The sequence below is a fragment of the Microcoleus sp. A003_D6 genome (assembly GCF_036702825.1).
GTDB lineage: Bacteria > Cyanobacteriota > Cyanobacteriia > Cyanobacteriales > Microcoleaceae > Microcoleus.
Genome location: NZ_JAUBWA010000025.1, coordinates 1 through 57,671, shown reverse-complemented (window position 1 = coordinate 57,671; position 57,671 = coordinate 1). Strand labels below are relative to the sequence as shown.

Annotated in this window: 46 protein-coding genes and 2 pseudogenes; 25 read left to right on the top strand and 23 right to left on the bottom strand. The window is 44.5% G+C overall.

The window, feature by feature from the left end:
* Nucleotides 1-265: 265 nt before the first annotated feature.
* Nucleotides 266-1,141 carry a hypothetical protein gene (locus QUB70_RS09875; RefSeq protein ID WP_332979980.1) on the bottom strand — a complete coding sequence of 292 codons (876 nt, stop codon included), beginning with the start codon at nucleotides 1,139-1,141 and terminating at the stop codon, nucleotides 266-268.
* A gap of 180 nt (nucleotides 1,142-1,321) precedes the next feature.
* Between QUB70_RS09875 and QUB70_RS09870 the strand changes: the two genes are divergently transcribed.
* Entirely contained in the window at nucleotides 1,322-1,867 is a 546-nt protein-coding gene (locus QUB70_RS09870; protein WP_332979979.1) for a LeuD/DmdB family oxidoreductase small subunit, read from the top strand.
* Between the two features lie 218 nt (nucleotides 1,868-2,085).
* On the opposite strand, the pseudogene QUB70_RS09865 reads toward QUB70_RS09870, so the two are convergent.
* The 4 genes and pseudogenes from QUB70_RS09865 to QUB70_RS09850 form a co-directional block, all read right to left on the bottom strand.
* Nucleotides 2,086-3,379 (bottom strand): annotated as a pseudogene (locus QUB70_RS09865) (RNA-guided endonuclease InsQ/TnpB family protein).
* Entirely contained in the window at nucleotides 3,370-3,969 is a 600-nt protein-coding gene (locus QUB70_RS09860; protein WP_332979977.1) for an IS607 family transposase, read from the bottom strand. Before QUB70_RS09860 ends, QUB70_RS09865 begins: the two are co-directional and overlap by 10 nt.
* A 296-nt stretch (nucleotides 3,970-4,265) precedes the next feature.
* The gene (locus tag QUB70_RS09855) at nucleotides 4,266-5,366 is read right to left on the bottom strand and encodes an RNA-guided endonuclease InsQ/TnpB family protein (RefSeq protein ID WP_332979975.1); all 1,101 of its coding nucleotides are present in this window, start codon (nucleotides 5,364-5,366) and stop codon (nucleotides 4,266-4,268) included.
* A 66-nt stretch (nucleotides 5,367-5,432) separates the two neighbouring features.
* Nucleotides 5,433-5,792, bottom strand: coding sequence for a VOC family protein (locus tag QUB70_RS09850; RefSeq protein WP_332979974.1), 360 nt, complete (start codon nucleotides 5,790-5,792; stop codon nucleotides 5,433-5,435).
* Nucleotides 5,793-6,028: 236 nt separating this feature from the next.
* Here QUB70_RS09850 and QUB70_RS09845 point away from each other — a divergent pair, with 236 nt between their 5' ends.
* The 5 genes from QUB70_RS09845 (at nucleotide 6,029) to QUB70_RS09825 (ending at nucleotide 10,019) form a co-directional block, all read left to right on the top strand.
* Nucleotides 6,029-8,158 carry a SpoIIE family protein phosphatase gene (locus QUB70_RS09845; protein ID WP_332979973.1) on the top strand — a complete coding sequence of 710 codons (2,130 nt, stop codon included), beginning with the start codon at nucleotides 6,029-6,031 and terminating at the stop codon, nucleotides 8,156-8,158.
* A gap of 78 nt (nucleotides 8,159-8,236) precedes the next feature.
* Nucleotides 8,237-8,467 carry a hypothetical protein gene (locus tag QUB70_RS09840; RefSeq protein WP_332979971.1) on the top strand — a complete coding sequence of 77 codons (231 nt, stop codon included), beginning with the start codon at nucleotides 8,237-8,239 and terminating at the stop codon, nucleotides 8,465-8,467.
* A gap of 127 nt (nucleotides 8,468-8,594) precedes the next feature.
* Nucleotides 8,595-8,837, top strand: a complete 243-nt coding sequence (locus QUB70_RS09835) for a hypothetical protein (RefSeq protein ID WP_332979969.1) — start codon at nucleotides 8,595-8,597, stop codon at nucleotides 8,835-8,837.
* 146 nt (nucleotides 8,838-8,983) lie between these two features.
* Nucleotides 8,984-9,598, top strand: a complete 615-nt coding sequence (locus tag QUB70_RS09830) for a DUF6272 family protein (protein ID WP_332979968.1) — start codon at nucleotides 8,984-8,986, stop codon at nucleotides 9,596-9,598.
* Between the two features lie 67 nt (nucleotides 9,599-9,665).
* Nucleotides 9,666-10,019: a slr1659 superfamily regulator gene (locus QUB70_RS09825; RefSeq protein ID WP_332979966.1), complete on the top strand. Its 354-nt coding sequence runs from the start codon at nucleotides 9,666-9,668 to the stop codon at nucleotides 10,017-10,019.
* Nucleotides 10,020-10,321: 302 nt separating this feature from the next.
* Here the strand turns inward: QUB70_RS09825 and QUB70_RS09820 are convergent, their stop codons facing one another.
* The gene (locus QUB70_RS09820) at nucleotides 10,322-11,740 is read right to left on the bottom strand and encodes an ATP-binding protein (RefSeq protein WP_332979965.1); all 1,419 of its coding nucleotides are present in this window, start codon (nucleotides 11,738-11,740) and stop codon (nucleotides 10,322-10,324) included.
* Between the two features lie 364 nt (nucleotides 11,741-12,104).
* Nucleotides 12,105-13,010: an alpha/beta fold hydrolase gene (locus tag QUB70_RS09815; protein WP_332979964.1), complete on the bottom strand. Its 906-nt coding sequence runs from the start codon at nucleotides 13,008-13,010 to the stop codon at nucleotides 12,105-12,107.
* An 82-nt stretch (nucleotides 13,011-13,092) separates the two neighbouring features.
* On the opposite strand from QUB70_RS09815, the gene QUB70_RS09810 reads away from it, so the two are divergent.
* Nucleotides 13,093-13,293, top strand: coding sequence for a hypothetical protein (locus tag QUB70_RS09810; protein ID WP_332979962.1), 201 nt, complete (start codon nucleotides 13,093-13,095; stop codon nucleotides 13,291-13,293).
* Nucleotides 13,294-13,461: 168 nt separating this feature from the next.
* Nucleotides 13,462-15,360 (top strand): BamA/TamA family outer membrane protein, encoded by a 1,899-nt coding sequence (locus tag QUB70_RS09805; RefSeq protein WP_332979960.1) that lies wholly within the window; start codon nucleotides 13,462-13,464, stop codon nucleotides 15,358-15,360.
* Between the two features lie 453 nt (nucleotides 15,361-15,813).
* On the opposite strand, the gene QUB70_RS09800 is transcribed toward QUB70_RS09805, so the two are convergent.
* The gene (locus tag QUB70_RS09800) at nucleotides 15,814-22,371 is read right to left on the bottom strand and encodes a glycosyltransferase (RefSeq protein WP_332979959.1); all 6,558 of its coding nucleotides are present in this window, start codon (nucleotides 22,369-22,371) and stop codon (nucleotides 15,814-15,816) included.
* A 505-nt stretch (nucleotides 22,372-22,876) separates the two neighbouring features.
* Here QUB70_RS09800 and ftsH3 point away from each other — a divergent pair.
* A complete protein-coding gene (gene ftsH3 / locus QUB70_RS09795; protein ID WP_332979958.1) occupies nucleotides 22,877-24,715 on the top strand; it encodes an ATP-dependent zinc metalloprotease FtsH3 in 1,839 nt (612 codons plus the stop codon).
* A gap of 527 nt (nucleotides 24,716-25,242) precedes the next feature.
* On the opposite strand, the gene QUB70_RS09790 is transcribed toward ftsH3, so the two are convergent.
* Complete coding sequence (locus QUB70_RS09790) at nucleotides 25,243-26,094, bottom strand: DUF1206 domain-containing protein (protein ID WP_332979956.1); 852 nt, start codon at nucleotides 26,092-26,094, stop codon at nucleotides 25,243-25,245.
* 765 nt (nucleotides 26,095-26,859) lie between these two features.
* Here QUB70_RS09790 and QUB70_RS09785 point away from each other — a divergent pair.
* Nucleotides 26,860-27,501: a bifunctional 4-hydroxy-2-oxoglutarate aldolase/2-dehydro-3-deoxy-phosphogluconate aldolase gene (locus QUB70_RS09785; protein ID WP_332979955.1), complete on the top strand. Its 642-nt coding sequence runs from the start codon at nucleotides 26,860-26,862 to the stop codon at nucleotides 27,499-27,501.
* A 17-nt stretch (nucleotides 27,502-27,518) separates the two neighbouring features.
* Here QUB70_RS09785 and QUB70_RS09780 read toward each other — a convergent pair whose 3' ends face one another.
* From QUB70_RS09780 to QUB70_RS09770, 3 genes are all read right to left on the bottom strand, one after another.
* A complete protein-coding gene (locus QUB70_RS09780) occupies nucleotides 27,519-27,782 on the bottom strand; it encodes a type II toxin-antitoxin system RelE family toxin (protein WP_332979953.1) in 264 nt (87 codons plus the stop codon).
* Nucleotides 27,775-28,092, bottom strand: a complete 318-nt coding sequence (locus QUB70_RS09775; protein WP_332979952.1) for a hypothetical protein — start codon at nucleotides 28,090-28,092, stop codon at nucleotides 27,775-27,777. The genes QUB70_RS09780 and QUB70_RS09775 overlap by 8 nt, the downstream gene beginning before the upstream one ends.
* A 186-nt stretch (nucleotides 28,093-28,278) precedes the next feature.
* A complete protein-coding gene (locus QUB70_RS09770; protein ID WP_332979951.1) occupies nucleotides 28,279-28,899 on the bottom strand; it encodes a hypothetical protein in 621 nt (206 codons plus the stop codon).
* A gap of 233 nt (nucleotides 28,900-29,132) precedes the next feature.
* On the opposite strand from QUB70_RS09770, the gene QUB70_RS09765 reads away from it, so the two are divergent.
* Both QUB70_RS09765 and QUB70_RS09760 read left to right on the top strand, forming a co-directional pair.
* Complete coding sequence (locus QUB70_RS09765) at nucleotides 29,133-29,771, top strand: bifunctional 4-hydroxy-2-oxoglutarate aldolase/2-dehydro-3-deoxy-phosphogluconate aldolase (RefSeq protein WP_332979950.1); 639 nt, start codon at nucleotides 29,133-29,135, stop codon at nucleotides 29,769-29,771.
* Between the two features lie 101 nt (nucleotides 29,772-29,872).
* Nucleotides 29,873-30,394 (top strand): L,D-transpeptidase, encoded by a 522-nt coding sequence (locus tag QUB70_RS09760; protein WP_332979949.1) that lies wholly within the window; start codon nucleotides 29,873-29,875, stop codon nucleotides 30,392-30,394.
* Between the two features lie 366 nt (nucleotides 30,395-30,760).
* Here the strand turns inward: QUB70_RS09760 and QUB70_RS09755 are convergent, their stop codons facing one another.
* Both QUB70_RS09755 and QUB70_RS09750 read right to left on the bottom strand, forming a co-directional pair.
* The gene (locus QUB70_RS09755) at nucleotides 30,761-31,588 is read right to left on the bottom strand and encodes a YwqG family protein (RefSeq protein ID WP_332979948.1); all 828 of its coding nucleotides are present in this window, start codon (nucleotides 31,586-31,588) and stop codon (nucleotides 30,761-30,763) included.
* A gap of 76 nt (nucleotides 31,589-31,664) precedes the next feature.
* Nucleotides 31,665-33,254, bottom strand: a complete 1,590-nt coding sequence (locus QUB70_RS09750; protein WP_332979946.1) for an Hsp70 family protein — start codon at nucleotides 33,252-33,254, stop codon at nucleotides 31,665-31,667.
* 74 nt (nucleotides 33,255-33,328) lie between these two features.
* On the opposite strand from QUB70_RS09750, the gene QUB70_RS09745 reads away from it, so the two are divergent.
* From QUB70_RS09745 to QUB70_RS09710, 8 genes are all read left to right on the top strand, one after another.
* Nucleotides 33,329-34,660, top strand: coding sequence for an AAA family ATPase (locus QUB70_RS09745; protein WP_332979945.1), 1,332 nt, complete (start codon nucleotides 33,329-33,331; stop codon nucleotides 34,658-34,660).
* 1 nt (nucleotide 34,661) lies between these two features.
* Nucleotides 34,662-35,207, top strand: a complete 546-nt coding sequence (locus tag QUB70_RS09740; protein ID WP_332979943.1) for a hypothetical protein — start codon at nucleotides 34,662-34,664, stop codon at nucleotides 35,205-35,207.
* Between the two features lie 280 nt (nucleotides 35,208-35,487).
* Nucleotides 35,488-36,168: a CPBP family intramembrane glutamic endopeptidase gene (locus QUB70_RS09735; protein WP_332979941.1), complete on the top strand. Its 681-nt coding sequence runs from the start codon at nucleotides 35,488-35,490 to the stop codon at nucleotides 36,166-36,168.
* A 1,592-nt stretch (nucleotides 36,169-37,760) separates the two neighbouring features.
* A complete protein-coding gene (locus QUB70_RS09730) occupies nucleotides 37,761-38,906 on the top strand; it encodes a glycosyltransferase family 4 protein (RefSeq protein ID WP_332979940.1) in 1,146 nt (381 codons plus the stop codon).
* 856 nt (nucleotides 38,907-39,762) lie between these two features.
* Nucleotides 39,763-40,296 (top strand): glycosyltransferase family 4 protein, encoded by a 534-nt coding sequence (locus QUB70_RS09725; protein WP_332979938.1) that lies wholly within the window; start codon nucleotides 39,763-39,765, stop codon nucleotides 40,294-40,296.
* Between the two features lie 103 nt (nucleotides 40,297-40,399).
* The gene (locus QUB70_RS09720) at nucleotides 40,400-41,770 is read left to right on the top strand and encodes an O-antigen ligase domain-containing protein (RefSeq protein WP_332979937.1); all 1,371 of its coding nucleotides are present in this window, start codon (nucleotides 40,400-40,402) and stop codon (nucleotides 41,768-41,770) included.
* Nucleotides 41,771-42,200: 430 nt separating this feature from the next.
* Nucleotides 42,201-42,995, top strand: coding sequence for a WecB/TagA/CpsF family glycosyltransferase (locus QUB70_RS09715; RefSeq protein ID WP_332979936.1), 795 nt, complete (start codon nucleotides 42,201-42,203; stop codon nucleotides 42,993-42,995).
* A gap of 194 nt (nucleotides 42,996-43,189) precedes the next feature.
* Nucleotides 43,190-43,633, top strand: a complete 444-nt coding sequence (locus QUB70_RS09710) for a DUF4079 domain-containing protein (protein WP_006633652.1) — start codon at nucleotides 43,190-43,192, stop codon at nucleotides 43,631-43,633.
* Between the two features lie 81 nt (nucleotides 43,634-43,714).
* On the opposite strand, the gene QUB70_RS09705 is transcribed toward QUB70_RS09710, so the two are convergent.
* Nucleotides 43,715-44,623 carry an alpha/beta fold hydrolase gene (locus QUB70_RS09705; protein ID WP_332979933.1) on the bottom strand — a complete coding sequence of 303 codons (909 nt, stop codon included), beginning with the start codon at nucleotides 44,621-44,623 and terminating at the stop codon, nucleotides 43,715-43,717.
* A gap of 477 nt (nucleotides 44,624-45,100) precedes the next feature.
* Between QUB70_RS09705 and QUB70_RS09700 the strand changes: the two genes are divergently transcribed.
* From QUB70_RS09700 to QUB70_RS09685, 4 genes are all read left to right on the top strand, one after another.
* The gene (locus QUB70_RS09700) at nucleotides 45,101-45,478 is read left to right on the top strand and encodes a FeoA family protein (protein WP_332979931.1); all 378 of its coding nucleotides are present in this window, start codon (nucleotides 45,101-45,103) and stop codon (nucleotides 45,476-45,478) included.
* Nucleotides 45,479-45,632: 154 nt separating this feature from the next.
* Entirely contained in the window at nucleotides 45,633-45,875 is a 243-nt protein-coding gene (locus QUB70_RS09695; RefSeq protein WP_332979929.1) for a FeoA family protein, read from the top strand.
* Complete coding sequence (gene feoB, locus QUB70_RS09690; protein ID WP_332979928.1) at nucleotides 45,875-48,214, top strand: Fe(2+) transporter permease subunit FeoB; 2,340 nt, start codon at nucleotides 45,875-45,877, stop codon at nucleotides 48,212-48,214. The genes QUB70_RS09695 and feoB overlap by 1 nt, the downstream gene beginning before the upstream one ends.
* 225 nt (nucleotides 48,215-48,439) lie before the next feature.
* Nucleotides 48,440-48,706: a FeoC-like transcriptional regulator gene (locus tag QUB70_RS09685; RefSeq protein WP_332979925.1), complete on the top strand. Its 267-nt coding sequence runs from the start codon at nucleotides 48,440-48,442 to the stop codon at nucleotides 48,704-48,706.
* Nucleotides 48,707-48,824: 118 nt separating this feature from the next.
* Here QUB70_RS09685 and QUB70_RS09680 read toward each other — a convergent pair whose 3' ends face one another.
* The 5 genes from QUB70_RS09680 to ubiG all read right to left on the bottom strand — a co-directional run bounded on the left by QUB70_RS09680 (nucleotide 48,825) and on the right by ubiG (nucleotide 54,071).
* Nucleotides 48,825-50,810 (bottom strand): sensor histidine kinase, encoded by a 1,986-nt coding sequence (locus tag QUB70_RS09680; protein ID WP_332979924.1) that lies wholly within the window; start codon nucleotides 50,808-50,810, stop codon nucleotides 48,825-48,827.
* A gap of 199 nt (nucleotides 50,811-51,009) precedes the next feature.
* Nucleotides 51,010-51,747, bottom strand: a complete 738-nt coding sequence (locus QUB70_RS09675; protein ID WP_332979923.1) for an alpha/beta fold hydrolase — start codon at nucleotides 51,745-51,747, stop codon at nucleotides 51,010-51,012.
* Nucleotides 51,748-51,876: 129 nt separating this feature from the next.
* The gene (gene fldA, locus QUB70_RS09670) at nucleotides 51,877-52,389 is read right to left on the bottom strand and encodes a flavodoxin FldA (protein ID WP_332979922.1); all 513 of its coding nucleotides are present in this window, start codon (nucleotides 52,387-52,389) and stop codon (nucleotides 51,877-51,879) included.
* Between the two features lie 162 nt (nucleotides 52,390-52,551).
* On the bottom strand, nucleotides 52,552-52,878 hold the full coding sequence (locus QUB70_RS09665) for a hypothetical protein (RefSeq protein WP_332979921.1): 327 nt from the start codon (nucleotides 52,876-52,878) through the stop codon (nucleotides 52,552-52,554).
* Between the two features lie 314 nt (nucleotides 52,879-53,192).
* Nucleotides 53,193-54,071, bottom strand: coding sequence for a bifunctional 2-polyprenyl-6-hydroxyphenol methylase/3-demethylubiquinol 3-O-methyltransferase UbiG (ubiG, locus tag QUB70_RS09660; RefSeq protein ID WP_332979919.1), 879 nt, complete (start codon nucleotides 54,069-54,071; stop codon nucleotides 53,193-53,195).
* A gap of 198 nt (nucleotides 54,072-54,269) precedes the next feature.
* Between ubiG and QUB70_RS09655 the strand changes: the two genes are divergently transcribed.
* Nucleotides 54,270-55,001 (top strand): TIGR04283 family arsenosugar biosynthesis glycosyltransferase, encoded by a 732-nt coding sequence (locus QUB70_RS09655; protein ID WP_332979918.1) that lies wholly within the window; start codon nucleotides 54,270-54,272, stop codon nucleotides 54,999-55,001.
* A gap of 14 nt (nucleotides 55,002-55,015) precedes the next feature.
* Here the strand turns inward: QUB70_RS09655 and QUB70_RS09650 are convergent.
* The 3 genes and pseudogenes from QUB70_RS09650 to coaD form a co-directional block, all read right to left on the bottom strand.
* Nucleotides 55,016-56,068 (bottom strand): annotated as a pseudogene (locus QUB70_RS09650) (acyltransferase).
* 349 nt (nucleotides 56,069-56,417) lie between these two features.
* Nucleotides 56,418-57,104, bottom strand: a complete 687-nt coding sequence (locus QUB70_RS09645; protein WP_332979916.1) for a DivIVA domain-containing protein — start codon at nucleotides 57,102-57,104, stop codon at nucleotides 56,418-56,420.
* Complete coding sequence (coaD, locus tag QUB70_RS09640; protein ID WP_332979914.1) at nucleotides 56,987-57,565, bottom strand: pantetheine-phosphate adenylyltransferase; 579 nt, start codon at nucleotides 57,563-57,565, stop codon at nucleotides 56,987-56,989. The genes QUB70_RS09645 and coaD overlap by 118 nt, the downstream gene beginning before the upstream one ends.
* Between the last annotated feature and the right edge of the window lie 106 nt (nucleotides 57,566-57,671).

Below are 57,671 nucleotides of genomic sequence, written 5' to 3'. Positions count from 1 at the left end.
TATTATGAAGCTTTTCTAGAGACCGCTTAGTGACACCCTTCTCCTCACTCTGTGATGTTTCCTATTTAAGTTTGTGATCCTAACAAATTTTTATTGTGATACAAGTCCGCCGATCGAGTGACGGCGATCGCAAAAATTCAAAATTCAAAATTTCTCACTCATAACAGATGTGAGAGTTTCCAAGTTTTTGCTCAAAAACTCATTTATTACAACTCCAGGAGACGCCCTTCAACCCCAGATTGTTAAATTGATCCGACTTTCCTACTTACTTATTTTGTGCTTCCTGTTGGGCTTTATCGCTATTTTCGCGGTAAAGTGCCGTCCGGTTCAGAGCCGTTGTGTAGCGGGGATGCTTGGAGGGCACGGCGGCCATCAAATCCGAAGCTTGCTGCCACTTAGCAGCTACGACTAACCAATCCTGGCGAGATTGAGCGGTTTTGCCGTCGGTGGCTGCTTGCGAGGCCATTCGCACTGCTTGTGCAAAAGAGTCAACAGCAGAATTAGCAGTCTCCTGAGAAATTTTCAAAGCAGGTTTTGCCTCCGAGGGAGCGGCAGTGGCAACTGCTCGGGTGGTGGCTTGTGTGCTGTTTGCGACTTGGGAATTGAGTCCTTTGTATATGGCGACCGCTGCGGCGAGCAACAGCACGGTCAAGCTGACGCCGCCGACGATACCGCGCTGAAATTGCTGCGGTTGCTGCATCGATCGAGGTATAGCGATTCTCGGCAAAGCCCGCTTGCCGGAGAGAGCTTGGCGTTCGTGATGGGCGGCGGCCAAACGCTTGAACAAATTCGGCTTTCTGAGTTTAATTTCTTGAGACCACAGCAGTTGATTCTCCGAATCGCGACTAATTTCTTCGAGCCACAGCAGTTGATGTTCTCGGACAAGCCGGGTGTTGATGTTAACTCGGCGAATATTGTGGGGCGAAATGCCCTCCAAAATTTCTCGGACGCGATCGACCAAGCTAGACTGTTCGAGCAGTTGGGGTGTTGCAGCTTCGCACAGCAGTTGCAGCACACCCTCTGCAAACACGGCTCTGGCTCTGACACTTACCTGTGCCAGTTTGTCGTTAAGGATTTGAATAATCGCTGCGACCGAGCCTTGGCGAGCTTGTCGAGCAATGTCATCTATTGGATTGGTCATAAAACTATCTTGACGCTTAGCAAGCTGTTAATTGTTAACCGAAAGTCTCGGATCTAATTTTTACTCATACAGGTTATCACTGACACTGCCAGGTTAAAATGAACAGGTGCAAATCTTGCATATCCGATCCCACTTAAATTTATCACCACAGCATCGAGCGAGGCCAACAGGAAATAAACTATGGGTAAAGTAATTAGCGGTCAAATTTTTGTTGTAGACGACAACATCGATACAGATCAAATTATCCCAGCCGAATACCTAACCTTGGTTCCCTCAAAGCCGGACGAGTACGAGAAACTAGGCAGTTACGCGATGATTGGGTTGCCCGATCGCTACGGTAAGTTTATCGAATCCGGCGAACAGAAAACCCGGTATCCGATTATCATTGCGGGCGAAAATTTTGGCTGCGGTTCTTCGCGGGAGCACGCTCCGATCGCTCTGGGGGCCGCCGGCGTCACAGCAGTGGTAGCTTTGTCTTACGCGCGGATTTTCTTTCGCAATTGCTCGGCTACTGGTGAATTGTACCCGATCGAATCAGTCGATCGGCTGTGCGACTTGTTTGTAACCGGTCAAGAAGTGACGATCGACTTTGCGGCAGAGGTAATTGTCAACCACACTCTCGATCGAACTTTCTCGCTCAAACCTTTAGGAGAAGTAGGCCCGGTAATAGATGCCGGAGGGTTGTTTGACTACGCGCGCCAAACGGGAATGATTGCTGCTAAGTAAAGACTGCAAAGAAACCCGAAGGCAACTGCGGGAGATTGCCTACAAAAACCGGGTTTCTTGATTTTGTTTGTATTGATGTGGGCCTACTTTAATTTTGAAAGTTAGTAGTGCCTGACAAGTAAACAAATTACGCAAGTGGCTCATTTCTATTGACTTCTACGGTACTCTACTACTTTCGTTATAGGGCGAGGATCGAGTGTTTGAAATAGTAGAGTACCTTAATAGTTGGTAAAACTATAGTCATTTATTGCAACGACATGGGAGGCGTCAGCCCTCCCCTTTCTGTTTTACTTTGAGCGGATCAACCCGCATTGGCCCAACTACGCAGCTCCCTATCCCATCGCTGAACGCATTTGGGATTGCTTTTGAGAGAATGTTGTACGAAGCATTCACATCAGAATTAATTAACCGACCCGTCGATGTTTTGTACAATCCTCGTGAGATCCGTTTTCCAGTGAACACAGGCTCTTTTTCGGTTTTTCCATAAACAGGAATTGGGTCTAAACCCACAAAGTTCGCTCTGGATGTGTAGGATTCCTCCTGTACAATTACCGTGATTCCTACCAGCCGAGCTTTGTATTCTAACATCTCAATTAATCGAGAATGAGGAATGGTGACAAAATTTTGGTTGGTTTGTTTACCTAGATTGATATCGGTTTTCCACTGTGCATTTTTGCCAATGACCAGCGTTCCAATTTGGTTTACTACCAAATGGTCAACAATCACACGACTAGCATGATGCAAGTAATTATCAACTTTCTGATTGCGACAGCGAGTTAATCGCTGAATTCTGGGTGAAGTTTGACGATTCCCTTTTAACTGAGATTGTAATCTGGATTTGCGTTTATTGTAGAACTGGTTAATCGATTTTAGTGGTCGCCCGTTAATCAACAAAGGTATAAATTCCGGTTTATTTGAAGTTAGCGCCACTAAATTGTCCAGCCCTAAATCAATACTAGCTACAGAGTTGGCATTGCTGATGGTGGACTCCGGTTCATCGTAAATTACCTCAATTACATAGGAATCGCATTTCGGAACCAGTCTAACTTGACAAATCTGGTTGGGATTGAGTCGGGTTTTAAGTGAAATTTCAGTGCCAGAAAGTTTAATGATTCCTTTCTTCAACTGTTTGCTACTAATTGCTTGAATTGTGTAGATGAGAAGATTTCGTCCTTTAACTTTGTCTTTGTATTTCGGCAGTTTCGGGCGACCCGTAAATTTAGAAGAGTCGGCTTTGTAAGCTTTAACGGCTTCAAAAAATGATTGCCAATTCTTGTCTAAGATTATCAAGATTTGCTGACTAACTTTAGCAGGCATTGCCTTGTATGCTTCATGAGACTTCATCACTCGGTTCATTTCGTTGTAGTTGACATAACCCCATCCGTAAATAAAGCTCTGACGAATGACGTAATTGGCGGCATTATAGAGATTTTTGGATTTAAAGGCTAGGGAGTCAATTTGAGCGAAACGATGTTCCGTGGATTTGATAATGTGTCGTTCTGTTAGTTGCATTCAGAACCTCCATCTTTCAGTTCGGCGATTATTTTTTCTGTTTTCCGACTCGCACGGGGCTGCCCGTAAAGTCGAGGAGCAAAACTTGTAACTATTGCCACTAAATCTTGCATTAGTTCATCTTTCCCGTTCTCCGCTAGATTGACTATTTCTAGTTTAATTCCTAACCGAAAAAGCAATACGCTTAGGTAATTTGTACCAAAGCGAGCTAATCTATCTTTGTGTTCGACCAGTAAAATGTCGTAGTCATTTTGCTGTAACAGTGCTTCTAACTGTTTTCTGTTATCGTTTAATCCACTGCCTATCTCTTTGACATTTCTAACAATTTGATAGCCGTTAGCAATTGCGTATTCAGTGAGTTGTTCTGATTGACGATTGAGATTGTCTTTGTTTTCAGAAGACGAGACTCGGCTATAAATGGCAACTCGGTTTTTCTTGATTTGGGCCGATGATACTGGTGGCAAATAATCAACTATGATTAAACCGCTTTCTGTTTGCCGTGCCGGATGTGGTAGCTTGTTTGCTTTCCACCACCGCCATGCAGTTGTGTAACTTATGCCTATCGCTTTGGCGTAGTCAGGTAGTTTCATTTTTGACCTCCTGACTACATATTACCACGATTGCTTATAAATGCTTATTAAGTTAATGAAGTTTTACAATACCAGTCCGTTACTAGGTCAAGTTCCGTCCCTGGTGCGTCTGGATGGGTGTAAGAGCAAAGTAAAGCGTAGTCATGGGCATCGAATTGGCGTTCGTCCCAAATGGGGGAGTCTTGGGCTTCCTGCTTTGTAAAACTTATCTAAACTTACCTAAAGCCATCTTTAGACACAATTCGGAGTTTACTTCCTACGCTGTTGGGTAGACGGCTAATCCCAAGATAAGTAGGCTATCCCCCTCCAGCCGAGGGTTCCCAGTTTAAAATGTTGATGCTGGCGTTGAAATCACGCTCTAAAGATGTGCCACAAGCAGGACAGTCAAAAGTCCGAATGCTTAGTGGCATATCTTTTTTAGTGCCACAATTAGAACAAGTTTTAGTGCTGGGGAACCATTGGTCTACCAACACTAAATTTGCCCCATACATTTTGCACTTATAATCAAGTTGGCGTTTTAATTCGTAAAACCCTAGATCCGATATTGCCCCGGCTAACTTGTGATTCGCCATCATTCCTTGAACGTTCAAGTTTTCAATCTTAATTAGCTTAAAGGTTTGGGCTAAATAAGTTGTTAGCTTGTGAAGGAAGTCTAAGCGAATACGAGCTATTCTTGCATGGATTCGGCTAATTTTATTGTAAGTTTTGCGCTGATTCTTAGAGCCTTTTAGCTGTTTAGATGCTTGGCGCTGTAAGGTAGCAAGCTTGGTTTTCGCTTGTTTTAACGGCTTCGGCGCATCAAAGACCTGTTGGTTTGACAGGGTGGCAAAAGAATTAATACCTACATCGATTCCTACAGAGCTTTCAGATTGTTTAACTGACAAACGTTCGGCATCAACGCAAAAGGAAACAAACCAACGACTTCCTTCTTTGGAAATCGTAAAAGTTTGAGACACATAACCGCATTCTAGGGCTTCGTAGAGTCGAAAAGTTCCCAAGGTAGGGAGCTTGATGGTTTTGCCAGCGTTTAGCAAAACTTTGCCGTTAGACGAATCGACTGTGAAAGATTGACCGTCTCGGCGACTAGCAAATTTTGGATGACCTGCCTTTCCAGAGCGATATCTACTAAAAGCATCTTTCAAGTCAATCAAAGCATTTTGATAAACTCGACTAGATAATTGATTCATCCAAGCGAATTCAGGCTGTTTCTTGACGTAGTTGGTGAGAATTTTTTTGACTTCGTTAAGTACCTTTGAGTCTGTGAATTGTCCCTGGCCATACATTTGAGTCCGCAAGCTCAACCCCATGTTAAACACTACCCGCCGAAATCCTGCGTGTTTTGCCATCAAAGTCGCTTCCCGCTTATTCAATTTGAGCGCTCGCTTGACGGCAAACACAAAACTTCTCCTCAACGATTAACTATGGATATTTTTAGCGAACTATTTGGCACTTAAGTCTTGCTCTTACTCGCTGAGTTCGATTATGTTGCCATCTGGATCTTGGGTAAATAAAGCCGATCGACCTGACGCACTCATTTGTATCTGGCAATTGTGAGCGATTAATTGCTGTTTGGCTGCTTCTAAGTTAGCAACAGAAAATGCTAGGTGTCGGTTGCGCCCCAATTTATCATAGTCTACGGCATCTGGTATAATTGTTGCAGCTATAATTAGGTGTATCTGGAAGTTGCCGACTTGATACCAGATTCCGGGAAATTTTAATTCTCTGTCTACTTTTTGCATTCCTAATACGCTGCTGTAAAAATGTTGGGATTTTTCGAGATTTGAGATGAGTAGGGCGGCGTGGAGGGCTTGATTAATTTCCATTGTTTTTTGTATTTAATTTTGAAGTTTAGCCGCTGATGCAGGCAGATGAGCGCTGACGAACGCAGATTTGGTGATGTTTGTTGAGTTTTTGATAGGATAACATTGTCAGTTGCTCTTAAATACATTCAAAACTGCTCTGAGTAACTCGCGATCGCATATTTTCCGGTCGATCGCATTGTGTCTTTTGTTGAGAGTGCTGAGGCAACGCAAACAGCCCGCTGGGAGTAATTTTAACAATGGTTTCTCAAAAACGCGCGATCGCCCCCAAAAGGGGCAAAGTCGGTCTCCGCGGCGTCCTGGTGGTTCCGTTTGTGTTGCAAATTGTCGCTGCTGTGGGCTGGGTTGGCTATCTCTCTTACAGAAACGGAGAGAAAACAGTAAACGATCTTGCCAGTCAGTTGCAGCGATCGATCAGTGCCAGAGTTTACGAGCGCGTCCAAAACTACCTCGAAACTCCGTCGCTAGTCAATCAAATCAATCAGGATTCTTTACCCCTGGGAGTGTTCGACTTTGAAGATTTGGAGCGAGCTAGACCATATCTCTGGAAGCAAGTTCTTCGCTTTAATTCGATCGGTTACGCGGGAATTGCTAACGAAAAAGGTCAGTACCTGCGAATTGGTTGGGTGAATCGGCTGGCGGGAGCCGATCGACCTCAGCTTGCCCAGCAACTGATTCCCGGGGGTGGCGACTTGCTCTACTACAACGTTGACAGTGATGGAAACCCGACCAAAATTGAGAGGTCTCAGCCCAATTATGACGTTCGCACGCGCCCCTTTTACAAAGTTGTTGTTGACAAGAAACAAGCAGCTTGGAGCGACGTTTACATTAATTTTGGCTACGGTACGCTGCAAATCAATGCCAGTCAACCCTATTATGATGACAGTGGCAAACTGATTGGCGTGCTGACTTGCCAGATGGGACTCGATCAAATTCGCGGTTTTCTGCAAACTTTAAGCGTGGGTAATTCCGGTCAAGTATTTATCATTGAGCCGAACGGCGATTTAATCGCCAGTTCGGTAAAAAATCAGCCTCTGTCCCTGGGAGAAGGCGAAAACAGAAAGCGACTCAAAACACAGGACAACAGCAACCTGCTGATGCGCCAAAGTGTAGTTTATTTGCTCGATCGCTTCCACCGTTTGGAAGACATTCAAGAAACTGCTCAACTTAATTTTAAGCTCAACGGTCAGCGGCAATTTCTCCAAGTTTCTCCCCTAACTGACAAGTACGGTCTCAACTGGCTGATTGTAGTTGTGGTTCCCGAAGCCGACTTTATGACACAAGTTTATGCTAACACTCGCAACACCATCTTGCTCTGTATTGCGGCTCTAATTGCCTCCGTTGGAGTGGGTTTTGTCACCGCTAGCAAGATTGCTCGCCGGATTTTGGAAATTGCTAAAGCTTCAGAAAATCTCGCAGGTGGCGCTCTCAACCAGAACATTGATTCTAGCAGGATTTTTGAAGTTGAGGCCTTAGCTAACTCCTTCAACAGCATGGCGAGCCAACTGAAAGAATCCTTTGAAACTCTAGAAGATAAAGTCAAAGAACGCACCTCCGAACTCGCCACAGCCACTAAACAAATTGCCGATCTCAACAAGCGGCTGAGAGCGGAAAACCGCCGCATGAGTTCCGAACTGGATATGCTGAAACAAATGCAGCAGTTGATTCTGCCCAAACCGGAGGAACTCGCAGCCATTAAAGATTTAGATATTGCCGGATTTATGGAACCAGCCTCCGAAGTTGGCGGCGATTACTACGACGTACTTTGTACTGACGGGGTTGTCACGATTTGCATTGGCGATGTCACCGGACATGGCTTAGAAAGCGGTATTTTAATGGTGATGACTCAAGCCGCTGTCCGCACTCTTCAGGAAATGCAAGAATCCAATCCAGTGCGCTTTTTAACTACTCTCAACCGCACTATTTATAAAAATGTCCAGCGCATGAACTCGGACAAAAATTTGACGCTAGCTCTTCTCAACTATGCCGACTCTAAAGTTACTATTAGCGGTCAACACGAGGAAACTCTCGTAGTCAGAAAAGGCGGTCAAATTGAACGTATTGACATGATAGATTTAGGATTTCCGATCGGCTTGGATGAAGAAATTGCCGATTTTATCGACCATGTTGCAGTAAAGTTAGAGTTGGGGGACGGGGTGGTTCTGTACACCGACGGCATCACGGAAGCCCGAAACACCAGCAAACAATTCTACGGACTCGAAAGGCTTTGTAAAGTAATTTCTATTAATTGGCACAAAAGCGCCGAAGAAATCAAGCAAGCGGCAATTCATGACCTGCGACAATTTATTGGAGAGGAACAGGTATTTGATGATATTACCTTACTAATTCTTAAACTTAAGGATGGGTAAACAGTAAAGCACTACCGAATTAGTCCCGAAATTCGCAAGCATAACGGTTTTATTGTCAAGTATATGGGAGATGGAGTGATGGCAGTTTTTCCCGACGGCGTTTATGATGCTATTCAGGCAGGAATTGTTAAGGTGAAACAGTTGCAAAAATACAATCAAAGCCGTAAAATAAATGGGTACATACTGCTGAATACGGGCATTGGTATCCATGTCGGTGATACAATGGTGGGATTATTGGAGACGCGAATCGGATGCAAGCCGATGCGCTGTCAGATCGTGTCAATCTCACCGCTCGTCTGGAAGGTTTGACTAAGTATTAAGCTGTCGCGCATTTAAATTGTATATTCAGGGCGGGCGAGACGCCCACCCCACAAGAGTTTGATTGTTTTTTCACATACAATTTAAATGCAGAACAGCTTAGGGCGTATCTTTATTAATGTCTGGAGATGTGCTACAACGTTTGAGTCAACCAGAAAAGTATCATATCCGTTTTTTGGATCGTGCAATTGTCAAAGGTAGACAAGAAGCCATTACAGTTTGTGAGGTGTTAGATGTTGAAGCAGAACCAGTGCGATCGCTCAAAATTCAAACTTGGTCTATTTTTGAGGAGGGAGTAGAACAATATTGTCAGGGAAATAGGGAAATTTGGCTGATGCCCAAGTTTGTTTTGAACAAATAGTGGCGCTAAATCCCCACGACCAACCAGCAAACTTTACCGAAAACGCATCCAACTGCTGTTAGAAAATAGTATTAGCGCTAATTGGAATGGCGTGTGGAAATTTACCCAGAAGTGAGATAAACACATCAATGGGAGGGAAAAAAATAATGACATCTGGAAGCTTAAAAACAATGACACAAATCTTTGGAGATTTCATCGAAGAATTTCCTCCCGAACACGACTCCCTAGAACTTACATTTACGCCCAGTTCTCGTCCCATCAAGCAGCGCTGGCGCAACAACAGGCTTTCCGCTCATTTTGTAGCCGATTATTTGTCTAGTTTTTTACCGGTGGATGAGGAGGATGCTAGCAGCGAACAACGGATTAAACAAAGCAAGGGAGCCGTGAGTTACATCGCCAACGAACTGTTAGAAAATGCTATCAAATTCACCGACGATAATTATATTTATAAGGTCAAGTTTGGTATACACTTTCTTGAAGATGTTGAGGTGATAGCAGTAATTTTTGTTACCAACTGTGCCAATTCAGAATCAGTCAATAAGTTGCAGGCATTCATTAAAGAACTACTATCTTGCGACGACCCCAATGAACTTTATTTGCAGCAGGTTGAAAAAAATGCTGAAACAGACAGTGAAACGTCGGGATTGGGATTACTGACGATTGTTAATGACTATTCAGCCAAGATAGGTTGGAGATTTGAGACAATACCAGACAGTCTTGATACCATCCTGGTGACGACGGTGGCTCAACTTATTGTCTAGTTTCTAGCATTTCAATATTTACTCTTTTTGTGCAATTGCAATATTTCAGTCAGGAAACCAAAAAATAATGGGTATTCAAGAAATCAAAGGTGAAGATTACAGCGTTAAGTACGATCGAGAATTGGTAACAATCTGTTTCCAAGGCGAACTCAGCCTGAGCGGCCCAGCAGAGTATGCACCAATAGTCGAATTGTTAGATGAGGTCGCCAATCCCGAACCGCCTACTATTACCTTGAACCTAAAAAAATTGGAATTTGTTAACAGTTCTGGTATCAGTATGCTGTCTAAGTTTGTCATTACCGTGCGGAAAAAGAAAACGATCCAACTTTTGGTATTGGGTTCAAATGATATTCCCTGGCAACAGAAATCTCTCAAAAATTTAGAAAAGCTGTTGCCAACTTTGAAGCTAGAATGGGAGTAAGTTGTCGCGCATTTAAATTGTATATTCAGGGCGGGCGGGACGCCCAACCCTACTCCCCACTCATTGTTTGATTGTTTTTTAACATACAATTTAAATGCCGCAACAGCTTAGGATATGTGTAAATTTTAACCACCATCAACACAGGCGGTACGCCCGTGCGACCATTAACACATACAGCAGATTCCACGCTTGTGAAGTACACCCGCCTATCGTTCGATCCCCGGTTAGACACGGCGAAAGCCTTTGTTCCTACACTTCATAAACCTGGAATAGGCTGTATAAATTAGATGTTTGTAAATTGCTTAAGTTTGTTGCACCGGCAGTTCAATAATAAACTCGGTTCCCTGGGAAGGTTCAGACTCGCACCTGAGCGTTCCTTGATGATTTTCTACTAAGATTTTGTAGACAATAGACAATCCTAAACCTGTACCTTTACCGATTTCCTTGGTGGTGAAAAACTGCTCGAACATTCGTTCTTTTATCTGTGCTGTCATTCCCGTTCCCGTGTCAGCAATCCGCACTCTCACGCGATCGGGCCCAGCTAATTCTGTGCATATCGAAATTTTTAGCGCCGCATTGGGCTGATTTTGTGCTGCCTCGTCCAAAGCATCGATCGCGTTGCTAATTAGATTCATAAATACTTGATTTATCTGTCCGGCATAACACTCTACAGCAGGTAATTTTCCATAATTTTTAATTAATTGAATGTTGGGACGGTTTGTTTGAGAATTGAGACGGTTTCGCAAAATTAATACGGTGCTGTCAATGCTGTCGTGCAAATCGCACAGTGTCATTTTACTGTTATCGGTTCGCGAAAAATTGCCCATAGATTTGACAATTTCGCGAATGCGATCGGAACCAATTTGCATGGAAGACATAACATTAGGCAAGTCTTCAACTAGAAAATCAAGCTCCATATCTTTAATTTGATCTTGAATTTCGGGACAGGGATTGGGACAGTATTCTCGATAGAGACGCAGCAGGTGTAGCAAATCTTGAGTATAAATTTCCGCATGGATCAAGTTGCCGTAAATAAAACTAACTGGGTTATTAATTTCGTGGACGATACTAGCCATTAGCGCTCCCAGCGAAGACATTTTTTCGCTGTGGAGGAGTTGAGCTTGAGTTTGTTTGAGTTCGCAAAGTGCGCGATCGAGCTCGGCGGCTTGAGCTTCTGCTTTGGCGGTAGCAGCACAGTTTTCTTGATACAGTTCAACCTGTTTGAGGTCGATTTCAAATTGTTCGATTTCGCTTTCTTGCTGGTATTGAGTCACAACGGCATCGAATGCTTCTAGCAATTCGCCGTCGGCAGCTTCGACAATGTACAGCAGATGGGGATTTTCCAGACTGAGTTCGGCATCGGGAACTTGCACCAATGCTTTAATTCGATCGATATATTCGCGCACTTGTTTGTCTAAATACAGTGGCGCATCAAAATACATGGCCTTGACGGTGGCTGAAGGGGGAGTAAATAAGTCGGTGCTGCTGTCAGTATTAATTAAGTCGCGGTGCGATTTTTCCATAAGATCGATCGCCTCTAGCAAATTTTCCCGCAGTTTTGCTCTTTCTTCCGCATTCTGAGAGCAAACTAACCTCATGCAAAAAAAAGCGGTTCGTTGGGAAAGCATTCGCTGGCGGCCGCTGATATTAATTACCGCAGCACTAACTTTTCTGGCTGTCCTAATTTCCTCCAGATTAAAGTAGTTGCTCAGTGCCGCCATTTGTAATACCCCCGACTCGACTAAATGTCTGTAGCTCGTGCTGACACAATATTTTAGCGCAATAAAAATATTTGTACAAGACAGCAAGCAATATATTCTGTATTTCCCATTAAAGTAGTATACTAAAACACAATTATTTTCCATAGGTGACTTATAGCAGATGTTAAAGGAAGAAGGAAGTTCGGCAACGGATTATTTAACGACTTAACAAATGTAACTGATGTGAGGAAGAAGGCTTTAGTTATCTACCAGAGGCAGAAGTTGCAATCGACTGCATGGGGAAAGGGCTCTTAAGAACGTCCTAACCGTCGGGCGCGGTTGCAGTATCACAGTTTTTCAGATTCGGCTTTTTGTACAGTTTTTCTTAATTATCCAAAAATTGACCAATCAACTTCGCCATGATTTGAGCTTGAGTTTGCGGCAACCCGTGAGTGGCATTGGGAATAATTGCTAACTCTGCCCCCGGTATCTCGTTGGCGTAGGTTTGACAGTGCCATAGAGGAATTGTTTCGTCGCTATCTGCGGCGATGACTAAGGTAGGAATTTGCAATTTGTTAATTTCTTTTTCTACTGTATCAACTGCGTCTTCGGGCCGCATCCGGCTCATTAAAAATGACCTTGCGACTGGTTGAGACATTAACTCCCTGCGCCACCCGGAAATTTGCTGCAATTTCTCGCTTTTTCCGGCTAAACTAGCAAAAGGTTTTGCCAACTGCAATGCCCAATCAACGGCTGGGGTTTCCCACAGCAGCGGTCGCAGAGCATCGTATTGACCGCAAAAACTGTCGTCCCGAATTCCCGCAGGTGCTGCTAACACTAAACTGCTGACATAATTAGGATATTTTAGGGCATATGCAGAGGCTACCCAACCGCCAAAAGAATGTCCGATTATGCAGCAGGGTTCGATATTTAGTTGTTCTACAAGTTGCCGCACAAAGGCAACTTCTACAGCTACGTCGTAGCGGATTTGTGGTTTGCTGGATTCTCCAAAACCCAACATATCTAAACTGATGCACCGAAACTGAGATTGCAATAACTCCATTAATGGCAGCCAGCAATTCTTTTCTCCGAAGAAACCGTGCAGCATCAATAAGGGTCGGCCGCGCCCGATGTCGAGGTAGGCGACTGTTTGGCTGCTGCTATTGACAAATGTATTTAATGTGTGCTGGTGTCCTACTTCTGCTTGAGACTGCATGGGCGATCGGCTCCCGATCGAAAAAACATTTGTAAACAATTGTAACACAACCGCAGTCCAAAGGTTAAACTTCATTACGGAGTACACAATTAGAAATAGACTGTGATATTCTCTATTATTATTTGAAAATACTGCAAAGTCAAAGCAGGAGAACACTTTGAACTCTACTTTAAAACAGTACCCGGCTTGCTCTATTCGCGAAGATGTCAGTGAGTACGTAGCACACCTACAGCTTCACATGACTTTACAAGCTCGCAACTTGCTTCCTACCATTACCAACGCTAAGGACAGTCGCGAACAACTGTTGCAGCAGACTCAGGCTCATTTTGAGAAACGATTTTCTCGTCAAACTCTTTAAACAAATTTTCGGTTTTCCCAATTTACGATCGCCCGCTGTCGATCGAACTTTCCCCAATTTCAGCATCCAGAAACCCGGTATCTTCAAAAATACCGGGTTTCCTTTCGGGGAATAGGCACTTCTGCCAGGTTTTGGGTAATATGCGTTGGGTTCTTTAATTTTATGTTTATGCGAATTCCGATTATTGCTTTTTTGACTTTGGCGCAGGTGGCTGGCGGTGAATTGGCGGCGCGGGCGATCGATCGGACACTCGCACTGACTGAGGCGGAGTTTAGAGAGGGAACCGCAGAGGCGCAGAGGGCACAGAGGGAGGAGGATGAGGTCATGGGTGACAAATTAACGTCAAACCCACCGTCTCTCTTGTTTGTATCGAAGTCTAGATCCCCCCTAACCCCCCTTAATAAGGGGGGGACAAGAAATCTTCTCAAAGTCCCCCTTCTTAAGGGGGATTTAGGGGGATCTGGACTCGACTACAAGCGAGATTTATTATCGGTTTCAGTCTTAAATTGTCATCAATCGGATGAGGTGAACCCAACTGTGCAGAATTTGCCGGCATCCGATGAGATCGCAGTTTCGGGAGAAGTACGCGCGGCGCAGCTATCCTCTAGAGAATCGCCCTCTCTCAAGTCCAGCCACAATAAAGATTTTACATCTCTGTTAAAAACTCCGGCGACGATCGCAGCAAAAGCTGAAATCCCCGAAGCAGTAAACAGCAACGCCCGACAGCTAGGCGGTACTCTACAAATCAGTCAAGCGGGCTATGAATCGGGCATTTACGTTGCTGAGGTGAAAATTCGCTTTGTCAATTCCAGAGGCGAAGCAGTTGATAAAAAAGGGAATCCGATTCAGGGCAGAATTTCGGAAGATTTTATCCGGGGCGAACTCAAACTCAAGGCGGGGGATAATTACAGCCCTGAAGTTGTACGATCGGATTTGCAGCAGTTGCAGCAATTGGGATTGTTTGAGAAAGTTACGGTTTCTACTGAAGAAGTTGGCACGGATATTAATGTAATTTACAACGTTCAAGAGCGATCGGCCCGCTCTTTTGGCGTGAGTGCCAGTCTTAGCGACGATCTTGGCGTTGCTGTTCCTCTTTCGTATACCGATCGAACTTTCGGCCGGGTACCGCAGCGACTGTCGGTGGAACTTCAGCCCAGCCTCCGAGGTATCCAGTACGATGTCCAGTTTGTCAGCCCTTACGTTGCCGCCGAAGACCGTTTGGGATACAGTGTGAGAGCTTTTGGCGATCGCAGAGTATCGGAAATTTTCAACAAAGATATTGATTTGCCCAACGGGGACCGGGTACGGGAAATTCGGATGGGCGGAAATCTCAGGTTTACCAGACCTTTGGGAGATTGGCAATCGACTTTGGGACTGAATTATACAAACATCAGTACGCGCGATCGCAATTTAAATATCGCCCGCCGCGACGAACTCGGCAATCCTCTCACATTCAGCGGTACGGGCGTTGACGAATTATACACTGTTTCTTTTGGCGCGATGCTCGATCGGCGAAACAATCCCTTCAACCCTACCAGCGGCTCGATTCTTGGCCTCAGCACCGAGCAGTCGATACCTCTGGGGCGAGGCAACATTGTGAGTAACAGGCTGTTGGCAAATTATATACAGTATGTACCAGTAACTTTGCTCGGCATCAGCGAGTCCGAAGCCTTGCCCGAAATGCTGGCTTTTAACTTGCAAGCGGGGACGGTAATCGGGGATTTGCCCCCAACGGAAGCTTTTCGCCTCGGCGGCCGCAATTCTGTGCGGGGTTACGATAGGGGGGACATTGGCAGCGGCCGGAGTTATTTCTTGGCTTCCGGCGAATATCGGTTTCCTGTCGGCCGGGATGTTGGCGGCGTAATATTTGTTGATTTTGCGTCGGATTTGGGAACGGGAGACAGCGTGTTGGGGAAACCGGCGGTAGTGAGGGATAAACCGGGGACTGGAGTGGGTGTTGGGTTGGGTGTGAGGGTGCGATCGTCCGTTGGATTAATTCGCTTAGATATGGGTGTTAGCGACTCCGGCGACATCAAATTTGTACTCGGTACAAAGCAACGTTTTTAAATTAGTTATTAGTCAGCAGTCATTAGTCACGAGTTAAGTGTATGGGCGGGTTTTATCAACCATCAATAGACCTCTTGCAAAAATAATTAGGACGGGCTCTCCGGCCCATCCCACAAGAGTTATTTTTTCTTGTGGAATGGGCCGGAGAGCCCGTTCCAGAATTTGATTAAAATGATTTTTGCAAGAGGTCTAAAATTTCCTTATACGTTCTTAAAGTTCTGATTTAATCTGCTTAAGTAGGGTTAAAGCTAAGAATTTTAAGAAAGTTTTTTTAGTTATTTAGTAATGCACAAATCCACGTCTTTTTCAAATTAACTTAGATGCGTTTACCCTGCCCCCGAAGTGACAAAAGAGGGATTATTTTGCCGTTCAAAATCAAGTTCCAAATGCCTAACTAATCGATCGCGCCAGACAGGGCTGGGTGAGCTGCGGCCCACCCTACGTTATATCCGTTTACTTCACAGCAAGCTCGATCGCACTCCCAACCAACTGCTCGTAATCCGCCAACAACCACGGAGGCAAACAAGTATTCGCATCCTGAACCCGCAACTGTCCAGGGCGACAGTACAGCATCGCCACCAACAAATTATTCACAGCTTTAGGCGTTCCAAACCCTTTACTCAACTCAACAACCAACGAGTTAAAAAACTCGCGCTCCCTCTCATTCAGCGGCTCGTTAATAAACCCGCTGCCCAGAATTGCTTTGTAACCCTTACCAAAATCGCTCCGGTACAAAACTTCTACTTGTTCGCCGGAAACGCTCAGCCACAAATCGGCAATTTGCTTGCGAATTTGCCGCAAATCTGCTATTACCAATTCAGCCGTCGGGTCGATTTCATAGAGATTGACGGCAGCAGTTAATTGATTGAGAAACTGCGGCAGATAATCTTGTTTGACAACTGTTTGTTGTGTTGTCGTAAATGCGCTCTCAAACACATTTTCGTAATCATCAATCAACCACTGCGGCAAGCGGGTGCGAGCGTCTGGAACCCGCATTTTTCCAGGCACAAAATACAACATAGCCCCCAGCAGAGCATTAATAGCTTGAGGATGCACCAACCCTTTGCTAATTTCGGTCAATTGCTGCAAAAACTTTTGTTCGGCTTCAGTCATTAATTCTGCTTGCAAGCCGCAGCTAAGAATTGCTTGATATCCCTTGCGAACTTCTCCTCGGTAAAAAGTTTCGAGTTTTTCTGAAGGAACAGTCAGCCAAAAATCAGCCAGTTGCTTTCGGATTTGGCGGAGTTCCAAAACTACCGATTCGTCAGACGGATCGATGCGGTAAAGATTGACGCACCCTAACAGTTGATTCGCAAATTGCGGGGATTGAATGTATTGAGCTAGCAAGTCAGAACTTGACTCAGAATTGACGGCGGCTTCACTCTCAAAAACTTGTTCGTAATCGCCAATTAACCAGTGTGGCAAGCGGTTGCGAGCGTCGGGAATTCGCATAGTTCCCGGTGAAAAATAAAGCATCGCCGCGAGCAAAGCGTTGACAGCTTTGGGATGCACTAATCCTTTGCTAATCTGCGTTAATTGCTGCAAAAATATTTCTTCGCTTTCCATCATGGGTTGATGTTGAAAACCGCTGGCGAGCAGAATTTGATAGCTTTTACCGGGGTCGCTTTTGTAAGCGGTTTCGAGGTTTTCAGCGGGAACATTCAGCCAATAATCAGCGATTTGTTGGCGGATTTGACGCAGTTCGGATATTGCTGAGATGTTTGATGAATTTCTCTGGTAAAGCTGCACGTTATTCGAGAGGATCTCGCCCAAATCTGCCTGCTTGGGAATGCTATCCTGTAAGTTTCGGGATGCTTCCAGGTGGCTGGTTTGCCATTTGCCAAAGAGTTCTTGGAATAATTTGCCGATCGCCCCAGAATATGCAACACTATCAAAACAAGCGGGATTCCCCTGCATTTTTTGCTGAATTTCTTGCCGATAACGCTGCCGCAGTTGGGGATTAGTAGCGAGAGTAACTGCTAGCTGAATGTAAGATGCTTCGCTATTGGCAATTAAATCGGGCATAGAGAGCGATCGTACCACCGCAGCCCCCATGCGCGATCGCAAAGTATCACCATCCCTAACCACCGTGGGAAGTCCCACCTCTAGCGGATCTACAAGAGAAGTCGTCCCCGCATAAGGATAGGAATCCAAATAAACATCCCCCAACTTCAAAACTTCTTTAACATCCGCACGGTTAGGAAAACTCTTCCACACCCGCAACCGCTGACTGTCAATCCCATACTTAGCAAAAACAGCTTTCAGATTATTCACAAAAGCCCCTCCAGGATAATGATTAGTCCAACTAGGGCCGAAAGGCATTAAAAATAGCACAGAATTAGGAACAGCAGCCATAATCTTTGCCCATGTTTCCCTTAACTCCGGCAGTAGTTTGTACAAATTTGCACTCGAAACAAACACCACCGATTCCTCGGAAATACCGAGGCTATTTCTGTTGAGTTGAATGTTAGGAGTATAAGGTTCGAGAGTATAGCTAAAACAGCAGCCTGGCCCGTCAATAGTTGCTAATTGCTCGCGATAATGCCGCTGTCCATCAAGTCCAGGTTCCATCAACTTGCCAGCAATGTAATAGTCAATGTGTCGCATTCCTGTCGTAACAGGAGAATTAAAACAGGTAGTTTGTACCCGCGCCAATCGATGCAGCGCTAGCAAACTAATCGGATGAGTTACAGCAGTAATATTCGTAGCAATCAGCAGAATATCTAAGTCGTCAGCGCGGATAGTCTGAACTTGACTTGGCAAGTCATTCGACAGTTTAACCAGTCTGTCAGCGCGACTCTGACAATACTGTTCGAGTTTGTTACCGTCGAGATTAATAGCGTACAAAATAATCTCAAACTGCTCTCGGTTCAGATATTCAAAAGCGGGTAAAGTGGCGAAAGTTTCCGTCATCGCCCCAAAATGTTTAGTCAGGACACCGAGGCGAATTTTCTGCCTGTTTGCAGGTCGAGCCGGAAAAATGCAATCAATCGCAGCAGCGCGATTTTTCAGGGCATATTCAATAATATCTGCCCGCTTCGTGTAGATATCCTTGAGATTTTCACTATTGAAGTACAGAGGAATAAAGTTAGCGGCTTGGGTAAAAAACCAGGCGATGTCTTGCCACACTTGCGAGTTTGGGTTCTTGAATATATTGCTATGCAAATAACTCACCCATCCCTGCACGTATCGGCAATAATTGTCAGCTTCTCCTATTTCTTGAAAGAGAGTAGGCGCGGCAAACATGAATTTGAGATAGTCGGTGACAAACCAATTAGGTATCGCTGCATTTTGATAGTTCAGCAGCAACTGGTCAGCACGACGGTAGAGAGCGGCTGCTAGTAGATAGTTAATATCTTTGGGAGTTTTAATTCCCTGGGAGAGATGTGCTGTTAGTCGATCGATCGAAGTCTTTTCGGCATCTGTCAATCCTTCATATTTGATAATGCTGTTGAGCAGCATTTGATGTGCCTTACCTGCGTCGCCGGCATAGGCATTTTCCAGTTGTTCTGCGGGCAGATTCAGCCAATAATTTGCCAGTTGCTGGCGGGATTGGCGGATGTTCGCGAGGCTTACTTGGTTAGCTTGGTCTTTTTGATACTCTCCCAAGGATTGAGACAGCGAAGTTAAAAATTGTTCGGGTTTGTTAAATTGAACTAATTCGTCAGCTATTAACTGGCCGTGTTGCTGCAAAATTTGTTCTGACCAACGCACTTCTTCGGGTCTGTAAAGTTGAGAATGCAGGTGAATAATTGTGGCTCTCATCAAGTCTAATTTTGCGCGATCGCCCGCCATTTTTTGGGTTCTGCTAGAGCCGTCACCGTGCTGCCTGTAATAGAGATAAGGCTTAGGCAATCGATCGCCTGACCAGCCTTTTTCATAGGCAGAAATCCAAAATTCCCAGTCTTCGCATCCCAGCTTCATCACTTTTTTTAACCCGCCTACTTGCTCGTAAATTTCCCTTCTAAATAAGGAAGTAGCGGGAGCTTGATTCTCTCTCAAAAACCGATTGGCATCAAAGTCACCGTGGATAACTAAATCGCAGTTGGCGCCGAAGTGCTGCACATCTGTATAGACAAAACCAACCTGCGGTTTTGTTAATAAAATTTCCGCGCACTCCTCTATAAATTTCGGATGAAGTTTATCATCAGCATCTAGGAATAAAATAAACTTTCCTGACGACTGCTGAACGCCAACATTTCTGGAATCAGCGGGTCCCGTGTTGGGTTTATCTATGAGGCGAAGCGACTTTTGAGGATACAGTTGAATTAAATAATTTGCGAAGTTGCTAGTATCATCGGAACTGCCGTCATTGACAATGATACATTCCCAGTTTTGATAAGTCTGGCTGACAACGCTTTCCACAGCTTCTCTGAGTAAAGTTGCGTGGTTGTAGCAGGGAATAATGACGCTGACGAGTATTTCTGCGGGCGTACGGTAGGGCATGGCATTTAGCTGTGAGGGAGAGATCGAAACAGGGACTGTAGCGGCTGGTTTTACACCTCGGCGGATGATGCCGTATTCATCCCATATTTGCCGAGTTTCTTGCTGGGATGTTGGCGATGAATATTCCAAACCTTGTTTATTTTCGCAGTACAAACCCAGAATTTCTGGCAGGTGTACAATATTTTCATTTTTGCCAATCCGCAGCCAAAATTCGTAATCGCCAGCCGCCGTAAATTCTGCTCGGAAATAGCCGTGTTTTTGGTGCAGCGATTTTTTCCACATTGGCTGCGGCCCAATAATGCAGCGCCGTTCGAGTTCGCTGTAGTCAAATGCAGGCCAATTCCAGCGCTTTTCGGCTTGGGTTGTTGCAAAAGTATCATTAGCTGCGCTGGTGATTAATTGGTCGGCATAAACCAGACTTATTGTCGGGTTTTCGTCCAGGTATTTCGCCATGATTTCTAGGGCGTCGGGGCGGTGTCTGTCATCGGTGTTAGCATTAGTCATGTAAGCTCCGCGCGACATCTTAATGCCTCGGTTCCAAGCTGCATATAAGGTCTCGCGCTCAGAAGTGCGATCGTACACAATGTTGGGATATTTTGCTTGAAATTCCCGCACAATAGACTGTTCGTTTTGTTGGGAACCGCTGTCAATTACTAGGATTTCGAGTTGGCCTTGTTTGTACAGCGTTTGCTCTACCAAGTCCTGCAAGCAGCCGCGGATAAATTTTTCGGAATTGTAAGTAGAGACGATCGCCGATACTTTAAAAGCCGACGGGACAGGCTGCGAGTTTTCACCATTCCCGAATTCCCCCTGCAAGCCTGCATCAGTTGGCCGTTGAACGGAAACATTATCCGATTGCACACCCTCAGCTACTTGAACCAAAACTGAGCTAACAATTGCAGCCATTTTCGACCAGGAAAACTTCTTAGCTTGCTCTAGCCCCGCCGCAATTAATGAGTTGCGGACACCGGGCTTCTGTATTTCCAGCAAAGCATTGACAAGCCCAATAACATCATCCCCGTTTACATAAACCGCTGCTTTTCCTGCTACTTCTGGAATCGAACCGTTTGGACAGGTAATGACTGGACAACCGCAAGCCATTGCTTCGATGACTGGCAAACCAAACCCTTCATATTTCGACGGATAAACTAATACCGCAGCCCCAGAATAAGCAGCTCTCAATTCGCTGTCGCTTAGTTGCAGCGTGTGGACTGTACTCCCAGAACTGTACAATTTTAGCTCGGGTTCTAATACAGGTTTACCACCGGAACAGACTATATCAAAGTCAAACTTGTTGGCAAGTTGAGAAAAAGCTTTGAAGAATAATATCCCATTCTTGTAACCATGCCAGCCTACCCTTTCGCCTACCAAAAGAAAATAGGGCTTGGTAATGCTGTACTTTGACTTAAAACCTGCAATTTCTTCTCGATCGGCTGGCAAGAAATTGGCATCAATGCCGCAGTGCGCTACAGCGACAGAAGTTTCAGAAATATGCGGAAAAACCTTTACTAAATCGCGTGCTGTATTTTCGGAAATGGCAATGTAACCAGAGGCGTGGCGGATACCGCAATGCTTTTCTCTCCACTCCGAATAAGCAATATTTTGCCCCATCAACTCTGGAATCATGTCGTAGGCCATGAATACCGATCGCGTTGACAAAGGCGTTGTATAATAAGTGGAAATAAATAAATCGGCTTGTTCTTCATCGCAGATTTGCTGTAGCATTTGGCGGTCTGCATCCGTTTTGCTGTAGTCGTAGCGGGCTACATTCCGGTACTGAATGCCGGGAATTTTGGGGGCGGTTCCCGCTCTGTCAAGAACTATAATTTGTTTGGCAAAACCATTTTCTGCCCAGTTTTCTAGCAGCGATTTCCAGACCCGACCAATGCCGGTGCTGTTGAGCTGATAAAATACGCCGTCAATCACAATTTTTCTAATTTTTTTAGGAGGTAGGGCTGCTGGACTTCTCATTGATTTGCGGTTCTCTCTGTCGGTTATTTTTCTCAGAGCTGCCTCGTAATCCTGTTGGAGTAATGAGGGTTGTTTCAATTCCGGCTCTTTGTAATATGATAAACTTTGAAAAAGTTGATGCGGAATTTTCTTTTCGGAAAACAAATGCAAAGAATCTCCGTTAGAGTAAAAATTCAGATTGAATTTTTTGGCAATTATCGAGAGTGCCTTGGTGGTATAAATAGAAATGTGCTGACCTTCATCTAGGGCATAGTACCACCATTCGCTGGGCTTGGGATTGTTGGCTGGCAGCAGTTTGGTACTGAATAAAATATTGCGGGAAAATTGGAAGAGTTTCTCGATCTCCTGCTGTGGCTTCACAAAATGCTCAAATACTTCAAATGCTGTCAATAATTCGTAGAGGGATCTGCTGTTTTTCTCTGCCTCAAATCCTTGTGAAAATATATTTTTGCAATATTTGTCGTACCAGTAAAAATCAAATCCTAAATCTCTCATCATCCGCACAAATACACCGTAGCCACCCCCGTAATCTAAAAATTTAGCGCTGCGATCGAACAAATTAAAAATAATATTATTGGCTGCGGTTGAGAACATAGTGCTTCTGGATAACATTCCCACGTCACTGCTAGCGATGGCTTCTGAATAAGCCTCCTCAAGCCAGTACGGTTCCTCAGTTTGAACAAAGCCGCAATTTGAGCATTGAAAATACTCGACGTTATATTTTTTTAGTACCCTAGCGACAGCCAAGCTGTTTGTTGGAGAATCACAAATATTGCACTTCATTTTGATTATCTAAATTTACAAAATTATTCAATTGACTGTCTCGATCGGATATCTTATCAGGAGTCAGCCCCCTAAAGATTAGTTAGACTAAAGGCTTGACAATTTTATATTCATGCTATATATAACTCGTCAGGACAGCACCCAAATCTCCTGACGAGGTGAAGCAACGTTCGGTTTCCACAACCTCACCTCAGACCGTCGCAGCATAGCCCGGATTCCTCACCACACAAAAACAAGTTATAATTACGTTAAGATTGATGAACATAAATAAAAATTCCCAGATCGCAGGGACTAAAAATTAGGAGGATCGACCTCGGTGAATAAACGGTGGAGAAACGCTGGACTGTACGCACTGCTGGCTATTGTAGTCATTGCCTTAGCAACGGCATTTTTTGACAAACAGCCCCCAAGTAGGGAAGTTTGGAAGTACAGCCAATTCATTCAGGAAGTCGAAGGCAAGAGAGTAGACAAAATAAATATCAGTTCCGATCGCAGCAAAGCCCTCGTCACAGCCCAAGACGGCAACAAAGTGATCGTCAACCTGCCGAACGACCCAGAACTGATCAACATCCTGACCAAAAATAACGTAGATATTTCCGTTCTGCCCCAAAGCGACGAAGGCTTCTGGGTAAAAGCCCTCAGCAGCCTGTTTTTCCCGATCCTGCTCTTGGTGGGACTGTTTTTCCTGGTGCGTCGCGCCCAAAACGGGCCCGGCAACCAAGCGATGAACTTCGGCAAATCCAAAGCTAGAGTCCAAATGGAGCCCCAAACTCAGGTGACTTTCGGCGACGTGGCCGGCATCGAACAAGCCAAGCTAGAGCTCGCAGAAGTCGTGGACTTCCTGAAAAATGCAGACCGCTTCACCGCAGTCGGAGCAAAAATCCCCAAAGGCGTGCTGCTGGTCGGCCCTCCCGGAACTGGCAAAACCCTGCTCGCCAAAGCAGTTGCTGGAGAAGCAGGCGTTCCTTTCTTCTCGATTTCTGGTTCAGAATTTGTAGAAATGTTCGTGGGTGTCGGTGCTTCCCGCGTCCGCGACTTGTTTGAACAAGCTAAATCTAACGCTCCTTGCATCGTATTTATCGATGAAATTGACGCGGTAGGCCGCCAGCGGGGAGCAGGTTTGGGCGGCGGTAACGACGAACGGGAACAAACCCTGAACCAGTTGCTGACAGAAATGGACGGCTTTGAGGGCAATACTGGCATCATTTTGATTGCGGCCACAAACCGCCCCGACGTGCTCGATGCCGCGCTGCTGCGTCCGGGTCGCTTCGATCGCCAAGTTGTGGTCGATCGCCCCGACTTCTCCGGCCGCCTAGAAATTCTCAACGTTCACGCCCGCGGCAAAACTTTGTCAAAAGACGTGGACTTGGAAAAAATTGCCCGCCGGACACCGGGTTTCACAGGTGCCGATTTGGCAAACTTGCTCAACGAAGCAGCAATTTTGGCAGCCCGCCGCAACTTGACCGAAGTTTCGATGGATGAAGTCAACGATGCGATCGACCGCGTGCTCGCCGGCCCGGAAAAGAAAGACCGCGTGATGAGCGAAAAGCGCAAAACTTTGGTAGCTTACCACGAAGCAGGTCACGCTTTAGTCGGCGCCTTGATGCCCGACTACGACCCGGTGCAGAAAATTAGCATTATCCCCCGCGGCCGCGCTGGCGGTTTGACTTGGTTCACACCGAGCGAAGATCGGATGGATTCTGGCTTGTATTCTCGCTCTTACCTGCAAAATCAAATGGCGGTAGCTTTGGGCGGCCGCATTGCTGAAGAGATTGTCTTCGGCGAGGAAGAAGTCACGACTGGCGCTTCCAATGACTTGCAGCAAGTAGCAAAAGTAGCGCGGCAAATGGTGACTCGCTTCGGCATGAGCGATCGGCTAGGCCCTGTAGCTTTGGGTCGCCAACAAGGCAATATGTTCATGGGTCGCGATATCATGGCCGAACGCGATTTCTCCGAAGAAACCGCAGCGACGATCGACGATGAAGTGCGTTTGTTGGTAGAGCAAGCTTACCGGCGCGCCAAAGATGTACTCGTCGGCAACCGCCACGTCCTTAATGCTTTGGCAGATATGCTAGTGGAAAAGGAAACTGTCGATTCCGACGAATTGCAAAATTTGCTAGCCAACAGCGATGTGAAAATGGCAACTATTGCCTAATCAATTTTGGATTTTGGATTTTGGATTTTGGATTTAATCTAAAGTTTGAAATCGGTAATTGGGGTGATTCTGGGATTGTCTGGAATTGCCCCGATTTTTATTTGGGGTTGGGGGCTGGTGATATCAGATCAGATCGTATCCGGTCAATCGACCGCGATTGTCGTAGGGGCGGGTTCACCAACAATACCTGCCAAGAATTGACAATCTCAAAAACCCGCCCCGACCGGGATATTATGGTTAATAGACCTCTTGCAAAAATCCTTTCATCAATTGATGGGACGGGCAGGATGCCCGTCCCACAAGAGTTATTTTTTCTTGTGGGATGGGCCGGAGAGCCCGTCCTAATTATTTTTGCAAGAGGTCTAATCGATCGCACATGATATCAAATCCTGTCCGATTGATTACCATAATAAAAAACGGTTGGTAGTGCGGAGTTTGATCCGCTCCAACCGCCGGATTAAACTCCGCACTACCAACAAATCTTAGTGGGGATTTAATATAGTTTAACTGGAAAATTCACCAGTTTTTCAACGCACAATCTGCCGGTAACGAGCTTCGACGATCGCGGAGTATATGCCATAAGCAATCAAACCTAAAGCGACAATTCCCAACAGCCAAGGACCAAAAGGTTGTTGTGCCAAGATTGCTAGCGCTTCACCAAATCCTTTAGCTTGACTGGCATCCGATAGTTTGGCAGCTTGAATTAAGAAAATACCGATAATCACCAAAACAATACTGCGGGCAGCAATACCAAATCGACCCAACCGCACCGCCCAAGTTTGCTCTGCCTGACTCATTTGACTGAGTTTTAAATGGCGGCGGAACTTAGCTTTATAAGATTGGTAGAGATAATAAAAACCGACACCAATAACAATTACCCCTGCCAATCCTACCAACCACCGTCCAAAAGGTTGTGCTAACAATTGGGCCGTCCAATCTTCAGTTGCATTGCCGCTGTTACCACCAGAACCGATAATTAATTTGACAGCCGTCAGCGCCAAACCTGAATAAGTTAACGCACTAAAACCATAGCCAACGCGCTGGACAATTCGCTTGGCATCCATTTTTTCACCAGCGTGTTCCGGGTCGAGAATCGTTTGAGCAATTTGCAAAAGGACGTACCCAATAATGCCAATTGTCACAAGAAACAGCAGGAATTTTCCGAAGGGTTGGGTGACAATTGCGGTTAAGGCACCGCTGCTATCTGTGGTTCTACCGCCAGTCCCAAAAGCTGCTTGGGCGGCTAGAAAACCGATAATAAAGTAAACAAAGCCTTTGGCGGCATATCCCAGTCTTGCCAGCCGCTCGAACCGAGAGTCAGAGGTTGCGCGTCGGACTGATTGTTTAATGCTATCAGGTGGTGAGTTGCGATCGGTCATATTTTTCTACAATAATTTAGAGTGAGTTGGGTATTGCAAGTGCATCATACTAAATCCGTTGCGATCGCGTAGCGTGCCGGAGGCATATCGCTCACCTATTTTTGGTTGTAGGACAAGCAAGATCGGGTTTTTGTGGGCGGATGTTGGTATAAATATTTCTCCTATTATTAATTTCTATAGTTCAGCAATTTATGGCATCCCTCCAGGTAGGTAAATTAGTCAGAGCCTCGCAGTCGAATAGTCTTTCTAGAGGATTAGGGCACGATGCGACTTGCTCGAATTTTTGTTAGTTATGATATTGCTTTCTGTTAAGCGCGATCGGTCTTGCTAAAACCACCGCCGCTACTGTCACGGCAATAAGCTCGATACACTAAGGTTGGTGAATTTTTGTACCTAGCTAAAGGAATATTTGCAACTCGATTTCTCGGTCTCTGCGAATTTTTCCGATGACGAAAGTAATTAGATCCGGGGCCCCCGGATTCATCCGTGGAGGGAGAACAAAAGCTCCGAATCATCTTGTGCTCGCCCCCGGATTCATCCGTGGGGTCGATTCTCAAATCTCAAATCTCAAATCTCAAATCTCAAATCTCAAATCTATTGACAGGCAGCAAGTTCTTTATTTAACCGATCTGGAGCTACGACAAAAGAGCCGCACCCTACCATCTAAAAGCGGATTGGGTAATCTGTACTAAAATTATATGTAAATCAAAATAATACGAGTTCCCAATTTGGGCTTCCCATCTCAAATCTAAAATTTCCAATGGTATGAATCATCAATCTTGGTTGAAACAGCTAAAAAAACACCGCGCGATCGCAGTCATCCGTTCCTCCGAAAAGGAACTTGCTTGGCAGATGGCATCAGCGGTAGCAGCAGGAGGAATCCAGTTTATTGAAATTACTTGGAATACCCACAAAGCTGCTGAATTAATTGCCGAACTCCGCTCGGAATTCCCTACTTTTAGTATTGGCACCGGCACTTTATTAAATTTAGAACAGTTGCAGCAAGCAATAGACTGCGGCGCTCAATTTTTGTTTACTCCCCACACCGATTTAACTATGGTTAAAACAGCAGTTGACGCCGGAGTGCCGATCGTCCCCGGTGCTTTTTCTCCCACGGAAATTGTGACCGCGTGGCAAGCTGGTGCTACCTGCGTTAAAGTGTTTCCGATATCGGCTTTGGGAGGCGCGGCTTACCTGAAAAGCCTGCAAGGCCCTCTGGGACACATTCCTTTGATTCCCACTGGCGGGGTGACGCTGGAAAATGCCAAAGTATTTATTGACGCCGGGGCGATCGCCGTGGGTTTGGCCGGAGACTTATTTCCCAAACACTTAGTAAATAGTAGGGTGCGTCGCAGCGACAATTCTCGCTATTTGCAGTTATGCGATCGCGACGCACCATACCACTAACTGGTCTTTATTGAACTTTACCTTTCGTAAATTTCCCGCCGGTGATTGACTTCCAGAATTTTCACAGTAAAAATCGTGTCATTAATACTGTAAATTACTCGGTAATCGCCAACCCGAATTCGCCATTGGTTTTGTTTCGCTTTTAACTTGACACAACCAGGTGGACGTGGGCTGTCTGCTAAAGCATTAATTCTCGGAGAAATCCGGCTGCTGATTTCAACTTGCAGAGAATCCAGTTCCTTTTGGGCCGAGCGAGCAAAAACAACCAAATAATCAGACACTCAGCTTACCCTTCTCCATCAGTTTACGTTTAACTTCTTCCCACGGCACGGTAGGTTCATTCTCGCGCTCGTCACAAATTATGCCATCATAAACATCCTCCCAGAGTTCGCCGTGCTTCTCGAAGTCAAGCAGCACCGCAATTTTTTCGCCTTGGCCGTCAACTAAAAACTGAAAGTCTGTCGGTTCGCCGCATTCAGCCAACACGTCAACCCAAAATTCGCTGTGTTCTTTGAGGTCAACAATTGCAGCGGTTTTGTTGCCTTCATTGTCGGTTAAAAATTGAACGCCTCGCATATTGTAGTTTGCCATATATCAAAGTTTGTAATGTGTAGTAAAATTATATCCTAGTCAGAATGATATCAATTTTCCCAAAAATGCAACTGTAGTAAATAGTAGGGTGCGTCGCAGCGACAATTCTCGCTATTTGCAGTTATGCGATCGCGACGCACCCTACCACTAACTACCACTACCTACTAACCCTTGATTGTCATGCGCTTATTTTGGCTGGCGAGCTTTTGCAACAACTGAACTGCTCATACTTTTTACCATTAGCAATAACATGACCGACAAACCCAGAGCTACTATATCGTTAAGCAAGAACAGCCATAAAGGCTCTATTTCTGGACTCTCTCTCTGCATTCTTGAATATTCGCGGTTCAACATATTTGAGGTAATAGTTAAAAAGTAGAGTCCTCCGATCGTCGAATTGATATACTCGGCAGACTTGGCTAATTCTCCGCCTTCCTGATTAAATCTGTTGGCAAATGTTGAGAGTGCATTCCAAATTCCCCAAATGCTGTATATGGGTATTATAAATCTTGCCACTGCTCCTCCTGGGGTGATAGGATAATCATTGAAAAGAACCTTGAGATCGACGTGCAGGCGATATAGCCAGACTAAAAAAAGCACGATCAAAATCAAGACGACAGGAATTGTAACAATCAACAAAATCTGCTGCAAACCTTGAACCGGTGCCTCAATAGTTGGTGCAATTGCTTTCAGCGAAGTTAAAAGCAGGGAAACGATGTTTAACGATACGTTAGCCCAAGCGAACTGCATTAATAATCGACTAACTCCGTGGGACTTGAGAGGAGTAGCTGCATCAGAATTCTTCATGAGGTCTCCCAGAAAATTTGCCGCCGGAGGCTGCACCTACAGCAGACACTACAATATTAGTTTACTTTTTTTTGTAGAGAGAAGCAACGTGGAGATGCTGTTAAACTTAGCCGTAGCCGTAGGGTGCGTCGCTGCGACAATTCTCAAAAAATAGGGAAAATCTCATAGCGACGCACCTGTTTCATCGCTATCAGGTATACTTCCCAATTCTTCAATCTAAAATATAAAATCGCATGAATCATCAATTTTGGTTGAAACAGCTAAAAAAACACCGCGCGATCGCAGTTATCCGTTCCTCGGAAAAGGAACTCGCTCGGCAAATGGCATCAGCGGTAGCAGCAGGAGGAATTCAGTTTATTGAAATTACTTGGAATACCCACAAAGCCGCTGAATTAATTGCCGAACTCCGCTCCGAATTTCCTACTTTTAGTATTGGCACCGGCACTTTATTAAATTTAGAACAGTTGCAGCAAGCAATAGACTGCGGCGCTCAATTTTTGTTTACTCCCCACACCGATTTAACTATGGTTAAAACAGCAGTTGACGCCGGAGTGCCGATCGTCCCCGGTGCTTTTTCTCCCACGGAAATTGTGACCGCGTGGCAAGCTGGTGCTACCTGCGTTAAAGTGTTTCCGATATCGGCTTTGGGAGGCGCGGCTTACCTGAAAAGCCTGCAAGGCCCTCTGGGACACATTCCTTTGATTCCCACTGGCGGGGTGACGCTGGAAAATGCGAAAGTATTTATTGATGCCGGGGCGATCGCCGTGGGTTTGGCCGGAGACTTATTTCCCAAACACTTAGTGGAAAATCGCGATTGGCGGGCGATCGCCCAAATTGCCCGAACTCTCTCCCAAAACTTAACAACTTGTTAAGTCCAGTTTCCAAATCCAACATTTCAAATCTACAATCTAAAATAGGACAAGCCAATCTAAAATCTAAAATCTAAAATCTAAAATAGTACGAGGTGTCAGAAATGAACAGCATTATCAACTCAATTTACTTCCGCCGCGCTGGAACTTTCTGTGCGGGCTGCGCCCTCACTTTTGCTGCATTCTGCGGCGGTTCAATGACCGCATTTGCCAGCGAACAGCACAACATAATTGCCAATAAAATTATGCTGTTGCAGCAATCCAGCGAACGCTGGATTGAAATTGATTTGTCAAGACAAAGGTTAATAGCTTGGGAAGGAAATACACCCGTTTACGCGGTGGTTATTTCCAGCGGCAAATCATCCACTCCCACCCGCACGGGAACCTTTGCCGTTGAAACCAAACACCGCGTTACTAGAATGACTGGGGATGACTACGATGTGCCCGACGTTCCCTATACAATGTATTACGACGGAGGCATGGCAATTCACGGCGCTTACTGGCACAATTTGTTTGGCAATCCCGTTACTCACGGCTGCACAAATGTAGCTGTCAATCATGCTAAATGGCTATTTGAATGGGCCTCGGTGGGAACACCCGTCGTGGTGCACAAATCTCAGGTTTAGGGAATTGGGAATTGGGCATCGGGCATCGGGCATAGTCGAACATTATTAGAACTTATGCACCGGTGGTTAGAAACCGGGTTTTTTTGCCAAATACTGCGTTACAGCCGTAAATTCGGTCAAAAACCCGGTTTCTTCGATCGGAGTTCATCAGTTCTGGTTTTTTTTAGCTTGCTTACTTTACTGCTGTTTTTATACTAATTCTCAAAACTCATGCAACAGTATCTGTAGGGTGCGTCGCCATCAAAAATCTTAAAGAATATCCACAATCTTTGAGCGACGCACCTTACACGAGCGGGTGAGCGTAAACAACCCTCCGTTGCACTCCGCCCACACTCATCATTGTTGCAAGACTTTAGATAATTGGTATTAACCACAATCCCAATTGTATAAAACTTTACTAAAATCTAATTGTCTGAGTGCTGATTCATTAATAAAAAAGTTACCTATACCCATATCTCCCCACTTGATATCTACTGTATCATTGCGATCGGTATCCATTTGGAATAGAAGAATATCTGACTTATGTTCCCGATCACATTTACTGCTATATTCTCTAACATCATTTTGTACAAAATCAGGATAACCACCTATTTTATGACCCAAGAAAGACGATATTTTTAGGTATTCATCCTCTATTTCATGATTCATAAATAACTCATCAATTTCCGAGCCTAAAATTTCGGTACATTGGTAATCACTGGTACTAATCGGCGCATATTTTTTAGTAAATTGTAAGCTGCAACAGCCTGAGATAGGAAAAAGTTCGGGTTCCGGCAAAAAATCATAATTGGTAATGATGTTTTCAACTTTGAAGTCTGGCTGAGGAAAATACATTATTTTGAATCTGTCTTCGACTGTGGGATTATCTACATCGGCGGAATTGCCGAATTCTAAACCATATGGTTCATCGTCGGCTATATAAAACTGCAAAATCCCCCGATCGGGAAAACCATCTAAAGGCGGTATTTCAGAAAAGTTGATTTGTGCTAGGAAGAATAAATATTTACCGTCAGCAGTTTTAGGATAGTCAAAGCCTTTAGGTAAATAGGGCAATCCCCCAAATTTACTCTGCCACCAATTAACCTGGTCATTATTCTGGGTTTGAATTTCGATGTAAGGTTTAATGGTAGCTTCGATTCTGTCGCGATACTTTTCTAGTTCGGGAGAGAGTGGAAAGTCGAGCTTGTAGTTCATCTGTTTTTAACAATTTGTTTTTAAAGCAATCTGTAGGGTGCGCCTGGCCCGCGCACCTTACCTGTAAAGTATCTTCCTAACTTAACTGTACGACTGGTTTATCCTCTAACAAAGTTTCATTTGTCAGCAAATCTTCAACAGTAATCCGCAAAAAGCGCTGTTCGTCAACGCGAAACAAAATTTTGACGCGATCGCTCCCCGGAAACCCTGGAGGCGTCAATTGAGCGATGCTGCGCGCTCCGTCTTTGTCATTTAGGGGCTGTACCGATGTTTGGCCCGCGAGTTGGCGAGTAATTAGCCTGTCACCGTCAAAATATATCTCCGTGCCACCAGTTTCCGCTCCCAATTCGCCGACAATTAATTCTATACTCGGCTGATTTTCTAAAGAAGCCCCCAAGACTAATTCTACTGGTTCGCTCATCGGATAAGACTGGCCGGATTTTATTAAACTGTGCCAACTGTGGCAATTTTCGCGGCGGTTCCAGTAGCGAATCCCGTAACTGTGATAGAGAAAATCTTTGACTTGTATGCCTTGACTCAGTTGCAGAGCACCTTGGGCGATCGCCTCAAATGGTTTGTCGCAGCGAATCTTTGCCGGATCGAAATATTGCTCAACCCAGCGTTGCACAGCCGGAATTTGTACCGTACCGCCGACTAGCAAAACTGCATCAATATCGCCAATTTCTAAGCCTTGGCGGCGCGCTTGCTGCAATACTTGATTCATGCACTCGTCGAGGTTGTCAAAAAACTGATGTTCGGCGAGTATAGATTCAAAGCGCTCTCGATCTAATTCTAATTCGTAACTCTCAAAATTTTCATCATCAAAATAAACCTCAACCGCTTTATTTACCAAAGATAACTGAATCTTTAACCGTTCTGCCAATCTCGTCGTAATCGGAGATTTTGCGAGATTTTGCGTTTTGAAAAAATAGTCAACCAGCCAATTATCAATATCAGAACCGCCTAAATTTTGTCCGGCTTTAGCCAAAACCCGGGCAACTTTTGCCTTTTGCGCTGAAGATTCAGCCAATAACTTTTCGCCCCACTTGAGAATAAAACCGAGGGGCTTTTTGTCGGCAGAAGCGTCTAAACGCACCAAAGAAAGGTCTAGAGTTCCGCCGCCAAAATCAATGACTAACAGAATTTCGCGATCGGCTAAACCGTAACCCAAAGCCGCCGCCGTCGGTTCGTCCAACATCCGCACCTGTTCTACTTGCAGAGATTCAGACACTTTACCCAACCAATGGCGGTAAGCTTCAAAACTATCTACGGGGACAGTAAAAATTAGAGAATCTACCGGCAATGGCAGTTCGCGAATTGAGTTCACAATTTGGCTCAAATACCACTCACCTACTCGTTCAAAAGTAATAAGTTGCCCGTCAAGTTCCGGCACAAAACCCTGAACAGAAGTGCCAATTCCCCGTTTAAAATTGCGAAAAAACCGAGAATCTCCACTCAAATCAAGGCCTCTGTCGCGGACTTGCTGACCGAGTATGACTTTACTTTGAGCAGCGTCCTCAACGTAGAGCAAACTGGGAATTAGGGGCGGATTTTGAGCCGAGATTGCCGACAATCCCGGTAATTTCAAAGTTTCGGGCTGCTGGAGGGCTTGATTCCAGCGAGCGACGACGGTGTTGCTAGTTCCAAAATCAATTGCGATCGTCATTCAGCCAAAATACACAGCTACTAGGGATTAGATTATAATATGGTATTTGGAGCCGCAAATACAAACATAATATCATGACTCAATCCACTTTCTTTGAAACCGAAAACGAAGAGCCTGTACAGGGAATTACTGAAATTGCAGTATGCGGCTACAAGTCTATTTACGAAGAGTGCCAGATTGAAGTGCGATCGCTGACAATTCTAGCCGGTGCCAACAGTTCTGGTAAGTCTAGCATTATGCAGCCGCTATTGCTGATGAAGCAAACGCTAGAAGCCCCTTACGATCCGGGTGGTTTGAAACTTGACGGGCCTAATGTTAAATTTACATCCGCAGAACAGATATTGTCTAAACTGTCACCTGAAAAATACAACGATGAGTTTTATGTCAGGGTTAATCTAGAGAGAGATAATTTTTTGAAAAGCGTTTTCAGCAAGCAGCCCAAACCTGGTATTAGAATTGTCAAGGCAATTTACTGTTTTCCTGATAGCGATAAAATTATTACTATTTATCCGGGAATGCGACATCAAGAAGTGATTGAGGTTCTTCCCGAATACTTGGCGGAAAATTACTATACCTTATTAGATAATATTGAGGAAGAACCGCCACTATGGAGGGTGAGTAATGTGCGAGGTTTTCTCGACTTGCGACTTGGCGAAAGTCAGTTGGATTCGTCCCATTTGGCAATAAACTTTCAAAAACATATTCGCCAGATAATTCATGTTCCCGGATCGAGAGGCAATCCAGAACGCACCTACAATATCGCAGCATTTGGTAGTGAATTTACTGGGATTTTTGAAAATTATGTTGCTAGTATAGTTAATTCCTGGCAAGAAACGTGGGACGCTCGACTGATAAAATTGGGTCAAGCCTTAGAGTTACTGAGACTCAATTGGAAAGTTGAGGCCAGACAGATTAATGACGTACAAATTGAACTGCTGGTAGGTCGTTTATCCCGCAGCGGGAGTGCAAGCGATACGGTTAGTATTGCTGATGTTGGCTTTGGGGTATCGCAAACTTTGCCTATTTTAGTTGCCTTGCTTGTAGCAGAACCAGGACAATTAGTTTACCTAGAACAGCCGGAAATTCACTTGCATCCTCGCGCTCAAGCTGCTTTAGCAGAGATATTAGTTGATGCTGCAAATCGAGGTGTGCGAGTAGTTATAGAAACTCACAGCGAATTGCTGCTTTTAGCAGTTCAATCGTTAGTTGCCGAGGGGAAACTACTACCTAATTTAGTCAAACTTCACTGGTTTAAACGGCGCGACGATGGTGTTACAGAAGTCAGCAGTGCCGATTTAGACGAGACGGGAGCTTTTGGAGATTGGCCTGAAGATTTTGGTGATGTTTCTTTGCATCTAGAAAACCGCTATTTGGATGCAGCAGAAGCTGTTTTGTGGAAGCGTTAACATGGCAGATAAAGTTTCTAAACGCCTGGTAATAGATGCTTCTGTTGCGCGTGCTGCTGGTGGAGAAGATGCAACCTATCCCATATCGGTGTACTGTCGGGATTTCCTGGAAGCTGTCTTGGATCTTTCTCACCGAGTTGTGATGACTCCAGATATTAGAGATGAGTGGAACAAACATCAATCAAAATCTGCGCGTATATGGCTGCGCCAGATGGTGGCAAAGAAGAAATTATGTCCCTGCGATATCGCGGTAGATAATGATTTGTGGTGTCAAATTGAAGCAATAGCCGAGAGCGATAAAGAGCGGGAAGTAATGGTTAAAGATTTGCGGTTGGTGGAAGCTGCTATCGCTACCGATCGCACAGTAATTTCACTTGATAACAAAGTGAGACAATGTTTTGCTAAAGTAGCAGTAGATGTCGAGCAGCTTAAAGATATTATATGGGTAAACCCAGCCCAAACAGCAGAAAAACCCCTTGATTGGCTGCAAAATGGTGCTGAACCTGAAATAGAACGATCGCTCGGATTTCAGAAAGCACACAACTGAGTAGATTTAGAGTCATTCCGGGTTCGTAGGATCGTCGGTGCGATCGTCATTTTACCAATTTTTCGATGCCACAAAGGCGCGCCACTTTAATAAGCGGCACAAATCTCATACCATTTTATATTTTAGATTCAAGAATTGGAAATGACTGACTGCATAAGGATTTGGATCGCGGCCCTACAGTTGCATTGTTTTTTGCAAGTGGTATCGCCTGTCCGCAGCGGAAGCGCTTTTACCTTTGATATCAATCCAATTTTACAAAAAAACGTGAAAAATGCTGGATATGGGCGATCGCAAAACAGCACTATTGGCTCTAACACTGCTTGTCCCTGCTGCTAGTATTGGTATAATAGCAGCTTTGTATATTGCCCCGGGAATCTGGGGACAAACACTGTCAGTTTTGTGTCAAGTTTGGTTGCTGGTTTTTCCGATCGCGTGGTCTGTTTTTGTCGATCGCGAAAAGCTCAGTTTATCCCTACCCAAGCGCCAAGAATTGCTGGCTGGATCTATTTGGGGAATATTCATGTTTGCGGTAATTCTGGGTATCTATAGCCTTTTTGGCCAGCAGTGGATCGATCCTGTACTTGCTAAAGAAAAATCGCACCAATTAGGTATTAGCCGCCCTACTATTTACTTGATTGTAGAAGCATATTTTGTGCTAGTTAACTCATTGATTGAAGAATTTACTTGGCGGTGGTTTGTCTGCAACAAGTGCCAGATTCTCATACCGGGAACAAAAGCAATATTTCTGAGTTCGCTATTTTTCACGCTGCACCACATTTTTGTAATAGCAGCTTACAGCGACTGGCAGGCTGTTGTCTTAGGTTCCTTAGCTGTCTTCACCGCCGGGATAATTTGGTCGCATTCTTATCTGACTTACCGTTCGCTTTGGTCGAGTTATATCAGCCACGCGATCGCAGATTTGGCACTGGCAAGTATTGGTTGGCAAATACTCTTTAATTAACTGCTTTTTCAGGGAAAATTACGGCAATTTTATAGTAAAAGTTGACCCTTTTCCCAACTCTATCTCCCGACTAATATCTCCCCCCATCATCTGACCGAATTTATTGGCGATAGTAATTTCACCAGCTTCGGTAAATTTGCTGGCCTTGCTCAGCAGGCTTAACAAACACTGATAAATCTTATACCAAATTTAAAAAAGAATGCAACAGTATTCTTGTCCCCCCCCTTAGCAAGGGGGGGCTAGGGGGGGTCGAAGAGTGTTGCACTATTTTATAAAAATGGTATTAGTAACATCAGTAAGCTGTCGGGCATCTAAGTTCTATTTTTAGGGCGGGCTACAAGAGCTTACCCCACAATAATTTCATCAAACTTGACTGTAAAATTTAGATGCGCCTCAGCTTATAAACCGTGCCGATATCTGGCGGGCTGCGGCACAATCCCCAAGATTATGCCGATTGTCATCCTCAATCGCAAACTTAGGAACAATCATTATTTCATCAGATTTTTTTTTGTAAGCGAGCTCGTTGGATACCCACCGCTAAGCTGCTGAGGAGTCAATGTTGACACGATCTATGCCGATCGGCCCTTGCTTCTTTCTTTGATCTTTACACAGTCATTTGATAATTTACTTAACTTTTTTTACTGTAATTACTTATACAGGAATTGCGCAGGCACGCTACATATACTCGGCCCCGAAGTGGCAGTCGCTTTTGGGAACCCTTTCCTGCGATCGCCTTTTATTAACAAATTTAAAACTCCGCCAGCTAATTAAATTTATACCGATGAAACTCTATGTTCTGTAGCGCGATTGAGAAACCTACTTTTTCAAACAGTGGACGCATCAACCGGGTTTTTTCACGAAAATATGACAAGTGAGGGCGAGAGATATCGGTTGAAAAACCCGGTTTATTCCCTGATTCGCGCGTCCAGGACTGTCATTGGCTCGATCGCGCCCGTGTCGGTAGTTGAGAAAACCACCATCTCTGAATCCTGACAAAATACGATATTTTGTCAAGGAATACCGACAAAACAGTTACCAAAAAATCAAAGCTGCCGATCGGTGTTTATATCTGTTGGATCGGGAAATCAACATTCTCTAAGTAAGAATTTCCCTCTTGAGTGCGCAGTATAAAATTTTCCCAACCGCGATCGTCAACCTACTGAATATTGTTACCAATGCTACCTTTCGTTCCCACAGTAAAGGTTGGTTGCTTTTCGGTTTTCCGTACATCCCTATCTGTAGGATAGGCAAGTGCTGTTGTGTTAAACAGGAAGTGTTGTCTAGCTTGGTGTTGGGCGCGAAAAAAGCTGCTTGTTGATGAGGTATCTGTCTTCAGGATGAACTTTCGCTCACCTGAAAATTATCCCTATAGGAACTGTTTCCCGAGCGCATCAATCATTATTATCAATTCAATAACAGCGAAGTTGTGGCAGATTGATACTGGCGTGTTGCGAACAGTAGCTAGGTTGAATTTTATGTACACACCAGGAAAGCGGTAATTAATATTCACCCGCCCCTCTTTCCTTTCGGACTCTAACATCAGCGCTGGTAGCAGTGCCGTCAAGAGTCGGAGTCTTCAGCGGAACTTAAAAATGAAAATCACCTTTGTTCTCCCTACTCTGTCTCTGACTGGTGGAATACGCGTAATATCTATTTTCGCAGAACGTTTGAGAAAGCGAGGACACTCCGTGTTCGTCATCTCTGTACCCCACTCCCAACCGAGTATGCGCCAGCAAGTCAAGTCGCTGCTGCGGGGACGCGGTTGGATTTCCACACCTGAAAACGAGCCCTCATTTTTCGATAACTTAGGTGTAGAACACAAAATTACCGATCGCTACCGCCCGGTAGAGGACAAAGATGTACCTGACGCTGACGTAGTAGTTGCCACCTGGTGGGAAACCGCCGAGTGGGTAGCCAAACTCTCTCCCAGCAAAGGAGCAAAAGCTTATTTTATCCAGCACCACGAAGTTTTTGACTATCTACCTCAAGATAGAGTAGAAGCAACCTGGATGCTGCCAATGCACAAAATTACGATCTCTCAGTGGTTAGTTGACCTAGCGAGGACTAAATACGGCGATCGCCAAGTTTCCTTAGCTCCTCCGAGCGTGGACACCAAGCAATTTTACGCCCGTCCTCGCAACAAACAATCGGTTCCTACAGTTGGAATAATGTACTCTACAATCTACTGGAAAGGAACCGACATCGCCCTCAAAGCTTTTTCCCTAGCTGCCGAAAAAATCCCCAACCTGCGTCTGGTTGCCTTCGGTGTAGATGCCCCATCCTCGGAATTGCCCCTACCGGCCAATGCCGAGTATGTAATTCAACCCGACCAAGACAAACTCAAAGACTCTTACAGCAAATGCGATGCCTGGCTTCTGCCGAGCCGCTCAGAAGGCTTCGGCTTGCCAATTATCGAAGCGATGGCGTGCCGCACTCCCGTCATCAGTACCCCAGCAGGCGCTGCTCCGGAAATTTTGAGCGGCGGTACTGGCATACTTGTAAGACCAGAAGATCCCCAAGAAATTGCAAAAGCCATAGAGTATATCTGTCAGTTGCCAAATTCCGAGTGGCAAGCCATGTCCGAAGCCGCCTATGCCAAGGTGAGCAATTATACTTGGGAAGATGCCACGGATCATTTTGAAGCGGGATTGAAAGCTGCTGTAGACAAATCTAAACAGCGCGACGTTAACATAGTTTCCTCTTCTCCCTACAATGTGACCCCAGCACCGGTCAACTAAAAAATTGAGGTTGGATGCTAACAGCAGCAATTTGAAATTCTGCCCGCCGCGTCAAGAGCGCGGGATTCTCCGCAGAAACTCAATATCGTTTGGCGGGGTGCTTCTGCTAAAACTAAAATCGCCCGTGTCCTGTTTTCTACGCAGCAGTCTCGATACGAATTCTAGTCCCGCGGGCTAGCGAATACTGGTTGTAAAGCGATCGTCGGTCAAAATCTGAACCCGAGTGCAGCGGAGGTTTTGAGACTCGTGCCGTTACAGGTTAAACTTGTCGAGTCCTCAAACATCTCCCGATTTGTAATTGGGAAAAGTCTATGATGACAAAGTAAGGTCGGCTCGACCATCAAGTGACGATCGCCCGGAGGCAGAACCCCGCACCTGCACACAAGCCAAAAAGAAACTTGTAAGTGTGAAATTCATGTTATCTATGAAGAAGTTTGATCGACCAGTGTCAATCTTCGGCATTTACTCATGAAAATTACTTTTGTCCTTCCTACCCTTAGTCTTACAGGTGGCATGAGGGTTGATTAACAGTAAGACTTTTTCTGATATTTGCTAACAATAACTTACATTGGCCTTCTTGTCTTTATATCATATAGAATGAATTTAGCCACTCAGATTTAGGTGAAAAACCTTGGTAGTACGCAACCGCTATATAAATAAGTTGCCTCTACATTATCAAAGCAAATAATCTGATTGGCTAATAGCTGTAAGCGATAACCAAGCTGAACGCTAGAATATAAGTGCTTGTAGAAATTTCTACGGGCATCGGTTGATACGCCTTGGTTGAGATCAGCTTTACGACCCCCAGTCGCGAGCGAAGCAGCCGCGAGGCAAGCAATTAGTTCCCACAGTCGGGATGTACTATACTACAACTCCTTGGAAAGGCTGCGATCTTGCCCTGAAAGCTTTCTCTATAGCGGCTAAAAAAATTCCCAACCTTCGTCTAGTTGCCTTTGGTTCGGGCGATACTCCTCCTCCCTATTTGCCGCTGACACCTGGCACTGAATATAATATGGCACCTACTCAAGACCAACTCAAAAAATTTTACAGCAAATGCGATGCTTGGCTGTTTTCTAGCAGCTCGGAAGGCTTCGGCTTGCCAATTTTAGAAGCGATGGCTTGTGGCACTCCAGTCATCGGCACTCCTGCTGGTGCGGCTCGGGAACTACTTGCTGGCGGGGGTGGAATACTTGTCAAGCCAGAAGACCCAGAGGATATGGCACTCGCGATCGAGCGGATTTGTCAGTTGTCTGATGCCGAATGGCGGGCCATGTCTGAGAGTGCTTTGGAGACGGTGATAAATTATACCTGGGAGGATGCAACCGATCTCTTCGAGGCTGCACTGTACACGGCACGGGAAAGTCAGGCACAATTAGCTCATAAGGCGTAAAATTGAGGTTGATTTTAAAGATTGGGGTTGGGCGATCGTTTTTGAGAATTTTTCTCGGGCAAATTGTGTTTTATTTCTACAATTTTACTGCCAAAAAAGACCTATGGTTGCATTAATCCCACTTGCTATGTTCGGCTTTATTCCAATCGTTTTTTACCTGTTTGTGAGGTTTCCGACTCAGCGGGCGGTAATTATCAGTTTTGTTGCAGCGTGGCTGTTTTTGCCGCAAGCTTCTTATCCCATCGGCTCCTTGCCGCCGTATACCAAAATCTCGGCAGCTTGCTACGGCATTTTTCTGGCTACTATTGTCTACGATACTGCCCGCATCACCTCTTTTAAGCCGGGTTGGCTGGACGTGCCAGTGGTAATTTGCTGTTTGTGTCCAATTGTTTCACAGGTTACTAATGGCGGCAGCCCGATTTCTCCGACTTTAAACCAAATCGTTACTTGGGGTCTGCCTTATTTTTTAGGACGCTTGTATGTGGGTAGTTTAGACGGGCTGCGACAATTGGCGATCGGGATTTTTGCAGGTGGGTTGGCCTACATTCCTTTTACTTTAATTGAAGGGGTTAAGGGCCCAATTCTGCACCTAATGATTTACGGCGTCAATGCTTTTGAAGACTGGGGTCAAGCAAGGCGTTTGGGGGGATGGAGACCGGTAGTATTTATGCAGCACGGTTTGATGGTGGGCGTGTGGATGATGACAGCCGCTTTAATCGGAGTTTGGCTGTGGCAAACTAAGACGCTCAAAAAGTTTATGGGCCGCAACATCAAGACTTTAGCAATTATATTAATAATCGCTTTTTTGCTGTGCCGTTCTACTGGCGCCTACAGTTTATTTGCAATGGCGTTACTCGTATTATTCTCGGCAAAGTGGTTTCGCACCTCTTTGCCCCTGCTATTTATAATTGGATATATAGTGTTTTATCTGTACGTAGCTGCATCGGGTCAATTTTCTAGCAAAGACGTGATGGACTTCATCACTCCCATATTTGGTGAAGAACGAGCCGCCTCTCTGAAGTATAGATTTGACATGGAAGAGATATTGGGGGAAAAAGCGCGGCTAAATTTTCTTTTTGGGTGGGGGGATTCCGGCGGAAACCGCGTTTACGACCAGTCCGGTAAAGATATCTCGGTCACCGACAGCTTGTGGATTATTGCATTTGGCGTCAACGGTGCAGTCGGTTTAGTTAGTTTATTTTCTTCATTGTTACTTCCTGTTATCGTCTTTTGCGTGTTCAAGTATCCCGCCAGAACCTGGTCTAATCCCAAAGTAGCGCCGGCTGCCGTCCTGGGAGTAGCCTTAGTTATGTACGTGTTTGACTGTGTTTTGAACGCTATGACTAACCCGATTTTTGCGATGATTGCTGGAGGAATATCGGGTCTGGTCTTAAAAGCTCCCGAAAGTCTTAAGACCAAAAAAACCAGTTCGCCACCAAGAAGACAGTTGCTGGTTCACCAAAAATCAGGATGATTTTCAGGAATGCGATCGCCACTCGACTTCAAGTTTGAAAATATCTTGAATTCCCTGCATACAAAAACTATAAAATCTACCACCTTTGCCTAAAATCAAGTTCGGGAGTTGCGCCCTCTTTCTCACTCGCTCAAAATTAGTGTAAAAAAAATTATTACATTAATTTATAATGCTTCAACTATTAGCACGGGATTGTGTTTTTATTAAAACTGTGTTGCGGGTTGTAAACCAAAATTGGCTTTATACACTTTTTGCTAAAACAAGCTGATTCTTTACACAATCTTTAAAAATCCTGACTGGACAGGTAGGGTGTACAAGGATATACTTAAAAAGTACATTCACCGAGACGCCTTAGTGAAAACACGAGGCTCTAGTGTGGGTTGTCATAGTTTTAGTTGTAGTTTAATATAAAGGGTGAAGGGAATAACAAATGAAAACAGTTAATTTATTGAATGTTTCGATAGATAACTTGTCAATAACAGAGTTGTTTGAAAAACTTGACTCCGAAGGTGGTGTCGTATTTACGCCCAATGTAGACCACTTGATTAAGTTGCAATATGACCGCGACTTCTATGAAGCTTACAATACCTCTACTTATAGAGTCTGCGACAGTCAAATATTGATGTATGCCTCCAAGTTTTTGGGTACTCCTCTCAAACAAAAAATTTCCGGTTCTGACTTGTTTCCTGCATTTTATATGTATCACAAAGATAACGAGAAAATTAAAATATTTTTGCTAGGAGCTGCGGAAGGTATTGCTAAGAAAGCCCAGGAAAAAATTAACCAAAAAATTGGTAGAGAAATAGTAGTTGAAGCACTTTCTCCTTCTTTTGGCTTTGAAAAAAATGAGGAAGAATGTGAAACAATAATTGATGCGATCAATAAATCAGGAGCGACAGTTCTGGCTATAGGAGTGGGAGCGCCCAAGCAAGAGAAGTGGCTGGTTAAATACAGGAGCAAATTAACACACGTCAAAATTTTCTTAGCAGTAGGTGCAACCATTGATTTTGAAGCAGGTTGCAAAGCAAGAGCTCCCAAATGGATGAGCGAAGTCGGCATAGAATGGGCGTACCGACTGTTAAGCGAACCGAGAAGGTTGTGGAAAAGATATTTGATTGAAGGTCTGCCTTTTTTCCGATTAATCTTAGAACAAAAATTAGGGTTTTATAAAATGCCTTTCCTTGACAGCAAAACCAGAAAGCTAGAATGGGAAGGCGGTTCCTAAAAACTGTGGCGACAAATTTATAACGTAAATTAAGCTGAGTATGAGAGAAAGTGCGTTTGATCCCAAGGTAAGACGGATGCAAGCTGTGAATAGTCCGATCGCACTTTCTCTCAAAATAATTCATTTTTGCTTTCAAGGCCAGGTAAAATCGGAAAGAAACCTTTTGTGAAAAATCCTAATTAGGGATGCAACCGATGAATCTGCCTTCTTTCTTGTGGTTGTGGAAAATAGCGGCTTGGTCAATGGGTGTTTCCCTGTTAGCTTACCTGTTGCTGGCCGTTACTGGAACGTGGATGTTTGCGACTCGCAGCACGAAACAGCCGCGCCCAAAATGGCTGCGTCCTTTCCATTTAGCCACTGGTGCGGGGATGGCGACTTTGGTAATTTTACTGCTGGGAATTGGTGTAGTCGGTACGCTGGGATACTACGGGAATTTGGGTCACTCGGCTCATTTACCGGCAGGGTTAGCTGTTGTGGCTTTGGTGTTGGTTTCTGTTGGAAGCGGGCTGCAAATTGGCCCTAAACATCCTTGGGCGCGTCCCCTCCATATCGGCACTAATTTGGCTTTGTTTGGGGGATTTGTGACTGTGTTGCTCACAGGATGGACGATCGTACAAAAGTATTTGCCGAAAGTGTGAAAGCTGTCTATTTGACCTCAAACTATACCAAATATGCAAGGGAAAACATATATGTAAGGTGCGCCGCAGCGCACCCTAGGTTTAATTTTTTTGCGTGAGTCCGCTTTTGGTGATGAATTCTAAAATATGCTGGGCGGTAATCTCTGGCTTTTCTAAGTGGGGAACGTGCCCGCAGTCGGGTATCCAAATTAGTTGAGAATTTGCGATCGCCCTGGCAAACTTTTCCGCATCCGCCGTCCCCAAAATCCGGTCTTGTTTTCCCCACAAAATCAGCGTCTGCTGCTGAATTTGCGATAATTTTCCCCCAAAACCTCCGTAACCGCCGCTTTTGGTAAACGAAATTAAAGCTTGATTCCAGTTGGGCATTTCCAAGTGCAAAGCAGCGCAAGTTTGAGCGTCTTGAGAAGCCAAATTTTTATCAAAATAAGCATTGATGCTAATTTGCTGGCGGATTTTGGGATTTCGCAAAAATGAAGTTGCCAAATATCCTAAAGGAGGAATGAGAAACTTTCCCTTATTAGAAGTGACGGCAAAACCTGCGCTATCTATTAACACTAATTGTTTTACAGCTTGAGGATAATTGAGGGTGAAATCAATTGCTGCTGCACCTCCCATTGAAGCACCGACTAAGATTACAGGCTGCGAAATTAGCGTTTTCCAGAAATAGTAGAGGTGACTTTCAATTGCCCTCGCGCTGAATGCCAAACCTGGCGCTCTTTCTGTAAAGCCAAAACCCAACAAATCAACCGCCCAAGTTTCATTTTCGGCAGCTAGCAGCGGCAACAGGCGGCGGAATTCAAACAAGGAACTGTCGAAGCCGTGAATTAGCAAAATTGGTGTGTTGCCACTGCCTTGGCGCACGTAGGTTGTGGCAATTTGCCCCGAAGATAGGGGAGTTGTAATTGCCTCCCGTTGAATGCTTTGGGCTAAGGCAATTGAGGTAGATTCTGTGAGTTGTGCGATCGACTTTGGCAGAAAACTTGCTGGCATAATTCTTGATAAATTGTGAATCGGTAGGGGCGGGAGCGGGTTAAGTATATATGCTCGATCGCTATTTTAGGGCTTCGGGCGATCCCAGCATTAAAATGCGATCGCAATTTAGTATCGATCCGTACCAGCCAAGGCTGAGTTTGTTCACTTCCTGTTAAATTATTTGAGAATTCTTGCTAATAAACAGTTTTTCAGATAAGATGCTGAAGAGCAGTAAGTCTGACGAGAGAGCAGTTCAACCAGAAATTGGCATCTAACCCAAGATAGATTTCGACTCTTGAACGCAAAAAACCATCAAATTTCTGACTGCGGGGAACAGCCGTATCCGAAATATCCCAAGGAAACAAGTAAGCTGAAGCTCCGACTTTAGCAATACCTGTGCTTTCGCGCCGATCGTATTGAGAATATATATCAGGTAGATGGTGCGACTAACGTCAAACAACTTGTTGCTAAAACCGATCGACCGCGAGAAAAAACATGAAACAAAACCAAGCATACAGCCAACAGAAGCAAGAGTTAAACCCCAAGTCTTTCGGGGGTTTCACCTTTTACGGCGAGACACCAGAAGTCTCTCAAAGCGAAGACAGCAGCACAGAAACTCAGCCTGCTTTGGGTGAAGGTAAATCATTTCCCCTAGCAATGGCAAGCATCGGCGAGACACTGCGGATTGTCAAACTCAAAGGTTCAGAAGGCACGGTACGCCGTCTGATTGGTATGGGATTAGTCCCCACTATTGAAGTTCAAATCGTCAGCACCTCTTGCGGTTCCGTCATCGTGGCAATTGGGGACAACCGCATCGGTTTGGGGGCAGGGATGGCACAGAAAATTATGTGTAGGAATTCAAAATTGCCCTAAAAAAATTGCATCTACAGCAATCCTATTTCATTGGTGAAAAAGATTTTTTTTATTAACCGCAGAGGGCGCAGAGGGCGCAGAGTCAGAGAGAGATGTTCGCAGATTCTGAAATTTCATTGATTTTTTACCAATTTAGACTGCATTCAAACAACAGATGAACGAGAAAAAACAACTAGGGGATTTAGCTGTCGGCGCAATCTGCCGCGTCATTGGCTACGAGAAAACAGCTAGAGGTTACAAAGGTAAATTGTTGGCAATGGGGCTGACACCGGGAACTGAATTTACCGTCACCAGGCACGCACCTTTAGGAGATCCCGTAGAAATCCTCGTGCGGGGTTTTAAACTCAGTTTGCGTAAAGATGAAGCTAAAAGTCTATTTGTAGAAGAGGTTAAATAATGGCTAAGCAAATTATTGGATTGGTAGGCAATCCTAACTGTGGCAAAACTACCTTATTTAATGCCCTGACTGGTGCTAACCAGCGAGTAGGGAATTGGCCGGGAGTAACTGTAGAACGCAAAGAGGGAAAATACACTCACGATGGTTTAGCAATTACGATTGTTGACTTACCGGGAGTTTATTCCATTGATGCCGAAGATGGAGACACCGGACTCGATGAATTGGTGGCGCGAGATTATTTGCTATCTGGGGAAGCTGACGTAATTATTAATATTGTTGATGCTTCTAATTTAGAGCGCAATTTGTATCTGACTACCCAAATTTTGGAGATGCGCGTACCGACAATTTTGGCGCTGAATATGATGGATGTTGCCAAAGAACGGGATTTCAAAATCAATGTCAATAAACTTGCAGAACGCCTCGGCTGTACGGTGGTGCCGATGAGTGCTGCTTCTAATGACGGATTGCCTCTGTTGCGGGATGCTATTAATCGGGCGCTGGCTAAGCCGATCGTACCATCTGCCTATGTCGCTTATCCGGCTGCGATCGAAGATGCGATCGGTCAACTAATCCCGCACATCGAAAAACACAGTCCAAATCGCACCGTCGATGCCCGCTGGACAGCCCTGAAACTCTTAGAATACAAGGATGAAGTCGCCCCGGAACTCGCCAGTACAGAACTCGAAAAAATCGTCGTTCCCCACCGCCGCCGAGTGCACGAAACCCTCGATGATGACCTCGATATTATCATCGCCGACAGCCGCTATACCTTCATCCGCAACCTCACCCAAGGCGTTGCCGAATCGTCTAGGGAAGTCAAAGCCAACGTTTCCGACAAAATCGACCAAATTGTTCTCAACCGCTTCGCAGGCATTCCCGTATTCTTAGCGGTAATGTACCTAATGTTCACCATTTCAATTAACGTTGGTGCAGTGTTTATCGACTTCTTTGATATCGCCTTGGGAACAATTTTTGTCGATGGTTTCGCTAAACTTTTAGAAAGCATCAGCGCGCCCGGATGGTTGATTGGACTTCTCGCAAAAGGTGCTGGTGGCGGAATTCAAACTACAGCTACATTTATCCCCCAAATTGGGATGATGTTTTTGTGTTTGTCAGTTTTAGAAGACTCCGGCTACATGGCACGGGCTGCCTTTGTTATGGACAGATTAATGCGATTTGTCGGACTTCCCGGTAAATCTTTTGTGCCGATGATGGTCGGTTTCGGCTGCAACATCCCCGGAATTATGGCGACGCGGACATTAGAAAATAAGCGCGATCGCATGATGACAATAATGATGAATCCATTCATGTCTTGCAGCGCCAGATTAGCAGTTTACGCCCTATTTTGTGGCGCATTCTTCCAAGTCGGCGGTCAAAACATGGTATTAGGACTTTACCTAATCGGAATTCTAGCCGCTGTTCTCACCGGACTAATCCTCAAAAATACCCTCCTCCAAGGAGAAGCCGCGCCTTTTGTTATGGAATTGCCACCCTACCACATTCCCAAGCTCAAAGGAGTGCTGCTGCGTACTTGGGACAGGCTGAAAGCTTTTATCACAAAGGCCGGAATTGCGATCTCGATCATGGTACTTATACTAGGATTTATGAGCTCAGTTGGCACCGACGGTTCCTTCGGTAAAGATGACACCAAAGATTCAATTCTTAGCGCCGTCGGCCGCGCGGCAACACCTGTATTTACACCAATGGGAATCACCCAAGAAAACTGGCCAGCCACCGTCGGTTTGCTAACAGGAGTATTTGCCAAAGAAGTAATGGTTGGAACCTTAGATTCCTTGTACACTCAACTAGCAGACGAACAAAAAGCAGCAAGCGGAGAACCGGAGAAAGAAGAAGAATTTAGTTTCTGGGGAAATATCGGCAAAGCATTTTTTAGCATACCGGAGAATCTTACAAAACTTCCCGGTCAACTTTTCGATCCCCTCGGCTTAAATTCTGCTAATATTACCGACCAAAAACAAGCGGAAGAAGACCAAGGTATCTCTGGTAGCACCTACGGACAAATGTCCCAGCGGTTCGGTTCCAATCAAGCAGCTTTTGCTTATTTGCTGTTTGTATTGCTGTACTTTCCCTGCGTCTCCGCAACGGCTGCGCTTTACCGCGAAACTAACTTGGGATGGACTGTATTCGCAGGTCTATGGACTACTGGTGTCGCCTATTTCACAGCAGTTATTTACTATCAAATAGCTACATTCTCAGAGCATCCAGACTCATCTATGCTTTATATTTTCAGACTAATCGTAGCTATGGGTCTGACTCTTGCGGTATTAAAACTGACTGGTGGAAAACGAGCAAAGCGACGCGAAGCAATCAGTAGTTAGTTGACTGTTATACCAATTTAATGTGAAGTTGCACATATCTCGATCCCCCTAAATCCCCCTTAAGAAGGGGGACTTTGAGCGGAATCTTGTCCCCCCCTTACTAAGGGGGGCTAGGGGGGATCTGATTCTATGCAGCTTCATAAAAAATTGGTATTAACTGTTAACTGTTAACTGTTAACTGTTGACTGTTAACTGTGTTTAAGAATCAAACAAAGGACAAAAGCCATGATTTTAAGCGACATCCAAAAATTTATTGCTGACAACAAAAGAGCCTCCCTCGCTGATCTGAAAATTCACTTCCGTATGGATGGCGATGCTTTGCGCGGAATGTTAAATCGCCTAATTCGCAAAGGGCGAATCAGTAAAATGGCAGAAGTCAAAAAGTGTGGCGGATGTCACAGTTGCGGAGACGATGCAACCGAGATTTATGTATGGGTAAATCCTGGCGAGTCGGTGTCAGAAAAAGAGCCTGTTTCTGCAACTTGCCATTAAGTGATATTAGATTTGTAGTGAGGACTTCAGTTTTTTGTGAAAGTTTTTAGGCGATCGGGACTTTAGTCCTTACTACAAACGACTTTTTTTTGTATAGATTCACTAACTGATATTAAATTCATCCAGCTTTCTTAACTTCGGAAGAGACAAGTGGCTTCTCTAATGCGGCTTTAATCGGCAAATAAATGGCAAACTCTGCTCCCTCACCTATTTTGGAATTCACTTCTATTTTCCCCTGATGCTTCTCGATAATCTGGTAGGAAATCGACAACCCTAAACCAGTCCCTTTACCCACAGGTTTAGTTGTAAAAAATGGGTCGAATAACCTGTCGATCGCATCAGGATCGATTCCAGTGCCGTTATCTCGAATTTTCACCACTACTTGATTTACTCCTGCTATTTCTGTGATGATTTCAATCTCCTTGTCTCGCAGATTTGGATCGCTCAACAGTGCATCAGCAGCATTGGCTATGATATTCATAAATACCTGGTTTAACTGCGACGGATAGCACTCTACTAAGGGCAATTTTCCATAATTTTTAATTACTTTAATCGCTGTTTTGATTTTGCTATTTAAAATTAATAGAGTGCTGTCAATTCCTTCATGGATATCGACTGGTTTCATTTCAGCTTCATCTAACCTAGAGAAGTTTCGCAGGGACAAAACAATTTGCTGAATTCGCTCAGTACCCATTTTCATGGAAGATAGTAACTTCGACAAATCTTCTGATAAAAATTCGAGTTCAATTTCCTCAATGCAGTCTTGAATCGGCGCGCTTGCATTCGGAAATTCCTGCTGGTAAAGTCTTACAAGCCTGAGCAAATCTTGAGTATATTGGTTGGCGTGACAGAGGTTGCCATAAATAAAGTTAACTGGGTTGTTAATTTCGTGAGCGATACCAGCCATCATCAATCCCAAACTGGACATTTTTTCGGCTTGAATTAGTTGGGATTGGGCATTTTTCAACTCGTGGAGCGTTTGTTGCAGTTGGTGCAACTGGATATTGAGTGTACGATCGCGATTTTCTACTTGTTCTATCATACAGTTGAAAGCTTCCGCAAGTTGACCTACTTCATCGCCGGAAGGAATGGGTACTTTACCAGAAAAGTATTCATTGCTTGCCATCCAATTCACGTTTTGAGTTAAATCTAGAATTGGTTTTCCGATGATTCGGCTAACTACACCACCAACAATCGTGGCTAGAATTACTCCTGCCCAAAAGAAACTATCTAGCCGTTGAGATAAAGTTAATTGCGTTTGCTGCACTGTCGCCATTGGGTTAAACACAGCTAGAGCTATGCTATCGCCTATTTCGGATATTTCTACCGTTTTCATTATGTAAGACAGGCGCTCAATATCTATTTTAGTAGTCGATGTCTGTGGTGTAGGTATTTTCCAAGATTTAGAGCGAATTTGGGGAAAATTAGTAGCAATTAATTCTCCTGATTTAAAGATAGCGAAGTAGTTTTTACTGTTAGTATCAATGTTAATTTTATCCAATTGTTCGTCTGTCACTAAGTCACCCACGAGTACAGCACCAATTATCCTATTCTTGCTTCTAATCGGTGCAAATCCTACTAGCAATGCTTGCTGTTTGCCATCAATGCTGACGAAATTTGACTTTTCTGAGCCTTTAAGTGCTGAATTTATCGCTGGGCTATTGATTAACTTCTTATCTGTGAGCGAATCTTCTCGCAACTCTGCTACCATTTGGCCCCGCCCGTCTACTACTTTGACTAAATCTAGTTTAAAAATGGTTTGTAGAGATAATATATCTTGATGCAAGATGTTTTTGTCTTTCTTTTCTACAGCGCGAATAACTTCTGGTTCTTTTGATAGTAGTTTGGCCTGCTTTGTCAATTGAGTCGATCGACTTTTGAAGTCTCGCACGGCTAAAGCTGCTTGGTTTTCAACTCGATCGCGCACTCCTTTTTCGAGAGTGTTGGCAAATCCGATTTTTACTGTGTGTATCACTAATAACAATAGAGTGACGGATACACCTAGAAACGGCACGATAATTTTGAGGCTCAGCGGTACTCGAAAGTAGGGCGGGCTCTTGGTTGAGCTGTTGTCGCCCTCGATCGCACTTCTTAGATTTTTCATAATGAGTTATTAAGAATAATAGTCATTAATTTATAATAGTACATTAACCGTAAAGTGTGATTTCTGGGAGCTGCTAGTGCAAATAATCCTTGATATATAAAGAATTTAGGCTGTAGTGAATTTTAGCAGTCTGGCGGGCAGACTGCTTTTAGCACCCAAAACTTGTTAGATATTTATTTTAATAGTTGCGATCTAGAATCTAGAACTTCAAGTCTAAAATCAGTTGCCGGCTGTGTAGAGACAGCCAAAAATTCAGTATTTCTTCGCCGACTTGTTCTGGATAGAAGTGGTGAAAGAAATGCCTACCGTCTGGACATTCCCAAGAGCGATCGCCTTTTTTAAGAAATTTAGACCAGCGGCGCATCACAATAGGAGATACAACAAAATCAGTTTTGCTACTGCATATCAACAAAGGTACTTCTACACCTTCATCGCGGGAATTCATCACCCTAAATAAGGAGTGAGGACAAGGAGAACAGGCTAAGTCATCCTCAAAATATGATATAAATCTTTGATTAATTATTTGATTTGGCAATCCCAGCATATCGCCAACCATTTGAGTCAAAACTTGTTTTCTGCTCCAGGGAAAAGCTGAAAGATGCGTATAGTAATGCGATTGCCAATTCATAGCAGATGGCAAACCGACAGCTAAAAGCCCCAAAGAACTTACTTTGTGAGGATAGCGGCGCGCATACATTAAACCAACTAATCCGCTGGTACTGTGGCCTATGAGATGAATTGGGCGATCGCGCAATGTTAAAAAATCGTGCAAAAGTTCAACAGCCATATCTAAAGAGCAAGCTTCATCTTCTGTTTGTTGGTATTCCCATATTTGCACTGGTACAGAATCATTTAAGTAGGAAAGCAGCGAGCGATCGAAGAATTGCAAACTCGGACTTACACTTAACCAAAGGACGTCATCTGAACTAAATTTCATCTATTTTAAGTTTGAGATTGAATTATTAACAATAATAATTGATCTGCTAGATTTTCGGGGCGGGCTGAGTGCGTAATTTTGATTGCCGAACATAATCTAATTACAAAACTCACCCTGCTACCGTTAAGTCTACAAGCTAAATTCTTTCTTGAGTTGAGATACCCAAGATTTGATGCGCGATTCCGTCAGCTCGGATTGGTTATCTTCATCAATAGCAAGACCCAAAAACTTGCCATTAACTACAGCTTTAGATTCAGTAAAATCATAGCCCTCTACCGGCCAATAACCGACTGTTTCGCCGCCCTGTTCCGAAATTTTTTCAGCCAGAATCCCCATTGCATCCATAAAATTGTCCGGGTAGCCTTCTTGGTCGCCAGTTCCCACGTAAGCTACTTTTTTGCCGCTAAAATCAATATCGTCAAGTTCGGGAAAAAAACCTTCCCAGTCGCTTTGCAGTTCGCCGATATTCCAAGTCGGACAAGCGATAATCAGACATTCGTATTCCGCAAAATCATCATTTTCAACGCTGCCGATCTCGTGCAAGGTCACGATATCGCCACCAAATTCATCCCGAATCATTTCAGCTACCGACTCTGTTTTCCCAGTTGTAGTTCCGTAGAAAAGACCAATTGTTTTTGACATTTTTACTCCGAAGGTGAAATTTGGTAGTGCTTGAGAATTATTTTTTGTGAGTCAGGATTTGGCATTTCCTGCCTGCAATTCAGACAAAAACAGTAGACACGGTTGTGGCAAACCTGAGAAATTAGGGAGTCAAGGCAGCAAGGACACTGTTTTTTCATCGGGTTAAAGTTGAAAATTCATCAACCAAGCTGACTCGCTCATATCGGGGTCGGGTTCGCAGTCAATTAGTAACAAATTCAGCGTCGTTTGTACTTTTAGACTGCACGGGATGCCGGCGGGTACAAACACAAATACTCCCGGTTTTAAAGTGACTGTTCGATCGCACACCGTGAGAGTTCCCACTCCTTCTAAGACGGCGATGGTTACATCTTTAGAGTCATCAAGGTCAGGTATTTCGCAATTTCTACCCAAACTCATCAGTTTTTGGCTGTAGGCGGGTTGTTCGTCGCTGATTCGCGAGGCTGACGCGGAAACTATTGCTGCTGTCACGGTGATTGACCTCCAGGTACTGTTAACTTCCCGCAGTTATTGCAATTAATATTCAATAAGCTACCATGCAATTCAGATAAGTTGTCAAGAGTTAAACATTAAGATTTGTTACAAAAGGCTGTATATCAGGGTTTACAAGCAGCGATCGCACCCGTAAATTGAGATGGGGCGGTCATTTGGCTAAAAAAACTGCGATGGGCGATCGCACCCACCACACAATACCTGCTAATTATTTTCAGTTAATTATGAAAAAAGTCATTAGTTATTAGTCGCAGCTAACAAATAACTAATGACTAATGACTGATGACTAATGACTAATTATTCTTCGCCCCTACGCCAACATACATAATCGACGTATCCTCATTAATTTTGATTTTAAACAAGCCAGACTTTTTGTAATCAACATAGTTAACGATATTAGAGATTAGCAGTTGAGAAACTTGTTGCAAACTTTCCCCCGAAGGAAATAGCTGCTTTCCACTTGTAAAATTCCCCCAAAAACCGTGCATCTGGGCTAAAACAGCGCCCATTTCTCCAAACATATCAAAACCTTTAATTTCAATCTTGCCGAAACCCGTATCGCGCATTACCACAGACAGTTCCTCCGGGGTAATAAACTTGTCCCAATCGTGAACGCCCCGCTTAATTTCCTGCAAAATATTTTCCATCAGTCCAATCATCACAATTTGCGAGGAAAAAGTTCTGTTGATTGTATCAAAAAAGAACAGTCCCCCGGGCTTAAGAATCCTGTGAACCTCTGACACAACTTTTTTGTAATCGACCACGTGTTCCAAAACATCCACGCAGATTACAACATCGAAGGTATTGTCAGCGTAGGGCATATTTTCGGCAAAACCCTGCCTGTAGTCAATCTCAAAACCGCTAGTAACTGCGTGATTTTGAGCTGCTACAATACATTTGTCCGATCGATCTATTCCAGAAACCACAGCGCCTCTCTCGGCCATAAACTCGCAAGAAAAGCCGCCGCCGCACCCGACATCTAAGGTTTTCAGCCCTCGCCAATTAGTCGCGTGTCTGTCGAAAAACTCAAATCTGGGTTTATTTAGATGGTATAAGGCATAAATTTTAGCATTTTCGTCCCACCAATTATCGGCATTTTCATCATAAAATTCTAAATCATTTTTTACTTCTGTTTTCTGCACGATTTTTAAGTCCTGATTAGTGGAATACACAACGGGCGATCGCACTTTTGCCTGATTTTAGAGGAATGACGCCAACAAACCCGGTTTCTGTGAAAAATCCGAGGTTTCGTGACGAATTCGCAGGCAGGAACCGGGTTTCTGAATCCGCGCACATAAGTTCTATTTTCAGGTTAGTTGCGAATCGCCACAGTTTTTGATTATAATACTTTTGGCACAAATTTCAACGAGATGGATCGCGTTTCTATTATCATCCCAGCCCTCAACGAAGCGACTTGTCTGGAACGCACCCTCCGTCAACTCAGCATCCTCACTCCTCCTGCTTGGGAGGTATTTGTGGTAGACGGCGGCAGTCAAGACGAAACAGTGGCGATCGCACTTTCGGCCACTACCCGCGTTATTTCTAGCAGTACAGCCGGACGTTCCGTGCAAATGAACTTAGGTGCCCAAGTCGCCACCGGCGAAATTCTGTGCTTTCTCCACGCCGATACTTTAGTTCCCGACGACATTGTAGCAGTCATCCAGAAAACATTGTCCGATGCCGAAATAGTCGGCGGCGGGTTTATCTCCCTGATGGCTGGTTCGCAGCAAACAAGATGGGGTTTTTCCCTCCACAATTACCTGAAAACTTATTACGCGCCGCTGTTATTTCGACCTCATTTATTTTTCAAAGGATTGCGCCTGCTGTTTGGCGATCAAGTTATTTTTTGCCGCCGTACAGATTTTTTGGAATGTGCAGGTTTCGATGCTGCGCTGCCAATTATGGAGGAAGCTGATTTATGTTTGAAGTTAGTGCGACTGGGTAAAATTAAGTTAGTCAATCGGGTAGTCGAAAGTAGCGATCGCCGAGTGGCGAATTGGGGCGAATTAAAAGCAACTGCCATCTATTTTTTGATTGGTTTTTTGTGGGGTTTGGGCGTTTCTCCCCGGTATCTCAAGCAGTTTTATGAAGATATCCGCTGAAGCATAACATCAGACTAAATTCCCAGAATGTACTGGCTGTATTTTGCGGGCAAAACTTTCTGTAACAGGTAAATAATCACCCAACAACCTAACAAAGTCCCGGTCACTAAAAAGCCGAACTTCAGCAGCGGATTTACCGGGTCAATAAACTTATAAAACACTAACAACACATATTTCACTACTGTCGAATCCAGGAGATAGATAGGGAATGAATAAGCAGCCAATATTTTGACTAACCCAGATATTCTACTGGGAAGTGCGATACTCTTAGAAAATGCGAGGATCGACAATACGAAAAAAATTGCGTATCCTTGAGAAGATATTTTAAAAAACGATCGCAGAAACCATCCCTCCGAATTAACTCCACTTTTCAGGTAATATTCCCAAATGCTAGCTAGATAAAAAAGGATAGTTGCCCCTAAAATTAGCATTTTTTTCCGTTCGAGAACGGGTTGAATTCTGTCATAGGAACCGCCCAAAAATAGACCTGTTGAAAATGGCAAAATCCAACTGAAAATCCAGCGCTCCATCAAAGGTAGAGGTATTGATATGTATTGGAAAGCGGTTAAGTAGAAGAAGATTGTAAAAATTGTTTAAATTGTTAAGCCCAAAGCCAAAACTTTTCTGGGTTCTAAAATTTTTAATTTCACGAGAAGCCACCACCAACCGTAGCATTGAATAATTACAACGATGAAGTAATAGGGAGGCATCACTGAGCCAGTCAGGATATCTCGGATTAATGCAATTAAATCAAATTTCTTGATATCCCCCAAATTATTTAAGATGTACAAAGCTACTGACCAAAATAGATAGGGAGGTATAATTTTTGACAGTCTTTTCTTTAATATCAGTGTGGGATTATTTTTATTTTCCAGTTTGTTGGTGAGAAAAAAGCCGCTCAGCAGTAAAAATGCAGGTACGCAAAATAGTTGAAATGTATCGATCGCGACAAATAAAATTCTGCGATCGCGAAATGCGAAGAACCCAGCATGAGTAATCACCACACTGACGATCGCTAAAGCTCGGATCAAATCAAATTCAGCGAACCGATTAGAAGCTTTTTGCATGGTAAAAATTAGATTGCAAAAATTTGATTTAAATTAGGAATTTTTTGTCTGATACGAAATCCGGGTTTGCTACCCCTTTTATCATTCGACGGTTGAAACCGCTGCATAGACTCAAAGGAAGTCCGCCTCCGCGGACTAATAGATAAAGGGGGTTTTTAAGCCGGATTTGGTATGAGTAGAATATCATAAAATGTTATATTTGCTCCTATGTTCACAAAACTTATCTCGGAAAAAATAAGTCACCGAGTGCTGGAATTGAGGAAGAAAGACTATAAAGACTATTGCGAAAAAAAATCTACCTAAATTAGGTAGACTTTTAGAAATGTTCCATAAATTAGTTAACTGTTAGCTAACCGTTGCTGTGATGGATGTGCGACGCAGAAACACTATCCAACCGATCGCGCCCGTTGCGGATCACGCGCAGCATATCGCTCAGCTTGTGTTCGATATTATCGAGCACTTGGTCGGCATAATCGTCGGCTCCGTTTTGAATTTCCTCGCATTCCGCCATCGCCCTCACTCTCATCTCTTCCAATTCCTCTTGAGCCTGGTAGCGAATTTGTTCGACTTCCGCCAGCGTTGCCTGCTGAATTGCCTCGCAGTCGAGCAAAACTTGCTGCCGCAACTGATCTGCTTCTATCTTCGCCTGCTGGAGCAGGCCCATCTCGTTTAAAAGTTCTGCCGCTCGCTGTTCTGCTGCTTCTATCACTTCCTGAGCGTAAAGTTCCGCCTCTTGAAGCAAGTCGTCCTTGTGGCGGATGATCGTCTCGGCTTCCCCAAAGGCGATCGGCAAATTTAGCCTCACCAAGTCTAACTGATCGAGCAACTGTTCTTCATCCACCAGAGTGCGTCTGGTCATGGGAATTCGCGGACTGTCGAGAACAATTTCCTCAAGCCGGTTCAATTCCCGCTGGATGTCTACTCCTGCGGTTCGGGTGGGGTCTCCGAAGACGGCTGTGTTCTGAGGTGATTCGTTCTCAGTGCGGAGGCCGGTACTGTCGGGTTCGATGCGAGTTGGTTCCTGCTGGCGTAACATTTGTAAATATCTAGGGCGACGTGTTTCGGAACAAGATGATCTACGGAGCCACCAAACTTGGCTATTTCTTTAACTACACTACTACTTAAAAAGCTGTACTCGTTAGAAGTTGCCAAAAAAACTGTTTCAATTTCGCCCAGAAGGGTTTTATTGGTGTGGGCCATCTGGAGTTCCATTTCAAAATCTGTTAGTACCCGGAGCCCCCGCAGCAGCACTTTGGCTTGTCGAATCTTAGCATAGTTTACTGTCAAACCCTCAAAACTGTCTACTTCTACATTTGGCAAGTGTTGGGTAGAGCGCAGGATCTGCTCGATCCGTTCCTCTACGGTGAACAAAGGAGTTTTACTGGGGTTTCTGACTACGGTAACAATTACCCGATCGAACAGTTTGCAGCCCCGCTCGATAATGTCTGCGTGACCGAAGGTAATGGGGTCAAAGCTGCCTGGATAGATTGCAATCACTTGTTTGGCTCAACGGAGTGGGGGAGTGGGGGAGTGGGGGAGTGGGGGAGAGGGGAGAGGGGGAGAGGGGGAGAGGGGGAGAGGGGAGAGGGGAGAGGGGAGAGGG

Coding starts and splice junctions, on each gene's coding strand:
- QUB70_RS09875 (WP_332979980.1), bottom strand. CDS start 1,141: ATGACCAATCCAATAGATGACATTGCTCGACAAGCTCGCCAAGGCTCG.
- QUB70_RS09870 (WP_332979979.1), top strand. CDS start 1,322: ATGGGTAAAGTAATTAGCGGTCAAATTTTTGTTGTAGACGACAACATC.
- QUB70_RS09860 (WP_332979977.1), bottom strand. CDS start 3,969: ATGAAACTACCTGACTACGCCAAAGCGATAGGCATAAGTTACACAACT.
- QUB70_RS09850 (WP_332979974.1), bottom strand. CDS start 5,792: ATGGAAATTAATCAAGCCCTCCACGCCGCCCTACTCATCTCAAATCTC.
- QUB70_RS09845 (WP_332979973.1), top strand. CDS start 6,029: ATGGTTTCTCAAAAACGCGCGATCGCCCCCAAAAGGGGCAAAGTCGGT.
- QUB70_RS09840 (WP_332979971.1), top strand. CDS start 8,237: ATGGCAGTTTTTCCCGACGGCGTTTATGATGCTATTCAGGCAGGAATT.
- QUB70_RS09835 (WP_332979969.1), top strand. CDS start 8,595: ATGTCTGGAGATGTGCTACAACGTTTGAGTCAACCAGAAAAGTATCAT.
- QUB70_RS09830 (WP_332979968.1), top strand. CDS start 8,984: ATGACATCTGGAAGCTTAAAAACAATGACACAAATCTTTGGAGATTTC.
- QUB70_RS09825 (WP_332979966.1), top strand. CDS start 9,666: ATGGGTATTCAAGAAATCAAAGGTGAAGATTACAGCGTTAAGTACGAT.
- QUB70_RS09820 (WP_332979965.1), bottom strand. CDS start 11,740: ATGGCGGCACTGAGCAACTACTTTAATCTGGAGGAAATTAGGACAGCC.
- QUB70_RS09815 (WP_332979964.1), bottom strand. CDS start 13,010: ATGAAGTTTAACCTTTGGACTGCGGTTGTGTTACAATTGTTTACAAAT.
- QUB70_RS09805 (WP_332979960.1), top strand. CDS start 13,462: ATGCGAATTCCGATTATTGCTTTTTTGACTTTGGCGCAGGTGGCTGGC.
- QUB70_RS09800 (WP_332979959.1), bottom strand. CDS start 22,371: ATGTTCTCAACCGCAGCCAATAATATTATTTTTAATTTGTTCGATCGC.
- QUB70_RS09790 (WP_332979956.1), bottom strand. CDS start 26,094: ATGACCGATCGCAACTCACCACCTGATAGCATTAAACAATCAGTCCGA.
- QUB70_RS09785 (WP_332979955.1), top strand. CDS start 26,860: ATGAATCATCAATCTTGGTTGAAACAGCTAAAAAAACACCGCGCGATC.
- QUB70_RS09775 (WP_332979952.1), bottom strand. CDS start 28,092: ATGGCAAACTACAATATGCGAGGCGTTCAATTTTTAACCGACAATGAA.
- QUB70_RS09770 (WP_332979951.1), bottom strand. CDS start 28,899: ATGAAGAATTCTGATGCAGCTACTCCTCTCAAGTCCCACGGAGTTAGT.
- QUB70_RS09765 (WP_332979950.1), top strand. CDS start 29,133: ATGAATCATCAATTTTGGTTGAAACAGCTAAAAAAACACCGCGCGATC.
- QUB70_RS09760 (WP_332979949.1), top strand. CDS start 29,873: ATGAACAGCATTATCAACTCAATTTACTTCCGCCGCGCTGGAACTTTC.
- QUB70_RS09755 (WP_332979948.1), bottom strand. CDS start 31,588: ATGAACTACAAGCTCGACTTTCCACTCTCTCCCGAACTAGAAAAGTAT.
- QUB70_RS09750 (WP_332979946.1), bottom strand. CDS start 33,254: ATGACGATCGCAATTGATTTTGGAACTAGCAACACCGTCGTCGCTCGC.
- QUB70_RS09745 (WP_332979945.1), top strand. CDS start 33,329: ATGACTCAATCCACTTTCTTTGAAACCGAAAACGAAGAGCCTGTACAG.
- QUB70_RS09740 (WP_332979943.1), top strand. CDS start 34,662: ATGGCAGATAAAGTTTCTAAACGCCTGGTAATAGATGCTTCTGTTGCG.
- QUB70_RS09735 (WP_332979941.1), top strand. CDS start 35,488: ATGGGCGATCGCAAAACAGCACTATTGGCTCTAACACTGCTTGTCCCT.
- QUB70_RS09730 (WP_332979940.1), top strand. CDS start 37,761: ATGAAAATCACCTTTGTTCTCCCTACTCTGTCTCTGACTGGTGGAATA.
- QUB70_RS09725 (WP_332979938.1), top strand. CDS start 39,763: ATGTACTATACTACAACTCCTTGGAAAGGCTGCGATCTTGCCCTGAAA.
- QUB70_RS09720 (WP_332979937.1), top strand. CDS start 40,400: ATGGTTGCATTAATCCCACTTGCTATGTTCGGCTTTATTCCAATCGTT.
- QUB70_RS09715 (WP_332979936.1), top strand. CDS start 42,201: ATGAAAACAGTTAATTTATTGAATGTTTCGATAGATAACTTGTCAATA.
- QUB70_RS09710 (WP_006633652.1), top strand. CDS start 43,190: ATGAATCTGCCTTCTTTCTTGTGGTTGTGGAAAATAGCGGCTTGGTCA.
- QUB70_RS09705 (WP_332979933.1), bottom strand. CDS start 44,623: ATGCCAGCAAGTTTTCTGCCAAAGTCGATCGCACAACTCACAGAATCT.
- QUB70_RS09700 (WP_332979931.1), top strand. CDS start 45,101: ATGAAACAAAACCAAGCATACAGCCAACAGAAGCAAGAGTTAAACCCC.
- QUB70_RS09695 (WP_332979929.1), top strand. CDS start 45,633: ATGAACGAGAAAAAACAACTAGGGGATTTAGCTGTCGGCGCAATCTGC.
- feoB (WP_332979928.1), top strand. CDS start 45,875: ATGGCTAAGCAAATTATTGGATTGGTAGGCAATCCTAACTGTGGCAAA.
- QUB70_RS09685 (WP_332979925.1), top strand. CDS start 48,440: ATGATTTTAAGCGACATCCAAAAATTTATTGCTGACAACAAAAGAGCC.
- QUB70_RS09680 (WP_332979924.1), bottom strand. CDS start 50,810: ATGAAAAATCTAAGAAGTGCGATCGAGGGCGACAACAGCTCAACCAAG.
- QUB70_RS09675 (WP_332979923.1), bottom strand. CDS start 51,747: ATGAAATTTAGTTCAGATGACGTCCTTTGGTTAAGTGTAAGTCCGAGT.
- fldA (WP_332979922.1), bottom strand. CDS start 52,389: ATGTCAAAAACAATTGGTCTTTTCTACGGAACTACAACTGGGAAAACA.
- QUB70_RS09655 (WP_332979918.1), top strand. CDS start 54,270: ATGGATCGCGTTTCTATTATCATCCCAGCCCTCAACGAAGCGACTTGT.
- QUB70_RS09645 (WP_332979916.1), bottom strand. CDS start 57,104: ATGTTACGCCAGCAGGAACCAACTCGCATCGAACCCGACAGTACCGGC.